The sequence below is a fragment of the Micromonospora humida genome (assembly GCF_016901255.1).
Taxonomy (GTDB): domain Bacteria; phylum Actinomycetota; class Actinomycetes; order Mycobacteriales; family Micromonosporaceae; genus Micromonospora; species Micromonospora wenchangensis.
In genome coordinates this window covers 170,309-227,979 of record NZ_JAFEUC010000013.1, presented here as the reverse complement: position 1 = coordinate 227,979, position 57,671 = coordinate 170,309, and the positions used below count along the sequence as shown (strand labels likewise).

Sequence of the window (57,671 nt, the reverse complement as noted above, 5' to 3'; positions counted from 1 at the left end):
CGGGTCGACGGCGCCCGGCTGACGTACACGGTCGGTATGGGCGCCTGCGACAGCGGACCCACCGCCCTGGTTCGGGAGAGCGACGACGTGGTGGTGGTCGGCGGCGGGGTGGTCCGGGGCACCGGGGAGTGCATCGACCTGGCGGTGCTCAAGCCGGTCACCGTGACGTTGGCGTCCCCGCTCGGGAAACGTCCGGTGCTCGACGTCGCCACCGGCCGGGTGCTCACCCTCACCGCCCCCTGACCGCCAAGCCGTTCCCGCACTGGGGTCCCCCGTCAGAACGTCGCCCGCTGGCCGGTGATCAAGAGGTTTGCGTCACCCCGCCCGGGCGAGGATGACGCAAACCTCTTGATCACCGCCGACCGGCCGACCGGCCGACCGGCCGACCGCGACCGGGCGACCGCGACCTCGACGTGGGAGGGGTCAGAGGAGGGTGGGGATGGTGGTGCTGATCGGGGTGGGGAGCACGGTGGGGACGTCGGCGCGTAGCGCCTCGGTGAGTGCGTCGGCCAGGTCGGGCAGCGCGTCGACGACGCGGGTGGCGCAGCCGTAGCCGCGGGCGATCGCGGTGAGATCCAGGCCCGGCAGGTCCAGGCCCGGCACCCCCGGGGTGGACTTCAGCTCGGCGAACGACTTGAGGATGGCGTACTGCTGGTTCACCGGGACCAGCACGACCACCGGCAGCCGCAGCCGCGCGGCGGTCCACAACGCCTGCACCGAGTAGTGGAAGGAGCCGTCCCCGATCACCGCGACCACCGGCCGGCCCCGCCCGGTGTCCCGCTCGGCGAGGGCGATACCCACGGCGGCCGGCAGCCCGTAGCCGAGCCCGCCGCTGGCCATGGTGAAGTACGACGCCGGGCGGGTCACCGGGAGCCGACGACGCAGCGCGGCGAGGTTCGACGGTGACTCCTGCACCAGCACCCCGTCGGCGGGCCAGCAGGCGGCCAGCGCGGCGAAGAGCGCGTCCGCGTCGGGCGGGTCGCCGGTGCCTGGCGGTTCCGGCGTCGGGCGGGGCGGCGGCGTCGGCCGGTCGGCCGCCGGCAGCAGGTCAAGCAACGCGGCCAGGGTCAGTCCGGCATCACCGAGCAGGCTGTCGCCCACCGGGGCCCGCGCGGCCTCGTCCGCGTCGTCGGTGACGTGCAGCAGCCGGGCCCCGGGCGGCAGGTGGTCGCCGGGCACGTGCGGGTAGTAGCGGAACACCGGCGCGCCGACCACCAGCACCACGTCGTGCCCGGTGAGTTTCTCGGCCAGCGGGGCGATCGCGTACGGCAGAACCCCCCGGTAGTGCGGGTGGTGCTCCGGAAAGGCGGCCCGCTCCGGTGCCGGCGCGGACCAGACCGGCGCGGCGAGCCGTTCGGCCACCGCCGCCGCCACCGGCCAGGCGGCGGCCCGGTCCACCGCCGCACCGAGCACCAGCACCGGGTTGTGGGCGGCGGTGAGCAGCGCGGCGAACTCCCGCAGCCGACGCGGATCGGGGGCGAACCGGGTGGCCACCGTCCGCACCTGCGGCGGCGGGTCCGCCGGCTGGTGCCAGTCGTCCAACGGCAGGGAGAGGTAGACCGGGCCGCTCGGCGGTTGCGCCGCCGTGGCGTACGCCCGCATGAACGCCGCCGGGACGTCCTGCGCCCGCACCGGCTCGTGGCTCCACTTCACGTACGGCTGGGGCAGTTCGGTGGGGTGCCGGTTGGCCAGCCGGGGTTCCATCAGCAGCATCTCCCGGCTCTGCTGCCCGGCGGAGACGATCAGCGGCGTCCGGTTGTGCCACGCGGTGACCAGGCTGCCCATGCCGTTGCCGGTGCCCGGGGCGGTGTGCAGGTTGACGTGCGCCGGCCGGCCGGTGGCCTGGGCGTACCCGTCGGCCATGGCGACGGCCGACGCCTCGTGCAGGGCGTGCACGTAGTGGAAGTCGGCCGGGAAGTCCTGGAGGAACGGCTCCTCGGTCGAGCCGGGGTTGCCGAAGACCGTGGTCAGGTCGAGGGCGCGGAGCAGGTCGTAGGTGGTCTCCCGGACGGTCGCCATCGCCCTCCGCCTCCGTGTCCCCGACCCGTCCGGTGTCCGCCGGGACCGGACCCCTGACCTGCCGAATCTAGCGGGCGGCAGCCCGCGTTCCGCGTGCTTTGCCGGCTATTGCCCTGTCCGGGGCTGCCGGGAGGCCGTCCGGGCCGAGCGGCGACGGGTCAGGGGAGGGGGAACGGGGTCCGGATGCCGTCCAGCGCGTGCCCGCAGGGGCAGTCGCGGTCGGTGGGCAGGGCGGCCACCGCGTCCAGCAGTACGCCGCGCAGCCGGTCGGTGTTCTCGCCGAAGACCCGGAACACCTCCTCCTGGGTGACCGAGTCGCCCGCCTCCACCCCGGCGTCCAGGTCGGTGACCAGGGCGATGGAGGTGTAGCAGAGGGCCAGTTCGCGGGCGAGTACCGCCTCCGGGTGGCCGGTCATGTTGACCACCGTGCCGCCCATCGCGGCGTACCAGCGGGATTCCGCACGGGTGGAGAAGCGTGGCCCCTCGACCACCACCACCGTGCCGCCGTCGACCGCCGGCACGTCGCGCCCGGCCGCCGCGTCGAGCAGGGTACGCCGCCCGACCGGGCAGTACGGGTCGCCGAACGCCACGTGCACCGCGCCCTGGTCGTAGTAGGTCTGCACCCGGCCGCTGGTGCGGTCGATGAGCTGGTCGGGCACCACGAACGTGCCGGGGCCCAACTCGGGGCGCAGCCCGCCGACGGCACAGGGGGCGAGCACCTGGCGTACCCCGAGCGACCGCAGTGCCCACAGGTTCGCCCGGTACGGGATCAGGTGCGGGGGGTGGCGGTGATCACGCCCGTGCCGGGGCAGGAACGCCACCGACCGGCCGCCCACGGTGGCGATGGTGAGCACGTCCGAGGGGGCGCCGTAGGGGGTCTCGACCTGGTGTTCCGTGGCGTCGTCGAGGAGCGCGTACAGCCCCGAACCGCCGATCACCGCGATGTCCGCCGTCGGACCCATCGATCCTCCCTCGACCGCCCTCGATCACCTGTCGGTCAGACCTTAGCCACCGCACCGGGTGCAGGCTATGGTGCCAGGCATGGCGGTGAGAGCACAGATGGTCGGTGGTGCCCGGTTGTCGGACCCGGTGCGCGGCTGACGATGTCCGAGACGCAGGGGGAGGGACCGGCGATCAGCGGTCGTGCCGTGGAGTCGATGACCGGGCGGCTGCTGGTCGCGACGCCGGCCCTCAAGGATCCGAACTTCGATCGTACGGTGGTGCTGCTGGTCGCCCACGAGGCCAACGGGGCGCTCGGGGTGGTGCTCAACCGGGCCACCGAGGTGGCCGTCGCGGACGTCCTCGGCGAGTGGAGCGAACTCGCCCGGCATCCGGCGGTGCTCTTCGAGGGCGGCCCGGTGCAGCCGGAGTCGGCGATCTGCCTGGCCCGGATGCGTCATCCGATGCGTCGGCTGAAGGGCTTCCAGCCGATCTCCGGTGCGGTCGGCACCGTCGACCTGTCCTCCGATCCGGAGCGGATGCGCGACAGCATCGGCGGCATCCGGGTGTTCGCCGGCTACTCCGGCTGGGGCTCCGGGCAGCTGGAGCAGGAGATCGAGGACGGCTCCTGGTTCGTGCTCGACGCGCTGCCCGGGGACGCCTTCGTCGACCGCCCGGACGACCTCTGGCCGATGGTGCTGCGCCGGCAGGGCGGCATGATGGCGGCGGTCGCGCACTTCCCGCCGGACGTGGCGTTGAACTGATCCGCCGGGGACCCCCGCGAGATGACCATGCTCGGCCGCGTGTGTATAGTTCTCTCCGTGCCCGGGCGACCGGGGACGACCGCAAGGGGCCGTGGCGCAGCTGGTAGCGCACCACACTGGCAGTGTGGGGGTCAGGGGTTCGAGTCCCCTCGGCTCCACCCTTGAGGCAACAGGTCAGCGGCCTGGTCGAGCATCGACCGGGCCGCTTTTCCGTGTCCGGCCCCGGCTGACCATGCGACCCGGGCCGGGGCAGCGTGCGTCGACGGGCTGACGATGCCGGACACCCCGACGCCGGCTGGGGTCGGTGGCGCGGGGTGGCCGGTCGTCCTGACTCCACCCGTACCGGGCCGGCCGCCCGCGCGCTGGGGTGTGGGGACCGGCCCACCTGCCCGGCTGGGGTTGCGGGGGTGGGCGGTCTCCTGCGCCGGGGCCGGCCGCGACGACGGAGGGGCCGTCACGGGTACGGGCGACGGACTGCCGCAGATACCGGGGTGCTGGGGTCACCGATGACGGTCTGCTCCGCCACGGTGTGGACAGGAGCGGCCGACGCGGACGGTGTGGCCGGATCCGGGCAGGGTGCGCCGAGGCGCGGAGCTGCCGATCAGAACGGAACGAGGGCCTTGCCCGCGCCGGTGCCGGGGCGGATGGCGGGGAACTCCGGTCCCTTCCAGTGGCCGATCGGCGCGCGGGTGATGGCGGGAACGGCCGCGACGGGCTCTTCCACGCTCATGTCCACTCCCGGGGGCCGGCGGCATCTGGTGGAGAAGCTAGCCGCCGTCACCGGCCCGGTCAACCAGGGGAGACGTATCGTTATCTGCCCGCCGACCTGCGCGTTCGCCGGGTTGGGCGGAGTGCCGGCAGTCCGCGTGATGGCGCAATGCGAGATAACGTTCCGCATCTTGACAGAGGTTTTCGGGCCCCGTACCTTCGCTGCAAGTCGGCGAGGCGTCAGGGTGCTGCTGGGGTGCAGCCCGACCGCCCGAACCGACCGTGACCAGCGTTGCCCGGCCATGCCGTGACGCCGTCTGCGGTTCTCGCGGCCCTGATTGATCCCCTCGAACCGGCAATTCAGGCATTCAGCACCATCACCAAGTCGATGCAGCTCGCGTCGGACCCGCACCGCAGCAGCCAGGCGGTCGTATCCGTCGCGGCAGAGCCGTCCCTTCGTATCCACCGAACGCCCTCATTCCCGCCACCGGCACCGGCGGCGGGAGACGTCGGGGCCACGCGCGAAGCACATAGGAGCATCACGATGAACACACGACGTACCGGTGCGATGGTCGCCCTCGCCGCGCTGCTCTTCACGAGCGCCTGCGGCGGGGCCGAAGGCGCTGCGGACAACGCGGACGGCACCACGAAGGTCTCCGTCACGACGTTCGGCTGCGAAATCTGGAACACCTGGGCGATCGGGAAGGGCGTCTACGGCAAGCACCGCCTCGACGTCGAGCTGGTCCGCTCCGGGGGTGGCTCGGCGGCGGTCGCCGCAGTGCTCTCCGGGGCGGCCGACTTCGGCTACGTCAACGGCTACACCGCGATCAACGCCTACAACACCGGCTTCCCGATCCAGATGGTGTCCGGGGTGAACGTCAACGCGCTGCCGCCGGCCAAGCCCGCGCAGGGCGTCTTCGTCGGCAAGGACTCCCCGATCAAGGCGGCCGCCGACCTCGCCGGCAAGAAGATCGCGGTCAACGAGATCAACGGCATCAACCAGATCGTGACCGCGAGCTGGCTGAAGGCCAACGGGGTCGAGCCGGACAGCGTCAGCTTCGTGGCGCTGCCCTTCACCGAGCAGATCCCCGCCGTGCTCAGTGGACGGGTCGACGCCGCGCAACTGGGCTACTCGCTACTGGGCAACAACAACGACAACGTACGCAGTCTGGCCGACCCCTTCGCCAGCAGCGACAAGATCTACATCGCGACCTACGTCGCCGCCAAGAGCTTCGTCGGCAAGGGCGACGCCGCCAAGCGCTTCCACGAGGCGATCGCCGAGACCGCGCAGCAGCTCAGCGACCCGGCCAATAAGGACGAGGCATTCCGGCTGCTCTCCGAGTGCCAGAAGGTGCCGGCGGAGACCCTCGCCGCACAACCGCAGAACGCCCTCGAAGCCGCCGTCGACGTCGCCGCGCTGGACCGGATGGCCCAGCAGATGGTCGACCTGAAGATGCTCCAGAAGAAGCCCGACCTGGGGCCCTTCGTCACCGACTTCGCGCGGTCCTGACCTGTCCTGTCGTCGCGGTAGGCGGGCCACCATGAGGGGAGAGGACGTGACATGGCGTCGGACGTCCACGTGATTGACCAGGTCGAGGCGGACGCCCGACCCACCGGCGGGCCCGTCGCGGCCCGCCGGTGGGGCCCCACACCCGACTGGGTGCTGGGAGTGGCGGGCGTGGTGACCATGTTCGTGCTGTGGGACCTGGTGGTCCGGTCCGGGGCGGTCTCGGTGGACTCCCTGCCGTACCCGGCGGACACCCTGCAACGGGCCGGCGAACTGCTCGTCGACGCGACGTTCCTGACCGAGGTGGCGCAGACCCTGTGGGCGTGGCTGCTCGCCATGCTCGTCGCCAGCGCCGTCGGCATTCCGCTGGGGCTGACCCTGGGCTACTTCTCCGCCCTCTACCGGCCGTCGTCCTCGGTGGTGCACGCCGGCCGGTCGATCCCCTCCTCGGCGTTCCTGCCGATCGCCATCCTGATGTTCGGCCTGGGCACCCAGATGAAGGTGTCGCTGGCGATCTACGCGATCTTCTGGCCGATCCTGCTCAACGCGATGTACGGCGTCCGCGACACCGAACCGCTGATGCTGGCCACGGGGCGGAGCATGGGCTGGACGCGTACCCGGCTGCTGACCCGGGTGGTGCTGCCGTCGGCGGCCCCGTCCATCGCCACCGGGCTGCGGGTGGCCAGCTCGACGGCGCTCATCGTGGTGCTCTCCGCCGAACTGCTCGGTGCCACCAACGGGGTGGGAACGGTGATCACCACGTACCAGCAGGCGCAGCGACCCGACTTCGTCTACGCGGGCATCCTGCTCGTCGGCCTGCTCGGCATGGGCCTCTACTACGGCTTCAACCTGGTTGAGCGCCTGGTGGTGCCGTGGGGCCAGGCACAACGGGAGGGTGGACGATGAGCGGGCAGGGGCTGAGCCGGCCGGTGGTCACGTCGGCGTTGGCGGTGGGACGCGGGGTGCGGTCGCTGTGGCTGCTCGCCCTGCTGCTGGTGGTGTGGGAGGTGGCCGCCCGGATGGTGGGCTCCCTGTTCGTACCGCCGGTGTCGCAGATCTTCGGAGCGTTCGTCGACACCTGGCTGTCCGCGTCCCCGTCGTCGCTGTTCCTCAGTTCCCAGTTCCGGGCCGACGTCCTGCCGAGTCTCGTCCGGCTCGGCCTGGGCTACGGCGCGGCGACGGTGCTCGGCGTCGGTCTCGGCATCCTGATCGGGGTGTGGCGGCCGGCCGGCGCGTTCTTCAACCCGCTGATCCGACTGGGCATGTCGGTGCCGGTCACCGCTCTGCTGCCCATCGCCATCGTGCTGTTCGGCATCACCAGCGGGATGAACGTCTTCCTCATCGCGCTGGGCTGCCTCTGGCCGATCCTGATCAACACCTACGACGGCGTCCGGGGCATCGACCGTACGGTGGTCACCGCCGCCCGGAGCCTGCGACTGACCCGGCGGCGCTACTTCCTGCGGGTCCTGCTGCCCGGCGCCAGCCCGGCGATCTTCGCGGGGATGCGGATCAGCATCGGGATCGCGCTGGTCCTGATGGTGATCTCCGAGCTGTACGCCGCCACGGCCGGCCTCGGGTTCTACATCGTGAGCCAGCAGCGGCTGTTCCAGTTCCCGCAGCTGTGGTCGGCGATCGTCCTGCTGGCGCTGCTGGGCATCCTCTTCAACGCCGTCTTCGCCCTGGTCGAGCGGGTGCTGCTGCGGTGGCACCGCAACGTGCGCCCCGACAGCGCGGAAAGCCACTGACCGACACCACGTAGGAGCCCCGGATGAACCCCGTGACGACCAAACCGCAGCAGCCCGGTGCCGCCCTCGACACCCCCGTGCTCGACGTGCAGGAGTTGAGCAAGTCCTACCGGTCCCGCAAGGGCGACGTGCCCGCCGTACGCAGCATCGAGTTCGCCGTCCACGCCGGGCAGTTCGTGTCGGTGGTGGGGCCCTCCGGCTGCGGCAAGACCACCCTGATGATGTGCATCGCCGGGCTCCTGCCCATCTCCGGCGGCGCGGTCATGTTCCGGGGGGAACGCATGTCCGGCCCCCGCGACGGCGTGGCGGTCGTCTTCCAGGACTACAGCCGCTCGCTGTTCCCCTGGTTGACCGTCGAGAAGAACGTCGCCCTCCCGCTGCGCGACCGGGGCCTGCCCCGCGCCGAGATCCGGCAGCGGGTGCAGGAGTCGCTGGAGATGGTGGGCCTGGCCCACGCCGCCGGGTTGCACCCGTGGCAGCTCTCCGGCGGCATGCAGCAGCGGGTCGCCATCGCCCGGGGGCTCGCCGTCCGGCCGGAAATGCTGATCATGGACGAGCCGTTCGCCTCGGTGGACGCCCAGACCCGGGCCAGCCTGGAGGACCTGCTGCTCAAGGTCTGGGCGGAGACCGGTACGACGGTGCTGTTCGTGACCCACGACATCGACGAGGCGGTGTACCTGTCCGACCGGGTGGTCGTGCTGTCGCAGGGTCCCTCCGTGGTCGTGGCGGACCTGCCGGTCACCCTCGACCGGCCCCGCGACCAGATCGCGACCAAGCAGACCCCGCTCTTCGGTGAACTCCGCGAACACGTGTACTCCCTGGTCATGGCGTCGCAGCGGCGGACCTCCCTGTCGGGGGAGCCGAGCTGACCGGGTGAACCGGGTCGCGCCGACGCGGCGTATGGGCGGGACGGGCCCCTCAGGACCCGTCCCGCCCTTCTGTAGCGCTCTACTGCTCAGGATGCGCTAGGACTCGCCATGGGAGAACGACCGGTTCAGGGCCTGGGTGCTGGAGCTGAGCTGCGGACGAACTTCCCGTTTGACGCTTCCCCGACTCGCTGAGGCGACAGCTGACGACTGTAGATCTGGATCACGTCGTCGGTGTCCCAGCTCAGCGCCTTGCCCCACTCGTCGAGGGCGCGAACGAGATGTGGGACAAGGCGACCCAGTTCGTCGAGGACCACGCCGCTGAGATCGCCGGCATCGCCGTCGGTGCCGTCGTCGGCATCGGCTGCGGGGCCGCCATCGGCTGGACCGGTGTCGGCGCCGTCGCCTGCGGTGCCCTGGCCGGAGCTGTCGGCTCCGCCGTCACCGGATACATGAACGGCAAACGCGGATGGGATCTCGCCGGCGAGACCGCGCTCGGTGGGCTCTTCGGTGCCGCTGGTGGGGTTGCTGGGAATATCGGCGGCGCGGCCCTCGGTGCAGGGCTCCGCGCTCTGGGCGGGGGAATGAGAGCAGCCGGCGGTAAGGCCGTCAGCGCAGGTCTCGGTGAAGCACGCACCATCGGACGCGGGCTCATGGGCCGGAGCGGCGGCTGCCTCGGCCCCGGCAACAGCTTCACGGGCGACACGAAGGTCCTGATGGCCGATGGCAGCCACAAGCCGATCCGTGACGTGAAGCTCGGCGACAAGGTCCTGGCCACCGACCCCACCACGGGGCGGACCGCGCCGCGAGTAGTCACCGCTCTGATCGTCGGTAGCGGCACCAAGCAACTCGTCGACATCACCGTCACCGTGGATGGCCCCCAGGGCAGCCGTACCGAGACGATCACCGCTACCGCCGGGCACCCCTTCTGGGTCGCCGACCAGCAGCAATGGCGCGAAGCCAAGGACCTCAAACCCGGCTACACCTTCGAGACCACCGACCACCGCCCAGTAGCCGTAGCGACCACACGCCACCGTACCCAAACCGAGGTGGTACACAACCTCACCGTCGACACCCTCCACACGTACTATGTGGTGGCCGGTGATACCCCGGTCCTCGTACACAACTGCGGCGAGGTGGCTGTTGATACGAACGCTGTGACGGACGCATTGTCCGGTGCAAAGACCACTGCAGTAGATGCCGCCCTGGCAGGGCGTGCCCCAGTCCTTTCTCCGACTGCTCGGCGTGAACTCCTCGAAGGTGGACACTCTGCAGACGCCATCGGTGGCTGGCTGTCGGAACGAGGAGGACGCATGGGGCCGGCCTCTACCAGTGAAGGCATCGCCTCGCTGCAGTCTCGCCTCAGAGGAATGTGGAAAGGTAAGTCCTTCACTCCGATGATTGCCGACGACGATGCTTCAGTTTTGCATTCCGCGATACAGGACGGATTGTCTATCATTACAAATGATAAAAGGTTCTTTAAAAATATCGAAAGACTCGGATATTTAAGCGAAAGATACTGATTAACTATGTTGAGTGGTGGCTTGCGTAGGGTTCGAGAAATCGTGCTGATGGAGGGCGGTTTAGATGCGTGAAGATGAACTTGAGGAGATCGAGGAGCTTTGCGAAGCGGCCACTCCGGCACCTTGGTTTGTGAGGACGCTGAATGACGAAAATGCCATGAATCTTGTGGCAGTAAGCACTTCTCCTGATACTGGCGTGGCCGAGCGGTGGCCAAGATTCGATCATGGAGAAATGGTTGCCGCAACATTAATTCAGCATCCTCGGTACGTTGATGCTGTCGACGAGCGCTGGGATGAGAACGCGGCTTTCATTGCAATGGCGAGGGAGGCCGTGCCACGTCTTTTGGACGAGGTTCGGCGCCTTCGAGCCTTGCTTGCGGGTGGTGGTAATTTTCGATGAGGTGGTCCGGTGGCGAATGCTGAGCTGCTCGCGCGACACGGGACCGTCAACCAGCCCCGAAGTCCGCCTCGGGGCTTCTCAAGCCTGAGTCGACCGTGCGCTGAGCTCTGTCCGCTGCAACTTTAGGTGTGTCGGTGGATGTCTCACTCTGAGATGCTTCTATAACTGTCAAGTGGTGCTGGTGGCTGGGTGGGCGCCGTTCAGGGTGCGGAAAGTTGCCGGCTGATGTAGCGCTTGAGGCTGCGCATGATCTCGCGTTTGGTGCGTCCTTCGCGGGTGCGGCGGGTCACGTAGTCGCGGGTGCGAGGGTCGTGGCCGATGCGGACCGGCGCGACGGTGTAGAGCGCTCGGTTGAGGCGTCGGTCGCCGCCGTAGTTGAGCTGGTAGCGGGGTGGTATTGCCTGATGAAGCCGGTAGCGGTGACGCGCCGGCCAGGGCAGCGAACGCGGCTTCGGAGCGAACGCGGCCGGGGTGGGACCAGGCCAGCAGAACGGTGGCGGCGACGACGGCGCCGGCACCTGGCAGGGCGAGTAGTTGTGGCGCTTGCGTGGTGACAGCCATGGATCGGCGGGTCGCGGTGCGGATGGCGCGGCAACGGCGGCTCGACGGCGGCCACCGGCTGCGGCTGACCATCGTGATCGCCGAAGGGGCGCTGCGGCAGCAGGTGGGCGGCCCGGAGGTGATGCGCGCCCAGCTCGACCATCTCGACCGGCTGCTGACCGAGCGCCCGGAGCAGATCGAGATCAGGGTGATGCCGTTCACCCCCGGGGCGCATCCCGCGCTCGGCGGCCCGTTCCAGATCCTGTCGTTCCCGTCGCCCCGGCTGGCCGACCTGGTCTGGCAGGAGGTGCGCACCTCCAGCGACATTATCGACCAGTCCAGCCGGGTCGCGGACTACCTCGTCACCTTCGCCGAGGCGCGGAAGCGAGCGTTAAGGTCGGCGGAGTCGCTGGAGCTGATCCGGCGAATCGCCAAGGAGATGACGTAGTGGCTGCTCTCGCCACCCCCGACCGTGGCTGGTTCAAGTCCTCCCGCAGCTCCGACCACGGGGCCTGCGTGGAGGTGCGGTTCGTCGGTGGTGCGGTGGACGTCCGCGACACCAAGAGGACCGCACCGGCCCTGTGCTCGCCTTCGACGGCCGCTCCTGGACCAGCTTCCTGACCGGCCTGAAGGCCGACACCACGAGCTGACCTGCACCCCGAGCCTGGAAGTTACCCCTGCGGCGTTGGCGGCCAGATCCGTTCTGGCCGCAGCCCCGCTCCGGCGGATCGACGTTCTGGGCAGTAGGGCAGGCGCGCTTTCTCGTCGGCTTGGTCGCGCTGTAACCCTGCGGGTCAGATGGATGCCGGGAAGTTGGCCTTGGCGGCGCGGCCCACCAGAGCAGTGAGGGCGGCATCCATCCCGGCTCCGACGAGGCCCCCCGCGATCGGGATGCCCTTGGCCAGGGTGATGGCCGAACGCTGCGTGCCGTACTTGGCGAGAAGCATGAAGCCGACCTGCGCGTTGATCTTCCGAATGACGGCGATCGGGATCGCTTTGATCATCTGAGCGGTTAACTTCGCCCCGATCTTGACTCCCGCCGCCTGAAGCGAGCCAGCCAGCGTTCCGCCTGCGGTGGTGAGAACGATGAAGGTCTGGAATTGCGGGTCCGAGATGTCGTAACCCCGCAGGTACGCGATCGAACCGACGAGTCGTGCGTTGATCACCAGTGACCCGGCGATGTTCGCGGGGAGGGTGACGGGCATGGCTACGAAGCCGCCCAGACCAGTGACGAACCCGTTCGTCGACGCCGCAGCCACCGACTCCTTGATCAGTCGATCGATCACCCGCTCGATCGCCGCTTCGCTCGCACGGTCGCGCAGGGGCACCCCGTCGGCATCGATGACCGGAGCCGCCGCAGCCGACATGGCCTTGCTGAGGCGGGCCTCCGCGTAGGGGATCGAGCCGGTGATCGGGCCGACGCCATCCTGGATGACCTTCACGGTCAGGTTCTGGAAGTGGCGGGCTATCGCGTTGGAAGGGCCCTCGCTGTGCTCGTCCGCGTCCATCGTTTCTCCTCCTGGCCCTACAGGTCAGCCGGCCGGTGATCAGGTGCGGGGTCGCACCGGTGCAGGCGTCGACCACTGGACGTACGTATGATCCACATGGGAGTTACCAGATCGATGATTCGATCGGCTAACCGACAGACCCGGTCCGACGCGGCCCGCCGGTGCACGTGCTGAGGGGAGGGATCCTCCAGGACCCCTCCCCTCAGCGCCGGGCCGTCACGACCTGGTCAGGGTCACCTGCACCGTCTCGTCCGGGCTCTGCCCGGCCGTGTGGGCGAACCCGACAGTGAACGTCACATCGAGCCGACCGGTCTTGACCAGCGTCTGCCGGTACGCGGGTGCCACCGTCACGGTCACCGTCACGGTGTTCGCCTTGGCCACCTGCCGGCTGACCGCGTTGACCTTCTCCCGGCGAGGGTGAGGATGCCGGCGGTGTTGACCGTCGCGGTGAGCGTCGCCGCACCCGAGGTGGGGTCGGCCTCCACCTTGTCGATCCGTACGGTCGGGGCCGGGGTCGCCGGATCCACCGTGCCGACGATCGGCTTGGAGAGCGTCGATTGCCCGGACGAGTCGACCACCATCGCCTGGAACCTGACCTGCCGGCCGGCGTCCTTCGCCGTCGGCGTCCAGTCGAACAGGTAGGGGGCGGTGGTGGTCGTGCCGACCAGGGTGCCGTTGACGAACAGGCTCGCCGAGGCGATGGCGAAGTCGTCGGTGCCGCGCACCAGCGGGTGCACCGTCGACCCGACCCGGAACACCGCGCCGCGTCCCGGGTCGGCCAGCTCGGCCGAGGGCGCGGCGTCGACGACCCGGCCCACCCCGGTCGGCACCGCCGGTGGCGGCGTCGGACGACGTTTGGTGACGCTGACCGTGGCGCTGCCGGTGCCGTCCACGCCGGAGATCGCCTCGATGCCGGTGGCCGGGACCGCCGGGCCGCCCGGGACCGGTGGCCCGCTGCCGAGGTAGCTGCCGGTCAGCGCGAACGGGGCGCCCTCGTGGACGGCGGTGTTGTCGGCGTTGGCGTTGTAGACGGCGAACCCGTTGCCGGTGAGGATGTTGCGGGTGCCGGTGAGCGCCCCGGCCGTCTCGGTGCCGGCGTCGGTGAGCAGGATGCCGTACGACCGCTGGGGTGCGGGTGGGTAGTAGTTGCCGGTGATCCGGCTGGTGTTGACGAAGCCGTCCGTCCCGCTGGTGTACGCGATGCCGGTCTGCGGGAACCGGCTGTTCGGGTCGCCGGTGACCACGGTGTCGGTCACGTACCCGTGCTGGCGGATGCCGGAGCGGACGGTGGTGTCGGGGGTGCCGTCGCGGCCCCGTGCGCCGTCGAAGAGGATGCCGCCCGACTGGTAGCCGCTGACCACGCTGCCGGTGACCGTCACCTCGCTCTCCACCGTGCCGGTGCCCGCTCCCCTGATGACGCCGGTCTTCACGATGCCCCAGCCGTGCGGGTGCGCGGCGAGTTCCTCGTCGGTGGTCGCCACCCGCAGCGGGCCGACGACGCTGTCCGCCACCCGACCGGCCGCGCCGAAGAACGCGATGCCCGCCTCGGCCCAGACGTCGCCGGAGGTCACGGTCACGCCGGAGAGGTCGAGGAACATCTCGTTGGTGTCGGTGGAGCCGAGCGACTGCCGGGACACGGTGATCACGTTGCCGCCGCCGTCGCGCAGGTACGGCTGGTCGCCGGCCAGGTTCCCCAGCGACGGGTCCGGCATGATGGTGACCTTGTCCGCGCCGGCCCCCTTGATCTTCAGCGGCTTGGTGATGGTCAGGCCGTTGCGGGCACCGGTCTGCACCGGGTTGGACGCGTGGTTCACCGGCGTCGATGACTCGCGGTAGACCCCCGCGCACACCACGATGGTGTCCCACGGCGAGGCGAAGTCGACGGCCCGCTGGACGGAGGTGAAATCGGCCGTCGGGCACTGCTTCCGGTCGTCGTCGACCGTCCACGTGGTGTTGCCCTGCGGGTTGGCCACCGGGTCGACGAGCGCGACGGTGCCCGGGGTGTTGTCGTAACCGGCGAGGTAGGTCGCCGGGTCGGGGCCGCCGAGGGCGGACGGGCCGTGACCCGCGCCGTCGGCCCGGTCGCCGTCGGACAACAGGGAAGCCCCGGCGTCGGATTCCTGGAAGCGTACGTCGGCCAGCTCGATCGAACCGGACTTCGGCAGGTCACCCACCCCGAACCGGAGTTCCAGCTTCGCCAGCGCGCCGACGTCGACGCCCTGCGCCGCGAACTCGGCCAGCGGGACCCGGATCTGGTCCAGGACGATGTGGGTGTTCGGGGTGTTCGTGCCGGTCGACATGTGCAGGGCGTTGCCCCAGCGGGGATCACCGGCGTCGACGGTCCCCTCGTGACCGGCGGCGTCGCGCAGCGCGATCTGGAACCGCTGGGTGGTCGAGGCCGGGTCGTACGACGTGGGCTTCTCGTTGGGCCAGACCGGGTTGGTCGGGGTGCCGTTGACGGTGGTGTCCCGGGTGTTGTCGCCCCGGTTGTCGGCACCCGGGTTGCGGGTGTCGAAGAAGTTCACGGCGGCGCTGAGCGCCAGTGCCTTCAGGTGCCGTACGTCGGCGGACGCGGCCGGGATCGCGGCGGTCAGCGACGCGGTCGAGCCCGGCTCCCAGGCGAGGGTGAGCTGTCGGCCGTAGGAGTGGTTGATCGGGCTGTTCTCCCGGGTGCCGTTCTGCCCGCCGAGCGCGCCCGCTGCCGGCAGTGGGCAGGGCTTGGCGGCGGTCGGCAGCCCCGTCTTGCCAAGCTGTGCCGGGGCGAAGTCCTGCGGCTCCGGGTTGCACCAGTCGTAGCCGCCGGTGGTGCTCGCCGGTTTCGGGGTGACCCCGGCGGCCTGCGCGTACGGGTCGGCGAAGCCGGTGCCGGTCAGGGTGCCGCCGAGGGCATTACGGGTGAGCGGGTTGTTGACCTCGGGCCGGATCACGTCCACCCGCTCCTGCGGGGCGGCGAAGTAGCTGGTGTTGACCCGCTCGTCGCACCCGATCGCCGTGCCGGACGGGCTGGTCGGGCAGGCCGACGCGGGGACCTGGAGCCCGCCGGGGGTGTTCGCCAGCTCGCCGGTCAGGTAGGGCTGGAACGCGCCCTCGCCGCCGACGTAGCGCCGGAAGAACGCCGCCATCGTCGCCAGGCCCAGCTTCTCCTGGTCACCCATCCGGGCCGCGTCGCCGGAGAACTTGGTGTTCACGGCCGGGTTCAACGGGTCGGAGTTGTCGATCTTGTAGTTCAGGTCCGGGTCGGTGTAGCTGGCCGCGCCGCTGAGCCGCAGGTTGTGCGGATGGATGTTGTTGGTCGCGAACGGTGCCGAGTTGCCGCAGGCGGCGTCGTTGTTGGCCTGGCCGTCCGCGCCGCCGTCGGCGTACCAGACGGTGTTGTACCAGTTGTGGATCGCGCCGAGGTGCTCCACCTGGATGCGGGGGAAGGGGTCACCCGGGTTGACGTACTGGCTGCGCTCGAACAACCGCGCGCCCTGCAGGTTGGAGACGTCACCGTCGCACATCGGCAGGATCGTCAGGTACGGCATCCCGTACGGGGCCTTGCGCTCGTAGTCCACCGGGGCGAGCGAGATCACCCCGCGCAGCGGGTAGCGCGGGCCGTCGGTGCGGATGCGGTTGTAGTCGATGAAGCTCGACACCGCGTCACCGCCACGCGAGTGGCCCATCAGGCCGATGCGGGTCAGGTCGAGGCGGCCGGCGAGCGTGGTGCCGATGGTGGTGTGGGCGTCGACCGGCAGGCCGCCGGGGCGGTTCGCCGCGCTGAGCGCGTCCAGGGTCGCGGCGATGAGCATCCGGCGGCTGTGCATGCCTTTGCCCTTGTTGCCGTCCTGCCGCATCATCAGCTGGTCCTGGGACACCGAGAAGGTGGTGTAACCCCAGGTGGCGAGGTTTTCCGCGAGGTAGGCGTAGCCGTTCTCGTTGTGCTTGAACTGGGCGCAGGTGAGCTGGGCGGTGTCCTGACCGGAGTCGCACGAGCCGTGGTTGCCGTGCACCAGGACGAGCACCGGCGACGGCGTGGTGCGTCGGGTGAAGTCAGGTGTGTACAGCTGGCCCCGGATCTCGATCCGTTCCGGGGCCTGGGAGGTCCCGGCCGTCGGGTCGGCGCCTGAGGAGTTCGGCTCCTGGATGCCGGCGAGGCCGAGTTTGGCCTCCTGGACGGCCTGGTGGCCGAAGGGACCACGGGCCGTCGGGTCGGGCAGGTCGGTCGTGGACGCCGGGGGCGGCGTGACCGCAGTGGGTGACGCCGCGGTGGCCGGCCCCGCCAGGGCCACCGGGGCCGTCACCGCGACGATCACCGAGAGGAGCACGCGCATGCTCCTCGATGTTCGTACCTTCAAAGGTTTCTCCTCGGAGCGAGATTGAGCGTTCAACGGTCGCGAACGCTAACCAGCCCTCGTTTCTCCGAGGTTTCCGTCGACAGCCGTTTTCCGGCTGATCGAATACAGTCCTACCAGGGGATATGCGCCCACGGCGGCACTCTCGCGGCAACTCTGACACGTAGGGCCCCGGCCTTCTCCGCGGTGCGTTTCCGGGCCCCGCAAGGGCGGGTGCGTGGGCGCGATGGGGGTCGTGGACATCGGTGGAACGGGCCCCGGAGAATCGGTGCCGTCGCTGTCGGTGAGCGGAGGCTTCGCACTACCGGGGGTGACGGCTCCACGGATTACGGATGGGTTGCTAACCACCCAACGCGGTGATCAAGGGCAATTAGTGCGCCGCCGCGTGGACGCGGCCAAGGGGCGCAATACGGACAGGTGTCCGATATGCCGGCGCGATCCGCGCGATTTTTCCTGCTGAGTGACCAGACAGTGATGCAATCGAAACATGACTATTGGTGGCGAGGTCCGGAGCCGGTAGCATCCATATTCGTGACAGCCGTTGGACGGCATTGTGCCGGCGGCGTCACGAGTGGCTGTCGACCATTTGGTCGAATGCTGCCCAGGATCTGCCGGCCCCGGTACCGGGCAACTGTGGCCGAGCGGTCCGTCCCGCTTTCGGCTCGCCGCCCAGCCGTGTGAACGGTGGCCGGTGCCCCGATTCGGCCGGGCCCCGATCTGGAAACAAACATTCATGGCGGCTGCGCCAGAACGAGGGAGAAATGGTTGCCATCCGGCAGGTCTCGGCGGACCAGAACAGCGAGTTGGCCGCCTGCGTCAAAGCCTGGCGGCACCGGCTTCCGCCGGATGACCACCAGGTCGCCCGGAGGCGTCGGGGACGCCGGTCCAACGTCACCCAGGAGGAGGTCGCGGAACTGGTCGGGGTGAGCGTCGTCTGGTACAGCAACCTCGAACGCGGCGTACGCGCCAACTACTCCGACGCCTTCCTCGACGCCGTCGCCGGGGCGCTGCGACTCGACCGGCACGAGCGGGAACTGCTGTACCTCCTCGCGATCGGCCGGATGCCCTCACCCGCACCGGCCGGCGCCTCCCCGACCGTCCTCGGCACCGCCCTGCGCCAGTTCGTCGAGGGGCAACGCTGGGCGACCTACGTGCTCGACCGGTACGCGCGGGTGGTGCTGCACAACGACGTGTGCGAGTCCTACTATCCCTGGCTGCGCACCGATCCCAGCTATCCACGCTGGCTGTTCACCGACGCGGACGCCCGGCGGCGGCTGGTCAACTGGGACACCGACTGGGCAGCGCCGCTGCTCACCCAGATGCGCATCGCCCAGGCGCTGCACCCGCAGGACACCGGGATCGCCGCGCTCGTCGACGCCTGCCTTCAGACCAGTCCCGAGGCCCGTTGCCTGTGGGCCGCCCACCCCCCGTCCGGGCGTACCCTGCGGTCGCGGCGCGGCATCCGGCTGGCCAGCGACCACCGCACGACCCTGGTCGACGTGGTCACCCTCACCGACCCGAGCACGAGCGACCTGCAGATCGTGTCGCTGATCCCGGTGGCCGAAGCCGCGTAGCCGCCGTTCCCGCATCCCCTCCGCCGTGGGTGAATTGCACCCCGGCCGGTCCGGCGCGCCTGCGGTCCCCGCCGGTCACGGGCCCCAACTGTCAGTTTAGGAAAGTGGCAATTTCTGGCCGCCGTCCGCACCGCCGGGCAGGATTCTCCACGCCGCTTCCGGAGGCTTTGTGGACTCCTGCGGCCATCGATATGGACCGGAGGCGGACATGAATCCTTTCGACGATGCGGACGGCACGTTTCTGGTGCTGGTGAATGCGGAGTCGCAGCACTCGCTGTGGCCGGAATTCGCCGAGGTGCCCGCGGGCTGGACCGTGGCATGGGGGCCGGGCGATCGGGACGGGGCGCTCCGGTACGTGGAAGAGAACTGGCAGGACATGCGGCCGAGAAGCCTCGCTCTCGCGATGGCTCGGGCCGATGACGCCGCCCTTCGTACCGAGTAATTGCACCCATTCGCCGTGGCGCAGCAGGTGCACCTTCTGTCAGGAGAGTTTCGTATGGCTGAGGACAATCGGCGCTGGCCGTTGAGCAGCGAGCAGCAGCGGCTGTGGTTCCTCGACCGGCTGACGCCGGCGAGTGCCGCGTACCACGTCCCGGTCTCATGGCGGTTGCGGGTCGACGTGCCGCTGCCGGCGGTCGTCGCCACCGTCGGGCGCCTGCTGGCCCGGCACGACGCGTTGTTCCTGGCCTTCGACGAGGTCGACGGCGAGCCCGTGCAGCGGCTGGTGTCCACCCGCGAGGTTCCCCTGACGGTCCACGACCTCACCGACCACCCCGCCGCCGAGCGCGACGCGCGCAGCGCCGAGGTGGTCCGGGAGGTGTCCCGCGCCCCCTTCGACCTGCGCGTCGGGCCCCTGGTCCGGGCAGCCGTCTTCACGGTCGACGGCCAGGTGCGGCTGCTCCACCTGACCTTCCACCACATCGCCGTCGACGGCCTCTCCCTGGAGATCATCGAACGCGAACTCGCCGTCGGCCTCAGCGACGCCGCCGGCCTCGCCGACGGCCCACGGCAGAGCGACGCCGCCGGATCGAGCAACGCCGTCGGGGCCGGTGCCGCCGGCGGGTCGGGGGACGCCGCCGGGTCGGCGGTGCCGGCCTACGTCGAGCACTGCCTCCGGCAGCAGCGGTGGTCGGCCGGGCCGCAGGCGCAGCGGGAACTCGACAGCCGCGTGGCGCAGTTGCGGGGCGCGCCGGAACTGCTCGAACTCGGGCGCGACCGGAACCGGCCCCGGGACTTCAGCTATCGCGGCGAGACCCTGCGGTTCACGGTGCCGCCGCAGCTCCGCGACCGGGTACGGGACCTGGCCGGACGGCACGGGGTCACGCCGTACGTGGTGCTGCTGGCGGCCTTCACCGTCTTCCTGCACCGGCAGAGCGGCCAGACCGACGTGGTCGTCGGTTCGCCGGTCGCCGGCCGGGGGGACAGCCGGTTCCTGGACGTGGTCGGGTTGTTCGCCGGCACGATGGTGTCCCGTACCGACCTGAGCGGTGAACCGACGTTCGGAACCGTCGTGGCGCGTACCCAGGAGTCGGTGCTGGCCGCCCTGGAACACCTGGACGTGCCGTTCGACCACCTGGTCAACCGGCTGGTGCCGACGCGGGTGCCGAGCCACGGCCCGCTCGTGCAGGTGCTGTTCGCGTTCCACGAGAACGGGCCGGGTGCGGTCGGCGGGTCGTTCCTGAGCCGCGAGTTCGTGCCGACGGACACCGCGAAGCTGGACCTCACGTTCACCGTCTACGACGTCGCCGGCCGGTACGACGTCGAGATCGAGTACTGCACGGACCTGTTCCTGCGCGCCACGGTCGAACACTTCTTCCGGCACTGGTCGAGTCTGCTGGGCAGCGCCCTCGACCGGCCCGACCTGGCGATCGGGCAGCTCGCGGCGATGGACGACACCGAGCGGGAGCTGGTGCGGTCCTGGACCACACCGTCCCCGGTGGATCTTCCCGACGGTGAGTTGGTGCATGAGTTGGTGGGGCGGTGGGTGGGTGTGTCGCCGGGTGCGGTGGCGGTGGTGTGTGGGGAGGTGGTGTTGACGTATGGGGAGTTGGGGGTGTTGTCGGATCGGGTGGCGGGGTTGTTGCGGGGTTTGGGTGTGGGTGGTGGTGGGTTGGTGGGGGTGTGTGTGGGGCGGTCGGTGGATGCGGTGGTGTGGTGTTTGGGGGTGTTGAAGGTTGGTGCGGCGTATGTGCCGTTGGATGTTGATTATCCGGTGGAGCGGTTGTCGTTGATGTTGGTGGATTCGGGTGTGTCGGTGGTGTTGGGGGGTTCGGGTGTGGCGGGGCGGTTGCCGTCGGGTCCGTGGCGGGTGGTGGAGATCGGTGTGGACGGTCCGGAGCCGGAGGCTGCGCAGGCGGCGGAGGCGGCGGAGGTGCCGGCTCCGGTGGTGACGGGGGACAGTGCGGCGTATGTGATCTACACGTCGGGCTCGACCGGCCGACCCAAGGGCGTCACGGTGACCCACCGCAACGCTGCCCGGCTGTTCGCCTCGGCGGCCCGGGAGTTCCGGTTCGGCCCGGACGACGTCTGGTCGATGTTCCACAGCATGTCGTTCGACGTCAGCGTCTGGGAGATCTGGGGCGCGTTGAGCACCGGCGGCCGGCTGGTCGTGGTGCCCTACTGGGTCTCCCGCAGCCCCGAGGACCTGTACACGCTGGTCCGGGACGCACAGGTGACCGTGTTCAGTCAGACGCCGTCGGCGTTCGTCCAGTTCGAGGCCGTCGACGCCCGCCTCGGTGACCCGCTGCGGCTGCGCTACGTCATCTTCGCCGGTGAGGCGTTGGAACGCGGCTCGGTACGCCGGTGGACGCAGCGGCGCGGCGCGGACCGCCCCCGGCTGGTCAACATGTACGGGATCACCGAGACCACCGTGCACGACACCTTCCGCGAGATCGTGCCGGACGACCTGGACCGGGCGCTCACCCAGATCGGCCGCCCCCTGGCGGACATGGCGATCCACGTCCTGGACGGGTACCTGCGCCCCTGCCCGGTCGGCGTCACCGGGGAGATGTACGTCGGCGGTCCGGGGGTGGCCCGGGGCTACCTCGGCCAACCCGGCCTGACCGCGGGACGTTTCGTGGCGGACCCGGTGGGAGCCGAGCCGGGGGCCCGCCTCTACCGCAGCGGCGACCTGGCCCGGTGGCGTCCGGACGGGACCCTGGAGTACGCGGGCCGCGCCGACAGCCAGGTCAAGATCCGCGGCTTCCGGGTGGAGCTGACCGAGATCGAGGCGACCGCCCACCAGTTCCCCGGCGTCACCGCCGCGGCGGTCACCATCCGCCCCGACGACGCGGGGGCACCGCAGCTCATCGCGTACGTGTCGGGGGAGGCCGGGTCGGCGGTGCCGGTCGCCGACCTGCGGCGGTGGCTGGCGGACCGGCTGCCGGACTACATGGTGCCGGGGCGGTTCGTGGAGTTGGCGGCGATCCCGCTGACGCCGAGCGGCAAGACCGACCACCGGCGGCTGCCCGACCCGGACGAGGCCCGCCCCGCCGGCAGCGGTGACTACGTGGCGCCGCAGGGACCGGTCGAGCGGCGGCTCGCCGAGATCTGGGTCGAGGCGCTCGGCCCGGTCCAGGTGGGCCGGCACGACAACTTCTTCCACCTGGGTGGGGACTCGATCCGCAGCATCCGGGTGCTCGGCGCGGCCCGCGCCAGCGGCATCTCCTTCGCGTTGCAGGAGCTGTTCCACCGGCCGACGGTCGCCGAACTCGCCACCGTCTGCACGGTCGTCGACCTGCCCGACGCCCCGGTACGTCGGCCGTTCGAACTGGTCGCCGCCACCGACCGGGCGCACCTGCCGGACGGTCTCGTCGACGCGTACCCGATGACGGCGTTGCAGGTGGGCATGGTCTACGAGATGACCCGCGACCTGGAGCGGCTGCCGTACCACAACGTCGACAGCATGAAGGTGCGGGCACCGTTCGAGGCGGACGCCTTTACCCGGGCGGTCGCCCACGTGGTACGCCGGCATCCGATCCTGCGCACGGCGCTGTCGCTGACCGACCACAGCGAGCCGCTGCAACTGGTGCACGCCGAGGCGGTGCTGCCGGTCGGCGTCGACGACCTGCGTGACCTGGACGAGGCGGCGCAGGACGAGATCGTCCGGTCCTACCTGGAACACCAGCGGGTCACCCCGTTCGACCACGACCGCCCGCCGCTGCTGCGGATGCACGTGCACCGCCGCTCGGACGAGGTGTTCCAGTGGACGCTGACCGAGCACCACGCCGTGTTCGACGGCTGGAGCCTGCACTCCACCCTCAGCGAGATCATGCGGGTCTACCAGGGCCTGCGTGCCGGTGTGGAGCCGACCGACCCGCCGTTGAGCGCGCAGTACCGCGACTTCGTCGAGCTGGAACGCGCCGCGCTGACGTCGGCGGAGACCGAGCAGTTCTGGCGTGAGCGGCTGGCCGACCCGCCGGACACCCGGCTGCTGCGCTGGCCCGACGGGCCGGTGCCGCAGCTACCCGCCGAGGCCCGCTTCACGGGCGAGTGGTGGTACGCCACCGACGCCCGCCAACGGTACGGCTCGGTCGAGACGGTGCTCAGCCCGGAACTCTGCACGGCGCTGCGGGAACTGGCCACCCGGTGCGGTGCGTCGCTGAAGACCCTCTTCGTCGCCGCCTGCCTGCGTACCGTCGGTTACGCCACCGGCGCGACGGACGTCCTGGTCGGGGTGACCGCCAACGGCCGCCCCGAGGAGCGTGGCGGCGACGACGTCCGTGGGCTGTTCCTCAACACGCTGCCGTTCCGGCTGGTGCTGCCGGACGGCCGGTGGACCGACCTGATCGCCGAGGTCTTCGCGGCCGAACGGGACATGTTGCCGCACCGCCGCTTCCCGATGGCCGAGATGCAACGCCGGCTCGGCATGGACCAGCCGGTCAACGTCAACTTCGTCTACAACCACTTCCACGTGATGGCCGAGATGCTGTCCGACCGGGGCACCGAGATCCTCGACGGCAAGATCGGCAGCTTCTCCACCGTCCGGGCCGAGCCGACGAACTTCCCGCTCAACATCGGGGTCGTCCGGGACCCGGTCTCCGACCGGGTGCTGCTGGCGATGGACTTCCACACCGACGCGGTGCGGGCCGAGCAGGTGCGGCTGCTGCGCGACTGGTTCGTGGCCGCCCTCTGGGACATGGTGACCACCCCGGACCGCCACTACCTGCGCGGACCGCTGACGACCGCGCCGGCCCCGACCGGCGTGCCGGCCCTGGTCGACGTGGCGGCGGCGGGCCCGGGGGCCACCGGCCCGGCGGGGCCGGCGGCGTGGACCGACCCGGCGGACGCGGGTGCCGGTGAGTTGGTGCATGAGTTGGTGGGTCGGTGGGTGGGTGTGTCGCCGGGTGCGGTGGCGGTGGTGTGTGGGGAGGTGGTGTTGACGTATGGGGAGTTGGGGGTGTTGTCGGATCGGGTGGCGGGGTTGTTGCGGGGTTTGGGTGTGGGTGGTGGTGGGTTGGTGGGGGTGTGTGTGGGGCGGTCGGTGGATGCGGTGGTGTGGTGTTTGGGGGTGTTGAAGGTTGGTGCGGCGTATGTGCCGTTGGATGTTGATTATCCGGTGGAGCGGTTGTCGTTGATGTTGGTGGATTCGGGTGTGTCGGTGGTGTTGGGGGGTTCGGGTGTGGCGGGGCGGTTGCCGTCGGGTCCGTGGCGGGTGGTGGAGGTGGATGCCGAGGGGTCGGCGGTGGGGGAGCCGGCCCCGGTGGATGGGGCGTCGGCGTCGTCGGTGGTGACGGGGGACAGTGCGGCGTATGTGATCTACACGTCGGGCTCGACCGGCCGGCCCAAGGGCGTCACCGTCCCGCACTCCGCGGTCACCCGGCTGCTGCACTGGGGGCGGGACTTCCTGCACGCCGGCCCCGACGACGTCTGGTCGATGTTCCACAGCATGTCGTTCGACTTCTCCGTCTGGGAGATCTGGGGTGCGTTGAGCACCGGCGGCCGGCTGGTCGTGGTGCCCTACTGGGTCTCCCGCAACCCGGAGGACTTCCACCGGCTGGTGACCGGGGCCGGGGTGACCGTGCTCAACCAGACCCCCTCGTCCTTCGCCCAGTTCGAGGAGGTCGACTCCCGGTCGGACCAGCCGCACGCGCTGCGCTGGGTGATCTTCGGCGGCGAGGCGCTGGAACACGCGTCGGTGCGCCGCTGGGCCGCGCGGCACGGCTGGGACCGGCCCCGGCTGGTCAACATGTACGGGATCACCGAGACCACCGTGCACGTCACCGCCCGTACCCTCGGGCCGGACGACGTCGGGGACGGTCTGAGCCGGATCGGCCGCGAGGTGGCCGGGCTGACCGCCCACGTCCTCGACCCGATGCTGGTCCCCGTCCCGATCGGCGCGGTCGGCGAACTGTACGTCGGCGGCGCGCGGCTGGCCCGGGGGTACGCCGGCCGGCCGGCGCTGACTGCCGAGCGGTTCGTCGCCGACCCGTACGGCAGCCGGCCCGGTGGGCGGCTGTACCGCACCGGTGACCGGGTGCGGCTGCGCCCTGACGGCGACCTGGAGTACGCCGGCCGGGTCGACAACATGGTCAACATCCGGGGCTTCCGGGTCGAGCCCGGCGAGATCGAGGGCACCCTCGCCCGACACCCGGCGGTCGGCGCGGCCGTGGTGACCGCCCGCACCGACGGGCCCGGTCGGGTCACCCTGGTCGGCTACGTCACGCCGGCTGGCACCGCCCCCCTCACCGCCGCCGAGGTACGCGAGTGGCTGCGGCACCAGCTTCCCGAGTACCTGCTGCCGGCCCGGCTCATGGTGCTCGACGCGCTGCCGCTGACGCCCACCGGGAAGGTCGACCGGGCGGCGCTGCCCGAACCCGACCTCGACGGCGCGGTCACCGGCCCGGCCGCCCGGACCCCGGCCGAACGAATCCTCTGCGACCTGTTCGCCGAACTGCTCGGCGTGTCCGAGGTGGGCATCGACGGGAGCTTCTTCGGCCTCGGCGGCGACAGCATCATGTCCATCCAACTGGTCAGCCGGGCCCGCCGAGCCGGCCTGCACCTCAAACCGAAGGACGTCTACCAGCAGCGCACCGTCCGCGCCCTGGCCGCCGTGGCGACCACAGTGGACGACCGGACCGTCGAACGTCCGGACGACGCGACAGGTGCGGTGCCGGTGACGCCGATCCTGGCCTGGGCCCGGGAGGAGCTTGGCGGCCCACTTGACGCGTTCAGCCAGTCGATGCTGGTCCGGGTGCCCGCCGCGACGACCGTCGACGAGGTGCGGCAGGCGTTGCAGGCGCTGCTCGACCACCATCCCGCGCTGCGCATGCGGGCCCGCACCGGGGACGGGCCGTGGGAGCTGGACATCCCGCCCGCCGGGGCGGTACGCGCCGAGGACTGCCTGCACACCGTCGACCTGACCGACGCCACCCCGGCCGGGCGCTCGACGGCCCTCGCGGACCAGGCACAGGCCGCCCGAGACCGGTTGCGTCCCGCCGACGGGGTGCTCGTGCAGGCCGTCTGGTTCCCGGCCGGCCCGCAGACCGGCAACCGGCTGCTGCTGGTCGTCCACCACTTCGCCGTCGACGGGGTGTCGTGGCGCATCCTGCTCGGCGATCTCCGGGCCGCCTGCGCCGCGCTCGGCGACGGGAGACCGCCGACGTTGGAGCCGGTGGGCACGTCCCTGCGTGGCTGGGCGCGGCAGGTCGCGGCGCTCACCGACGGACCGGTCCGCGAGGACGAACTGGCCGGCTGGACGCGGCTGCTGGACCGGCCGGCGACGCCGCTCGGCGAGCGCCCCCTCGACCCCCGGGTCGACGTCTTCGCCCGGCTGCGCAGCCTCTCCCGCAGCGCCTCGACGGACTGCACCTCGGCCGTGCTCACCACCGCCCCGGCCGCGTACCGCACCGGGGTGGACGAGATCCTGCTGACCGCGCTGGCCCTGGCGCTGCCGCCGTGGCTGGCCCGGCGGGGCCGGGGCGGCACCGACGGGGTGCTGGTCAACCTGGAGGGGCACGGCCGCGACGGTCTGGTGCCGGACGCCGACCTGTCCCGCACCGTCGGCTGGTTCACCCGCATCCACCCCGTCCGGCTCGACCCGGGTCCGGTGGACGCCGCGCAGGTCCGCTCCGACGGTCAGGCGGTCAGCGCCGCGGTGAAACGGATCAAGGAGCAGCTCCGCGCCCTGCCACCCGCCGGCGGGTACGGCGTACTGCGCTATCTCGACCCGCGTACCGGCCCGGTGCTGGCCGGGATGCCGGCCCCCCAGGTGGCCTTCAACTACCTGGGCCGGTTCCCCGCCGCCGCACCGGACGACTGGGGGCCGGCCGAGGAGGGCGCGGTGCTGCGGGGCGGGGCCGATCCCCGGCACCCCGTGCCGCACGTGCTGGAGGTCGCCGCCGTCACCGTCGACGGCCCGACCGGCCCGCACCTGCGGACCACCTGGTCGTGGCCGGCGGAGCTGCTGGCCGAGGCCGACGTGGCCGACCTCGCGGACGACTGGCACGCCGCCCTGGAGGCGGTGGTGGCCGGCGCGACGGCACCCGCCGCCGGCGGTCCCACGCCGTCGGACCTGACGCTGGTCACGCTGAGCCAGGACGAGATCGACGACTTTGAGCAGGAACTGGCGGCGGAACAGGGAGCGGTGTCATGACCACGTCGAGCATCGAGGACATTCTGCCGCTGGCACCCCTACAGGCCGGGATGATGTTCCACTCCTGGCACCAGAGCAGCGGGCCGGAGGTGCAGACCGCGCAGCTGATCCTGGACCTGCACGGTCCGCTGGACGTCGCCGCGCTGCGGGCGGCGGCGGAGGCGCTGCTGCGCCGCTACCCCAACCTGCGGGCGAGTTTCCGGGAACGCCGCTCCGGCCCACCCGTGCAGGTGGTCGTCCGCCAGCCGGAGCTGTCCTGGACGGAAGTCACCGTCGCACCGCAGGAGGACCCGGACGCCGCCCTCGCCCGGCACACCGAGGCCGACCAGGGACGGCGGTTCGACCTGCGGCGGGCCCCGCTGATCGGGTTCCGGCTGATCCGGGTCGACAGCCACCGGCACCGGCTCGTCGTCACCTACCACCACATCCTGCTCGACGGCTGGTCCACCGCCCTGCTCATCCGTGACCTGTGCTCCCTCTACGAGCAGGGCGACGTGCTGCCACCGGCCCCGTCGTACCGGGACTTCCTGGGCTGGCTGGCCGGGCGGGACCGGCCGGGCGCGGAGGCGGCCTGGCGGACGGCGCTGGCGGACCTGGCCGGGCCCACCCTCGTCGCCCCGGCCGACCCGACCCGCGTCCCGGTCTGGCCCGGCGACCTGCCTGCCGAACTCGACCCGGCGGCCACGGCGGACCTGGTGGCGTTCGCCCGCCGGCACGACCTCACCGTCAACACCCTCGTGCAGGGCGCGTGGGCGCTGCTGATCGGCCAGCTCACCGGACGCGACGACGTGACGTTCGGCGCGGCGGTCTCCGGCCGGCCACCCGAGCTGCCCGGGTCCGAGAACATGGTCGGGCTGCTGATGAACGTGGTGCCGGTACGGGTCCGGCTGCGCCGCGACGAACCCCTGTCGGCGCTGCTGACCCGCCTGCAGCACGAGCAGGCGCAGCTCATCGAGCACCACCACCTGGGCCTGGCCGACATCCAGAAGGTCGCCGGGACCGGCGAGCTGTTCGACACCTGCGTCGCGTTCGAGAACTTCCCCGACTCCGGTGAGCTGCGCTGCGGGCCGCTGCGGGTGGAGGCGGGTGCCGCCGACGCCGCCCACTACCCGCTGAGCCTGAACGCGGCGGCCGGCACCCGGCTGCGGATGCGGCTGTCGTACCGGCCCGACCTGTTCCCGGTGGGGTTCGCCCGGGGCCTGCTGCGCCGGTTCACCCGGCTGCTGACCGAACTGCCCACCCTGCTCGGGACGCGTACCGGCCGGCTCGACCTGCTCGACGTGCCCGAGCGGCTCCGGCTGTCGACCCAGGGCCGCAACCCCGACCCGGTGCCGGTGGCGACCCTGCCGGCCCTGGTCGAGGCGTGGGCGGCCGGCACGCCCGACGCGGTCGCCGTCCGCTGCGGGGCGGACCGGCTGACGTACGGCGGGTTGAACGCGCGGGCGAACCGGCTCGCCCACGCGCTGATCGCCCGGGGGATCGGCCCGGAGCAGCTCGTCGCGCTGGTCCTGCCGCGCGGGGTGGACCTGGTCACCGCGATCCTCGCGGTGACCAAGGCGGGAGCCGGGTACCTGCCGGTCGACCCGGAGTACCCGGGCCCGCGCGTCGCGCAGATGCTCGCCGACGCCGCGCCGGCCGGAGTGGTGTTCGCCGGGGCGGACGCCGCGCCGACGGCCCGCGCCGCCGCCGTGGCCGCCGCCCTGCCCCGGATCGACCTCGACGACCCGGCGCTGCTCGCCGAGCTGTCCGACCACCCGGAACGCGACCCCACCGACCGGGACCGCCGCACCCCGCTGCTGCCGACCCACCCGGCGTACGTGATCTTCACCTCCGGGTCCACCGGACGGCCGAAGGGCGTCGTCGTCACCCACCAGGGCGTCAGCAGCCTCGCCGCCACCCAGGCCGACCGGCTCGGCGTGGACGGTCGGGCCCGCGTCCTCCAGTTCGCCTCACCCAGCTTCGACGCCTCGTTCTGGGAACTGTGCATGGCGTTGACCTCGGGCGCGGCCCTCGTCGTGCCTACCGAACGGCTGCTCGTCGGCGACCTGCTCGCCGACTTCGTCCGGGCCCACGGGATCACCCACGCGACGCTGCCCCCGGCGGTGCTCACCCCGCTGGCCGCGCAGCCCCTGCCCACCCTGCGTTCCCTGGTGCTGGCCGGCGAGGCGTGCCCCGCCGAACTGGTCACCCGCTGGGCGGAGGGCCGTCGCATGGTCAACGCGTACGGCCCGACGGAGACGACGGTCTGCGCCACCATGAGCGCCGACCTGCGGGCCGACCGGGCCGGGTCCGGGGCCGCCGTGCCCATCGGCCGCCCGGTCCGCAACTGCCAGGTGTACGTCCTCGACGACGCCCTGCGGCTGGTCCCCGCCGGGGTGGCCGGTGAACTGTACGTCTCCGGCCGGGCCCTGGCCCGGGGCTACCTGCGCCGGCCGGGGCTGACCGCGACCCGGTTCCTGGCCGACCCGTACGCGGGGCCGGGGGAGCGGATGTACCGCACCGGTGACCTGGTGCGCTGGCGTCCCGACGGCGAGCTGGAGTTCGTCGGCCGGGTGGACGACCAGGTGAAGGTGCGCGGCCACCGGATCGAACCGGGCGAGGTGGAGGCGGTGCTGACCCGGCACGACACGGTCGCCCAGGCGGCGGTGGTCGTCCGGGAGGTGGGCGCGGGCGGGCGGCAGCTCGTCGGCTACCTGGTGGGCCCGCCGGACGGTCCCGCCCCCGACCCGGCCACGGTCCGCGCCTTCGTCGCCGGCCACCTGCCCGAGTACATGGTGCCGAACGTCCTGGTGCCCCTGGCGGCCCTGCCGCTGAACCGCAACGGCAAGGTCGACCGGGCGGCCCTGCCCGCACCCGACCAGGAGCCGACGACCGTCGCCGACCAGCCGGGCACCGCCACCGAGAAACTGCTGTGCGACCTGTTCGCCGAGGTGCTGGGGGTGCCCACGGTCGGCGTCACGGACAGCTTCTTCGGCCTCGGCGGCGACAGCATCTCGTCGATCCAGCTGGTCAGCCGGGCGCAGAGCGAGGGGCTGGCCATCCGGCCCCGGGACGTCGTCGCGCACCCGACCGTCGCCCGGCTCGCCGCCGTCGCCGACCTGGCCGCCGACCACAGCCGGGACGCCGCCGTCAGCGGTGCCGACGACGGGGTGGGTGAGTTCGAGCCGACGCCGATCATGGAGTGGCTGCGGGCGGCCGGCGGACCGGTCGACGGCTACTACCAGTCCATGGTGGTCCGGGTCCCCGCCGACCTGACCGAACCGGATCTCCGTGCCGCCCTCCAGGCGGTGCTGGACCGGCACGACACGCTGCGGATGCGGCTGGACCGGCCGTCCTGCCCCGACGGCCCGTGGCGGCTGGACGTGGCGGCACCGGGCAGCGTACCGGCCGCGTCGGTGCTGACCCGGGTGCCCGTCGACCCGGACACGCCGGAGCCGGACCGCCGCCGGATCGTCGCCGACCACGCGGCGGCGGCCCAGGCCCGGCTCGCGCCGGGTGCGCGGATGATGCTCCAGGCCGTCTGGTTCGACGCCGGACCCGGGCACCGGGGCCGGCTGCTGCTGGCCGCCCACCACCTCGCCGTCGACGCGACGTCCTGGCGGATCCTGCTGCCCGACCTGGCCGCCGCGTGGGCGGCGGTGTCCGCCGGTGGACGGCCCGAGCTGGCCCCGGTCACCACCTCGTACCGGCGGTGGTCGACGCTGCTGGGCGAGGAGGCGACCCGACCGGCCCGCAGCGCCGAACTGGACCTGTGGCGCGGGATGCTGGCCGCGCCCCCGCCGCCGGTCGGCACCCGTGCCCTGGACCCGGCCCGGGACACCGCCCGGACCGCCCGTTCGCTGGCGCAGACCGTCCCGGTGGAGCTGTCGGCGGCGCTGCTGCGCCGGGTGCCGGACGCGCTGCACGCCCGGGTCGACGAGGTGCTGCTGGCCGCGCTGACCGTCGCGGTCGCGTCGGGCCGGCCGGGCGGGCTGCTGGTCGACGTCGAGAGCCACGGCCGGGAGCCGCTGGCCGACCACGTGGACGTCGCCCGTACCGTCGGCTGGTTCACCAGCCTGTACCCGGTGCGACTGGACCCGGGGGCGGTGGACTGGGCGCAGGTGTGGGCCGCCGGGCCCGCCGTCGGCACCGTCGTGCGGCGGGTCAAGGAGCAGCTCCGCGCGGTGCCCGACCACGGCATCGGGTACGGGTTGCTGCGCTACCTGAACCTGGCCACCGGCCCCGAACTCGCCGGACTGGGCCGCCCGCAGTTCGGCTTCAACTACCTGGGCCGGCTCGGTGGCGGCACGTCCGAGGCGGACTGGACCCCCGTACCGCAGGACGCCCTCGGCGGTGACGTCGACGCGGACATGCCGCTGCCGCACGCGGTGTCGCTGAACGCCGTCACCGTGGACCTCGCCGACGGGCCGCAGCTGCGGGCCACCTGGACCTGGGCCGGCGACGCCGTGCCCGAGGCCCGGGTCCGCGAGCTGGCCGACGGGTGGCTGCGCGCGCTGGAGGTGCTGGCGGACAGCACCGCGAACCCGGCGGTGGGCCGGATCCCCTCCGACTTTCCGCTGGTCACGATCGGTCAGGGGGAGCTGGACACGATCTCGGCCGAGCATCCCCGGCTGACCGACCTGCTGCCGCTGGCCCCGTTGCAGGAGGGCATCCTCTACCACGCCACGTACGCCGGGACCGGCGCGGACGTCTACACCGCCCAGCTGACCCTGGAGCTGACCGGCCGGCTGGACCCGGCGGCCCTGCGTCGGGCCGCCCGGGACCTGCTGACCCGGCATCCGCACCTGGGTGCGGCGTTCCGGCAGCGGCTCACCGGCCCCCCGGTGCAGGTGATCGGCGACGGCGTCGAGCTGCCCTGGCAGGAGGTCGACCTGTCGGCGCTGCCCGCCGGGCAGGCGCAGGCCGAGGCCGCCCGCATCGCCGACACGCAACGGCGTCGACGCTTCGACCCGGCCCGGCCGCCGCTGCTGCGGTTCAGCCTGGTCCGCCTGGGTGCCGAGCGGTACCGCCTCGACTTCACCCACCACCACATCCTGCTCGACGGCTGGTCGCTGTCGCTCGTCGTCCGCGACCTGATCGCGCTCTACGAGCACCATCGGGGGGCCGCCGCCCCGCCGCCGCCGGTGCCGTTCCGCACCTATCTGGACTGGGTGGCCCGGCAGGACCGGCCGGCCGCCGAGGCGGCGTGGCGGACGGCGCTGGCCGGGCTGGCCGAACCGACCCTGCTGGCCGGGCCGGGTGCCGCCCACCCGACGGCGCTGCCCCGCGACCTCGACGTCGAGCTGGACGAGGGGCTGACGACGGCGCTGACCGCCCTGGCCCGGGAGCGGGGCGTCACCGTGAACACCGTGCTCCAGGCCGCCTGGGGGGTGTTGCTCGGTTACCTGACCGGGCGTGCCGACGTGGTGTTCGGGATGCCGGTGGCGGGCCGCCCGCCGGAGCTGCCCGGCGTCGCGACGATGGTGGGGCTGTTCCTCAACACGCTGCCGGTACGGGTACGGACCGGCCCCCGGGAGGCGTTCGGCGACCTGCTGACCCGGCTGCACGGCGAGCAGTCCGCGCTGGTGCCGCACCAGTACCTGGGGCTGGGCGCGGTGCAGCGGCTCGCCGGCACCCCCGGCACCCTCTTCGACACCCTGTACGTCTTCGAGAACTACCCGGTCGCGCTGGACGGCACCCCGGCCCTGGGCGAGGCCCGGATCACCGACGTGCAGGGCCGCGACGCCACCCACTACCCGCTCGCCGTGGTGGTGCTCCCCGGGGCCCGGATGCGGATCCGCCTCAGCCACCAGCCGGACCTGGTCTCCCCGGCGACCGCCGACGCGGTGCTGGAACGGTTGCGGGCGCTGCTGGCGGCGGTCGTCGCCGACCCGGGTATCCCGGTGGCCCGGCTGTCCCCGCTCACCGGGGCGGACCGGCGGCTGCTCGCCGAGGCCAACGACACGACCGTCCCGCCGGCCCGGACCGATCCGGACACGCTGGTCGGCCGGTTCGAGGCGCAGGTGCGACGCACCCCGGACGCGGTCGCCGTCCACGACGGCGACGGGGAGCTGAGCTACGCCGACCTGGACGCCGCCGCCAACCGGCTGGCCCACCTGCTGATCGGCCGCGGCGTCGGCCCGGAACGGGTGGTGGCCGTCGCGCTGCCCCGCTCCACGGCCAGCCTGGTGGCGATCCTCGCCACGGTCAAGGCGGGTGCCGCGTACCTGCCGGTGGACCCGGAGTATCCGGCGGCACGACGGGCCCTGATGGTCAGCGACAGCGGGGCCGACTGCGTGCTGACGACCGGGGGGACCGTCGGGCAGTGGGTCGCCGCGGGCTGCCCCGCCGACCGCTGCCTCGACGTCGACGCCCCGGCCGTGGGGGAACTGCTCGCCCGGCAACCGGCGACCGCCCCCACCGACCGGGACCGGTCCACGCCGCTGCGCGTCGCCCATCCCGCGTACGTCATCTACACCTCCGGCTCGACCGGCCGGCCCAAGGGCGTCGTCGTGCCGCACGCCGGCATCGTCAACCGGCTGGCCTGGATGCAGGACCGGTACCGGCTGACCGCCGCCGACCGGGTCCTGCACAAGACGAGCCTCAGCTTCGACGTGTCGGTGTGGGAGATGTTCTGGCCGCTGTCCACCGGCGCGGCGGTCGTCGTCGCCGACGCGGACGACCAGCGGGACCCGACCCGGCTGGCCCGGCTGATCGAGCGGCAGCGGGTCACCACCGCCCACTTCGTACCGTCGGTGCTGGCCGCCTTCCTGGCCGAGCCGGTCGCGGCGCACTGCGTCGGCCTGCGCCTGGTGATCTGCAGCGGCGAGGCGCTGGACCCGGAACTCGCCCACCGGTTCCACGCCACCTGCGGCGCGGACCTGCACAACCTGTACGGGCCCACCGAGGCGTCCGTGGACGTCACCCACTGGCCGGTGCCGGCGGGCAGCCGGGCGGCGTACGTGCCGATCGGGCGGCCCATCTGGAACACCCGGGTGCACGTGCTGGACGGTTTCCTGCGACCGGTGCCCCCGGGGGTGGTGGGCGACCTCTACCTGACCGGCGTCGGCCTGGCCCGGGGCTACCTGGACCGCCCCGGGCTGACCGCCGAGCGGTTCCTGGCCGACCCGTTCGGCGGGCCGGGGGAGCGGATGTACCGCACCGGGGACCGGGCGGCCTGGGACCCCGCCGGCCAGGTGGTCTTCCACGGGCGCGACGACCAGCAGGTCAAGGTGCGGGGCTTCCGCGTCGAACTGGGCGAGATCGACGCGGCGCTGGCCCGCTGCGCCGGGGTGCTGGCGGCGGCGACGGCGGTCCGCGAGGACGTGCCGGGCATCCGCCGGATCGTCGGGTACGTGGTGCCGACGCCGGCCGGCCCGTTCGATCCGGTCCGGTTGCGCGACGAGCTGGCCGCGAGCCTGCCGGCGCACCAGGTGCCGGCGGCGTTCGTCGCGCTCGACGCGTTGCCGCTCGGGCCGACCGGCAAGCTCGACCGGGCGGCCCTGCCCGCGCCGCCGGTGCCCACGGCCGACCCGGTCGCCGCCGCGCCGCTCGACGGGCTGCCGGCCCGGCTGTGCGAGCTGTTCAGCGAGGTGCTGGGGGTGCCGGCGGGGGTCGACGACGACTTCTTCGACCTGGGCGGGGACTCGTTGACCGCGATGCGGCTGGTGCACGGCGTCGAGGCGGCGCTCGGCGTCGACCTGGAGGTCGTGGAGCTGATGGCGCACCCCACCCCCGCCCGGCTGGCCGCGCGCCTGCCCGAACCGGTGCCGGCCGCCGACTGACCCGGCCGCCCTCCCACCGACCAGCGGCCGTCCGTCGGCCGACCCCACCCCTGCGAACGAAGGTTGACGACAATGCTGACGCTGGGATTCAGCGGCCTCGACCGCGGCACGGCGCTCAAGCGCGCGATACTCGGCGACGGGTGGCGGCGGGAACAACGGATCGTCCAGGGCCTGGACTCCGCGGCGGCGCTGGTCGACGAGACCGGGGTGATCGCCGCCGCCGCCCAGGAACGCTACGACGGCGACAAGGGCACCGGCCGTTTCCCCCGGGACGCGATCGACGCCTGCCTGCGGGCGGCCGGGGCGACGATGCGTGACGTCGCGGTCGTCGCGCACGGCTTCCGCTACGAACCGTCCCCGGTCTGGCAGCTCGACCACCTCTCCACCCGCTGGTACGAGGAGGTGTACGCGCAGCGCGTCCAGCGGGAGGTCTTCGCCGCCCACTACCCGCCGGCCGTCGGCGAACCCCGGTTCGTGCACGTCGGGCACCACGTGGCCCACGCCGCCAGCAGCTACTACCTCAGCGGGTTCGACGAGGCGCTGGTGGTGGTGGCCGACGGCATGGGCGAGCAGGAGTCGCTGACGGTGTTCGCGGGGCGGGGCGCGGTGCTCGACCCGCAGGGCAGCTATCCGATCATGAGCTCGCTGGGCATCCTCTACAGCGTCTTCACCCACTATCTCGGCTTCCAGCCCGGGATGGACGAGTACAAGGTGATGGGCCTGGCCCCGTACGGCGACCGGCAGCGCTACCGGGCCACCCTCGACGAGTTCGTCCGGCTCGACCCCGACGGCGGGTACGCCGTACCGCTGCTGTCGGCCAACAAGTCCCCGATGGAACGCGAGACGCACCAGGGGGTGCTGCGCCGGCTGGAGGAGAAGCTCGGGCCGGCCCGCGAGCCCGACGCGGAGCTGGGACAGCACCACATGGACGTGGCCGCCGCCCTGCAGGACGCGCTGGAACGCACCCTGCTGCACGTGCTGACCGAGTACCGCCGCCGCACCGGGCTGCGTCGGCTCTGCCTGGCCGGCGGGGTCGCGCTGAACTGCTCGGCGAACGGGGTGATCCTGCGCAGCGGCCTCTTCGACGAGGTGTTCGTCCAACCGGCCTCCGGGGACGACGGCACCGCGCTCGGGGCGGCCCTGGCCGCGCTGCGCGAGGCGCGGCCGGCGACGCCGACCGGGATGCGGATGCCGTACTGGGGGGACGGGTGCACCGCCGACGACGTCGCGGCGGCGCTGCGGGACCTCGGTCCGGGTTTCGAGATCCGCCGGTACGCCGAGGCGGACCTGGTCCGCGAGACGGTCGCGTTGATCGAGGGCGGGGCCACCGTGGCGGTGTGCCAGGGCCGGATGGAGTTCGGCCCGCGTGCCCTGGGCAACCGCAGCATCCTCGCCGACCCGCGCTCGCCCACCATGCGCGAACACCTCAACACGGTGGTCAAGCAGCGCGAGGAGTTCCGCCCGTTCGCCCCGGCGGTGCCGGTGGAGGACGCCGCCAGGTACTTCGACATCCCGCCGGGCACGGAGGCGGCGTTCCGGCACATGCTGATGGTCACCGGCGTCCGGGCGCCCTACCGGGACCGGTTGCCCGCCGTCACGCACGTCGACGGGTCGGCCCGGGTGCAGGTGGTGCACCGCGAGGACGCGCCGCTGTTCTGGGGGCTGCTGCGCGAGATGGGCCGGCGGACCGGGCTGCCGGTGCTGGTCAACACGTCGTTCAACCTGCGCGGTCAGCCCATCGTCCGGACCCCGGCCGAGGCGGTCGCCACCTTCGCCCGGTCCACCCTGGACGCCCTCGTCCTCGACGGCCACCTGGTCCGCCGCACCGCCGGGGGGCCCGCGTGAGCGTCGACCACGAGCCGGCGGCGGTCGACACCCCGCCGTACGAGGAGATCGTCCGGGCCGCCTTCGGCCAGGTGCTCCGACGGGCGGAGATCGCCCCGGACGCCGACTTCTTCGACCTCGGCGGGCAGTCCCTACAGGCCGTGGAGGTGGCGCTCGAACTGCGTCGGCGGATCGGCGTACCGGTCGAGATGGACCTGCTGTTCCGCTACCGACGGCCGGTCGACCTGGTGGCGCACCTGGCCCGGCTCGCGCCGCCGGCCCGCCGGGTGCCGGTCTCGCCGACCGAGGAGCGGCTGCTGTTCCTGGACCGGCTGCACCCGGACTCGCCGCTGTACTGCGTCCCGGTGCGGTACGAGTTCGCCGGTGCGGTCGACGCCGAGGCGCTGCGCGCCGCCCTGCAGGAGCTGGTGGACCGGCACGAGGCGCTGCGGACCTGCTTCCCGGCGGACGGGCGGAAACTGGTCCGGACGGCCGCCACACTGCCGTGGACGGTCGTCGACCTGTCCGGCGAGGAACCGGACCGGGCCGCCGCCGAGTCCCGGCGGCACCTCGACGCGCAGGCCCGCCGCCCGGTCCCCACCGACGTGCCGCCGCTGGCCCGCGCCTGCCTGGTCACCGAGCCCGGCGACCGCGCGGTGCTGCTGCTCACCCTGCACCACCTGATCGCCGACCAGCACTCGCTGGACCTGCTCGACAGCCAGCTCCAGCAGGCGTACGGCGCCCGGGTCGGCCTCGCCCGGGAGCTGCCACCGGTACGCCGCCGGGGCCTGGCCAACCAGCCCGACGCGGCGGAGTCGCTGGCCCACTGGCGGGAACAGCTCGCCGGGCTGGGCGGCCGGCTGGCGCTGCCGGCGGACCGGCCCCGACCCGGGGTGGTGGGCCCGGCGGGCGCGGTGATGACCGCGCCGCTCGACCCGGCGCTCGTCACCCGGCTGACCGACCTGGCGCGGGACTGCGCGGCGTCGGAGTTCATGGTGCTGCTCGCCGCCTACACGGCCTTCCTCAGCCGGGTCGCCGCGCCCGAGGGTACGACCCACGCGTCCGACGTGGTGGTCGGCGCACCGTTCGGCGGGCGGACGGTGGACGACGAGGACACCGTCGGCATGTTCGTCAACGTCCTGCCGGTCCGGGCCCGGATCGACGCCGACACCACCTTCCGGGACCTCGTCGCCCAGGTCCGTGCGCAGGTCAGTACGGCGCTCGCGTACCAGTGGACGCCGTTGCAGGAGTTGGTGGCGGAGCTGACCGACGCCGCCGGGCCGGACGGGAACCCGCTGACCCAGGTCGGCATCTCGCACGTCGACGACCGCGACTGGCGTTGGGCGCCGGCCGGCGCACCGGCCGTGCGGGAGGTGCTGTCCACCGGCACCGCCAAGTTCGAGCTGCTGTGGACCGTCACCACCGGGACGACGTCGGCGACGTCCGCCCTGGAGGTCGCCACCGACCTGTTCACCCCGGAGCGGGCGCGGGAACTGCACGCCACCCTGCTGGCCGACCTCGCCCGGCTCAGCGCCGCCCCGGACACCCCGGTGGCGTCGGGACCGTCGGTGGCACCGGCGGTCGCCCACGGGTACGTCCGTCAGCCCGCCGAGCGGCCGGTGCACGAGGTGGTGGCGCTGCGGGCGCGGGCCCACCCGGAGGCGGTCGCGGTCCGGCACGGCGACCGGGAGCTCAGCTACGGCGCGCTGGACACCGCCGCCGCCGGCCTCGCGGGGCGGCTCGTCGCGGCGGGCGTACGACCGGGGGACCGGGTGGCGGTCGTCGCCCCACGGGGCGCGGACGCGGTGACCGCGTTCCTGGCCGTGCTGCGCGCCGGGGCGGCGTACGTGCCCGTCGACGTGGCCCAGCCGCCGACCCGCAGCCGGGCGATCGGGCGGGACAGCGGGGTGCGGCTGGCGCTGTGCGAGCGGGGCCGCGAGGACCACGTGCCGCCCGGGGTGCCGACGATCGAGCTGCCCGGGGCGTTCGGTGCTGCGGTGGAGGCGGCCGGTGCTTCCGGACCGGTCGGGTCGTCGCACGTCCCGGTGACGGTCCGGCACCCGGCGTACGTCATGTACACCTCCGGGTCCACCGGTACGCCGAAGGGGGTGGTGGTGCCGCACGAGGCGATCCTGCGCCTGGTGCCGCACTCCAACTTCCTGCGGCTGGGGCCGGACGACGTCGTCGCGCACCTGTCGAACACCGCCTTCGACGCGGCCACCCTGGAGATCTGGGGCGCGCTGTGTGCGGGCGCGACGCTGGTGGTGGTGCCCCGCGAGGTCACCCTGTCGCCGTACCGGCTGGGGCGGTTCCTCGCCGAGACCGGGGTGAGCGTCATGTTCACCACGAACGCCCTGCTCAACGCGATCGTCACGCATGTGCCCGACGCCTTCGCCCGGCTCCGGGTGCTGCTGATCGGCGGCGACCAGTACGCGCTGGCGCAGATCCGCCGGATGCTGGCCGCCGGTGCGCCGCAGCACCTGGTCAACGCGTACGGGCCGACGGAGAACACCACCTTCTCCGCCGCGCACGAGGTCGTCCCCGCCGACCTGGACGGGGGCGTCATCCCGATCGGCGGCCCGATCGACGGCGGCTACCTGCGGGTGCTCGACGACCGGCTGACCCCGGTCACCCCCGGCGGCACCGGTGAGCTGTACGTCGGCGGGCAGGGGCTGGCCGACGGCTACGTGGGCGATCCGGGGCGTACCTGCGCGGCGTTCGTCGCGGACCCGTTCGCCGACGCGCCCGGCCAGCGGCTCTACCGCACCGGCGACCTGGTGCGGCTGCGGCCCGACGGGGACGTGGTGTTCCTGGGCCGCCGCGACGACCAGGTGAAGATCAGTGGGTTCCGGGTGGAGTTGGGCGAGGTGGAACGGGTGCTCGGCGACTGCCCGCAGGTGGGTGACCACGCGGTGGTGGCGGTCACCGACGCGGAACCGGTGGAACTCGTCGCCGTGTCGACGGGCCCGGCCGAGCCGTCCGAGGTGCGGGAGTTCCTGCGGGCCAACCTGCCCCCCTACATGGTGCCGGCGCGGTGCCACCGGCTGCCGGCCCTGCCGGTGACCCCCAACGGCAAGGTGGACCGGGCGGCGCTGCTGGCAGCGCTCGGCCGTGACCCGGACCCGGAACCGCCCGTCCCCGCCGACCCGCCCGTCCCCGACGCCGCCTCCCCGCCGGGGGACCCGGTCGCCGCCGGGCTCGCCGACATCTGGCGGGACCTGCTGGGGGTGACGGAGTTCGGCGCGGACAGCCAGTTCTTCGCGCTCGGCGGCACCTCGATCAAGGCCCTGCACCTGGTCGGCGCGGTGCACCGGCGGTTCGGTGTCGACCTGCGGATCGTCACCGTGTTCCGCCGGCCGTCCTTCGCCGACCTGGCCCGGGAGATCGCCGACCTGGTGCGGACCGAGCAGAGGGGGAACGGCGATGGACCTGGGCGACCCTGACCTGTACCTCGACCCCGGCCGGTTCGCCAGGTGGCGTCGGTACGCCGCCGACGACGCCGTGCTGTGGAGCGACGCCGGCACCTCACCGGGTGGCTTCTGGTCGGTCTTCTCGCTGGCCGGGTGCCGCGCGGTGCTGGCACCGAAGGCCGCGTTCACCTCCGAGTACGGCATGATGATCGGCTTCGACCGCGACCACCCCGACAAGGCGGGCGGCGGGATGCTGGTGGTCGCCGACGGCCCCCGGCACACCCGGCTGCGCAGCGTCATCATGCCCTTCCTGTCCAGGGCGATGGCCGAGTCGCTGGAGGACACCGTCCGGCAGGAGGTCCGCCAGCTCGTCGCGGACGCCGTGTCGGCGGGCGGCCTCGACGTCGCCGCCTCCCTCGGGCCGGTGATCCCGGCGAGCGTCGTCTGCCGCCTGCTCGGCGTGCCGGCGACCGACCGGGACATGCTGATCGAGCTGACCAGCCACGCCTTCGGCGGCGCGGACAGTTCCTTCGACCGGATGCCCCCGGACGCGGCGCACTCGGAGATGATCCTCTACCTCGCCGACCTGGTGGCCGAGCGGCGGCGCAGCCCGGGTGACGACCTGATCAGCGCGCTGGCCGGTGACCCCCGGTTCGACCTGCGTGAGGTCCTCCTGAACTGCGACAACGTCCTGGTCGGCGGCAACGAGACGACCCGGCACGCGATCGCCGGCTGCTTCCACGCGCTGGCCACCGCCGCCGGCACCCTGGACCGGCTGCGCACCGACCCGGACCTCGTCGGGCCGCTCGTCGAGGAGGTCATCAGGTGGACCTCACCCGCGATGCACGTGCTGCGGGTCGCCACCGAGGACGTCGAGCTGCCCGGTCAGCGGGTGGCCAGCGGCGAGGCGGTGGTGGCCTGGCTGCCGGCGGCCAACCGCGACCCCCGGCACTTCGCGGCGGCCGACGAGTTCCGTCCCGGCCGCCCGGCCAACCATCTGGGGTTCGGCTACGGCCCGCACCACTGCCTGGGGGCCGCGCTGGCCCGGCTGGAACTGCGGGCGCTGCTGCTCGCGCTGGCCGAGTTCGTCGACTCGGTGTCCGTGGTCGGCGAGCCGGTGCCGCTGCGCTCCAACCTGGTCCACGGCTACCGCCACCTGCAGGTACGGCTGGAACCCGTGGGCCGTGCCACCAACCACCGAGAGGCGCTGAGTTGAGTGACCGCGTTCAGGGACGCCCGGTTCCGTCGGCTGTACGTCGGCGACGCCCTGTCGGGCTTCGGGGACACCGCGCTGCTGCTGGCCCTCGGCATCTGGGTCAAGGACCTCACCGGGAGCAACTCGGCCGCCGGTGCCGTGTTCCTGGCGATGGGCCTGCCGGTGCTGTTCGCCCCGCTGGCCGGACGGCAGATCGACCGGGTACGCCGCAAGCCGCTGCTGATGGCGACCAACGCGATCGCCGGGCTGGCGGTGCTGGCGCTGCTGCTGGTCCGGACCGCCGACCACACCTGGATCATCTACGGCGTCGCCATCGTGCACGGCTGTGTCGCCACGGTGCTCATGGCGGGGCGCAACGCCCTGCTCAAGGACCTGCTGCCCGACAGTGACCTGGGCTCGGCCAACGCGGCGTTCGGCACCCTGTTCGGGTTCACCCGGATTCTCGCGCCACTCGTCGGTTCCGGCATCTACGCCGCGTTCGGCGGTCACCTGCTGGCGCTGATCGACGCGTTGACCTTCCTCGCCGCCATCATCGCGCTGGCCACGGTGCGGGTCGTCGAGTCGCCACCGGAACGCAGCGGGGAACGGTTCGGCACCGAACTGCTCGCCGGCCTGCGTCACATCCGGTCGGTTCCGCTGCTGTCCCAGGTCACCGTGGTCAGCGCCGTCGCGTTCGGGGCGGTGGGCTTCCTGGAACCGATCATCTTCGTGGTGGTCGAGGACGGGTTGCACCGGCCGGCGGCGTTCTTCGGGGTGATCGTCAGTGTCCAGGGGATCGGTTCCATCGTCGCCGGCTTCACCGGTGCGTGGCTGCTGCGCCGCGTCGGCGAGGCGAGGGCCATCGGCGGCGCCCTGATCGGCCTCGGGGTGGGCTGCGCCGCCCTGGCCGTCGGCGCGACAGCGGTGGTGCTGGGCGGGGCGGTGGGCATCGGGCTCGCGGTCACCTGGTTCTCGATCGGCTGGAACACCCTGCTACAGCGGCACACCCCGTCGCGGCTGCTGGGGCGGGCCTTCACCACGGCGGGGATGCTGGTGACGATCCCGCAGACGGCGGCCATCGGTGTCGCCGCCGCCCTCATCGTCGTCGTCGACCACCGGCTCCTGCTCGCCGTCCTGTCGCTGGTGATCCTGCTGGCCGGGCTGCGCCTGCTGACCCACCCGAAGCCGGCCCCGGAACCCGTCGCCACCGACGCCGACCCGGCACCCGACGGGGACGCGGCAGCCGACCGGGACGCGGCGTCGGCCGGCGGACCGGCAGCCGACCGGGACGCGGTGCCCGGCGGCGTGGTGCCCGGTCGCCGGGAGTGACCGGTCCCGTGTCCGCCCGATCCGTCCCGACCCGGGGGTAGCCAGATGACCACAGCCGAGACGTCGACCGCCGTACGGACGGTGCGGGTGCCCTTCGCCGGGCTCCGCTCGGGCCGGTGGCCGATGCCCCACGGTCAGAGCAACGTGTTCGACTGGTTGCCGTACGAGGGCAGCGGCGCGGTGTTCGTCGGGTACGCGGACCTGCCCGCCGGGCGTACCGTCGACGACGTCCGCGCGGCGGTCGGCGTGCTGGTCTCCCGCCACGAGGGACTACGCACGGTGTACGAGGTGGGCCCGGGCGTGGAACGGGCCCAGGTGGTGACCCGCGACGGGCACGTCGACCTGCTGCTGCTCGAACTCGGGTCCGGGGCGTACGACCGGACCTGGATCAGCGATCCGCCCCGCCCGTTCGACCACGGCGTCGAGTTCCCCGTCCGGATGGCGGTGACCACGGACGCGGGGGTGCCCGTCCGGGCCGTCTTCGAGTTCTCCCACGCCGTCGCGGACCTGGTGACCGCCAACCTCGTGCTGGACGAACTCGTCGGGCTCGTCGCGTCCCCCGCCGACCGCACGGTGGGCCCCCCGGTCTGGCAGCCCGCCGACCAGGCCGAGTACGAGCGGACCCCGCAGGCGCGGCGTCGGATGGCGAGGACCCTCGCCTACTGGCGGCAGCAACTGCACACCATCCCGCCCTGCCTGCTCTCGGTGCCGGCCCGTCGGGAGGGGCCGCCGGAGTTCCGCCTCGCGACCCTGCGTTCCGGGCCGGTCGCCGAGGCGATCGACGCGGTCGCCAGACGGACCAGGGTCACCCCGGCCAGCGTTCTCGTCACCACCACGGCGACCCTGCTGTCCTGGTGGACGGGCACCGAACTGGCCGCACTGGAGGCCCTCTACAGCAACCGCGCGCTGCCCCGGATGCAGAACTTCGTCGGCAGCATCGCGCAGAGTGCGCTGGTCCCGTTCAGTCCCGCCCCGTCGTTCCACGAGACCCTGCGCCGGACCCACCTGGCCATCTTCAACGCCTACCAGTACGCCTACTTCGACGCGACCGCCGTGGAGGAGTCGGTCCAGTCGATCGGCTCCCAGCGGGGCTGCCAGCGGCACCGGGACCTGGTGATCAACGACATGAGCAGCACCCGGGGCGGCGTCTTCGACGGGCGGGCGGGGGCACCGGTGCACGGGACCGAGGTGGAGAGCGGCCTGGACGCGACCACCACCGACCCGGTCCGGCTCACCATCCTGCACACCAGGCCCACCGTCGTGGTCGGTCTCACCCACGACGTCCGGCACGTGAGCACCGACGAGGCCGCGGCACTGCTGTGGTCGATGGAGCGCATCCTGCTGACCGCCGCCGACCGGGACGTCGACCTCGCCCGGCTGGGCGATCTCGTCGACCTCGACCCGGTGGTGCGCGGCCCGGAGTGGGTGGAGATCGACGCCGCCTGGATCGACGTCACCGCCAGCGAACAGGTGCTCCGGGCCGCGGCCGGCGACCCGACCGCCCGGATCGTCCTGCGTGGCGGGCCCGGCGGCACCCGGTCGCTCGTCGGGTACGCCGCCCCGGCGGATCCGCGCGTCGGCCCCCGGGAACTGCACGCGGCGGTGATGGCCACGCTCGGCGGCCGGCACGGCGCGATGGCCCCCGAGTCGTACGTCCTGTGTGCCCGCCCGCCGCACCCGCCCCGGGACGAGGCCGGGTGGCGGGCCCAGCCGATCCGCGCGGCGGGCACCGGCCGCTGACCGTACCGCCGCGTCGTCGCCGCGACCGGGCCCGCCGCCCGCGCCCGTCCGGGTCGACGGCACCCTGTCGCCGCGACCGGGCCGTCCCGGTCCGGCCGGCGGACCGGGGAACCGTGCTCAGCGCAGGTGGAACCGGCTGTCGGTGGCGAGGACCGCGAGTCGCTCCGGCGTGAACGGCAGGGCGGCGAGCTCCGGCTGCCCGTCGCCGAGCCGTCGGGACTGCGCCACGAAGACCACCGTTCCGTCCGGATGCTGGTACGCCGCCCACTGGTCGAACCGGTCGTCGGCGGCGGCGCGGACCACCACACCGATCCGCGTCGTGCCGACGTTCACCACCTCGCACGCGCCCGCCGTGACCCAGAACTGTCGGGCCAGTGGGCACGGCTCGGCCGGCAGCCGGTTGCCGGCGCTGTGCACCTCGACGAGCAACCGGCCCGTCCGCTGGCCCTGGCGGACGGTGGCCGAGGACGTGTAGCTCCACACCTCGACGCCGTCCACCCTGTCGTCGAACTGTGCCTGGTGGTCGCGCGACGGCGGCTGGCCGGCGGGCGGGTTCGCCGGGTCCGACGGCACGGTGTAGCCGGCCGGCACCACCGCGACGAGGTCGTCGAGCAGCCGGGCCGCCCGGTCGTACCGGGTGCCGGCCCGTGCCGTCCGGTCCTCCTGAGGCTGGCCGTCCGGGCCGGTCGGCCACACCGGCTTGGTGTCGTGCACCGACGGCGGCGGGACGGGGCCGACGCCCGGTGCCGCCGGGGTGAACCCCCCGGAGCCGGCCGCGCCGACCGCCCCGACCCCGGTCACCGCGAGCAGCGCCGCCGTCACGCCGGCCCCGGCCCAGACGGCACGACGGCGTACCCGGGCCCGGCGGCCGGTCCGCAGCGCGGTGTCCACGCTCAACGACGGTGGTCGGGCGGTGGCGGCCATCTCGGCCCGTAGTGCCTCACGCAGTTCTTCGCCGTTCATGGTTGTCCCTTCCGGGTGCCGCTGAGGGTGGGGGACAGGAGGCCACGCAACGTCTCCAGGCCGCGCGCCGACTGGCTCTTCACCGTCCCGGTGGAGCAGCCGAGCACCGCCGCGGTCTCGTCGACGGACTGGTCCTCCCAGTACCGGAGCACCAGCACGGCCCGCTGGCGCGGCGGCACGGCGGCCAGCGCCTGGAGCAGCACCAGCCGGTTCTCCGGCGAGTCCGGCGGTGCCGGCCGGTCGGTCTGCTCGCCACCCACCCGCTCCCGCCGCCACCAGCCGCGCCGTCGTTCGTCGAGGAAGGTCCGCACCAGGATCTGGCGTACGTAGGCGTCGAGCACCTCGTGCCGGGACACCCGGTTCCAGACCAGGTAGAGCTTCGTGAACGCGGTCTGTACCAGGTCCTCCGCCCGGTGCCAGTCGCCGCAGAGCAGGTACGCGGTGCCGCGCATCGCCTCCGAGCGTGCCGCGAAGTACGCCGCGAACGCCGTGTCGCGATCACCCATCCGGGCCTCCGATCCCCTTGTCGAGATAGTCACGCGGGGTCCGGCACCGGGGGTTGCCCGCCGGGGTGGAGTCGCCGCCCGCCACCCTGACGCCGCTGCCCGGCCCCGGCAGGCAACCGGGCCGGGCAGCGAGGTCCGCCCGGCCCGGGTCGGAAACCGGGGCCGGGCGGCGCAGGGTGGTCAGCGCGGGGTGCGCCGGGTCTTCGGCAGGTCGAACTGGTCGGCGGCCTTGCAGTCCTTCTGCCCGCCGACCGCGCGCGGGCCCAGCCGCTGCAACTCCGCACGGGCCCGGGTGCGGCCCAGGTTCCAGGCGTACCACGGGTCGGGCTCGGCGAGGTCGTCGTCGATCCAGCTCAGCGTGCAGCGGCGGATCCGGTCCGGCAGGTCGGCCAGGGCGGGGGTGGCGTCGGCGGAGAGCGCCCGCAGGTACCAGGCGTCGATCTTGCCGGACTGCTCGTACCGGGCGATGTTGCGGCGGGCCGCGTAGTCCTCCGGGTTGAGCACGGCCAGGCTGAGCAGCATCACCACGGCCAGCCCGACGGTGGCGCCGGGAATCCAGCGACCCCGCCACCGTACGCCCGCCACCAGGACCATCAGGAAGACCGCGCCGAGCAGCAGCTCGAACGCCATCACGAAGATCCGTTCCCCGGTGAAGCTGTAGACCTTCTGGTAGGTGTACATCCGGGACAGTGCCGACACGACGATCACCACGCTGAGCGCGCTGAGCAGCCCGAGCAGGGCCCGCAGCAGCACCCGTTCGGCCCGGCTCTCCCGCCGCGCCCAGCGGCTGACCCCGCCCAGCACGGCCACGGTCAGCAGGGTCACCACGGTGAGTTGCCAGAACCCGCTGCGCGCGTACTCGGCGTAGCTCAGGCCGGCGGTACGCAGGACGTGCCGCTGACCGCCGAAGAGCACGGTGAACTGCACCGCGACGAAACCGACGAAGAGCAGCGTCAGGGCGGCGATGGCCGGCGCCCACTCCAGGATGCCCAGTCGCCGCCGACCCTCCCGGTCGACGGTCGACAGGTCCGGCGGCGCGGCCAGGGTGTACGTGGCGGCGACCGCGATCGACCCACCGACGGCGGCCAGGAAGAGCCAGCGGAACACGGTGTCCACGTTGACCTCGGGCACCACCGCGCCGAGCACCTGGTCGAACGCGGCGTCGGCGGAGGACAGCAGCAGCCCGAAGACGAGCAGCACCACGGCGGTGGCGGCGACCGAGCCGACGACCCGGGGCACCAGTTGGCCGCCGCCGGTGGCGGTCACGTGCCGCCGTACCCAGGGCAGCCCACGTAGCGCCGCGAACGGGGCCGCGACCAGGCTGAACAGGATGGACCGGACCTGTCTTCCGCCCACGATCGCCAACGTCGCGCAGCCCAGCGCCCCGAGGACGCAGAAGGTCACCAGCCACCAGGCGTTACGGAACGCCAGCACGGCCAGCAGCGCCAGCGCGGCGGCCGCCCAGCCGCCCCGGATCAGCCGGTCGGTGCGGGTGAGCGTGTCGGCGTTGCGCCGGACGGCCGCGACCACCCCGACGGTGAGGATCAGCCAGCCGAGGAACCAGCCGATGCCGGTGCGGGTGAGCGGGACGAAGAACGCCACGCCCAACGCCCCGGCGAGCACCGCCGCCGGCACCGCCCAGCCGGTGGCGGGTGCGGGACCGGGCCACCGGGTGCTCAGGAACGACGGCGGGGGCGGGACCGGGGCCCAGGCCCCGGGTGGCCCACCCCACTGCACCGGTCGTCCGTCGGTACCGAACCCGCCGGGCCCCGGCCGGCCGGGGGCGGGCACGCCGGCCCCGGTGGGCGGTTGCTTGCCGGGGGGTACGGGCCGACCCGGACCGGACTGTGGGCCGGGCGTTGCCGGGGCGGTGGCCGGGACCGGGGCGGGTCGGCCGGTCGGGGTCGGCGCGTCGTCCGCCGAGCCCGCCGCGGTACGCGGTGCCGGCACGCCCACCGACCGGCCGGACCCGCCGGCTACCACCGCGTCGGCCGCCGCCTGGCCGGTCGGTGCCACCTCGGCCGCCGTCGGGCCGGGCGTTGCCGGGTCGGTCGTCGTCGGGGCGGCCTTCGTCGAGCCGGGCTTCGCGACGCCGGCCGATGCGGCGCTGCCCTCCGTGGCACCGGCTGGCGTGGCGCTGTCCTCCGTGGCACCGGCCGTCGCGGGGGCCGCTGCCACCGCGCCGGTCGCCGTCCCCGCAGGTGTCGCCGGGCCGGCCGGTGCCGCGCCGGCCGCTGCCGTGGCCGACGGTGGCCCGTCGGTGGCTGCCGCCGGCCCGGCCGAGGTCACCGGTGGTGCGGTACCGGTCGGGGTGTCGGTGGTCGCCGGCACCAGGGGCAGGAAGATCGCGTACCCGAGGGTGCCGTCCGGGACCTGGACCGGAATGGCCCAGCCGGGCTCGTCCGCCCGACCGGGCCAGCTGATCGCCGGCGGCATCCCGTCCCGGGCGGACATGGTCAACAGGTACGGCATCCCGCCGGCGGGCGGGGGTTCGGGCGGCGGGCTGCCCCCGGGGGAGTCTGACGTCGGTTCCGGCTCGGACACGTGCACTCCTTGATGCGGGAAGTGCGGTCACTGTAGAGGCAACCGGCCCTCCGCCGCCGGCCCGCACGCCGTACCGTCGAACCTTTGCCCGCCCGCGTCCGTACCAAGGGCGGGAGGTCGACCAGATGACCGTACGCGCAACGTTCGCCGCCCTCGCGGTCGTGGCGGTGACCGTGCTGCTCGACGCGGCCCCTGCCGCCGCGCACGGCGCACCGACCAGCCCGTTGAGCCGCTCGGCGGCCTGCGGCCCGGAGGGGCCGCACGTCTCGACGCCCGCCTGCCTGGCGGCGGTGTCGGCCGGCGCGGCGGTGCGCGAGTGGGACAACATCCGGGTGTACGGCGTCAACGGCCGCGACCGGCAGCGCATCCCGGACGGCGAGCTGTGCAGCGGCGGGCTGTCGGCCTACCGGGGGCTGGACCTGGCCCGGGCGGACTGGCCGGCGACCGAGCTGACCGCCGGCGCGAGGTACACGTTCCGTTACCGGGGCACCATCCCGCACAAGGGGACCTTCCGGCTCTACACCACCCGCTCCGGGTACGACCCGCGAACCCCGCTGCGCTGGTCCGATCTCGACACGATCCCGTTCCTGTCGGTGACCGACCCGCCGTTGCGGGACGGGTCGTACCAGATCCCGGGGCGGCTGCCCGCCGGGTTGACCGGGCGGCACCTGATCTACACGGTGTGGCAGAACTCCGACACCCCGGACACCTACTATTCCTGCTCCGACGTGCTGTTCCGCCCGGCGGAAGGCGTGCTGGCGGCTACCCCGGTCGACCCCGCCCCGGCCGCCGCCGACCCGACCGACGGCACGACGGCCGACGCTGGCCCGGATCCGGCCGTCCCCGCCGGGGCGACTCCGGTCGGTGACGGGTCCGCCGGCCCGGCCGAGGAGGCGGGCGTACCGGTGGCGTCGGTGACCCAGGTCGGCGGCGGCAGCCTCCGACTGGTGGTGGGCGCGGCGGTGGTGGTGACCGTGCTGCTGGTGGCGCTGGTGGCGACCTGGCTGCGCCGCCCGGCACCCGTCCCGCCCGGCCGCCCCTGCGGCGTCCGCAACCACCGGGCCGGCCGCCGCCGCGTCTGGTGACTCCCGGCGGGCCGACCCGCCCAGCAAGATCAACCTTGCGGCACGACCAACGCAATGTCGGCCCAACGGCGGCATCACCCGACCCGGAAGCCCCCACTCCGACCCAACAGCCCTGACCCGCCGGCCCGGCCGGGCCCGGGACGGGCGGGGCCGGTCAGGGGAGGAGGCGGTCGATCTCGGTCAGGTCGTCGGGGGTGAGGTCGGGGTGGGCCAGGGCGGCGACGTTGCCCTCCAACTGGGCCACGCTGCTCGCCCCGATGATCAGGCTGGTCATCCGGGGGTCGCGCAACGCCCAGGCCAGGGCGAGCTGGGCCAGCGTCCGTCCCCGCCGCGCGGCGATGCCGGCGAGGCCCCGGACGGTGGCGAGCTTCTCGTCGGTCACGTCGCTCTCGTCGAGGAAGACGCTGGTGCGGACCCGGGAGTCGGCGGGGATGCCGTCGAGGTAACGGTCGGTGAGCAGCCCCTGGGCCAGCGGGCTGTACGCGATGCAGCCCGCCCCGACCTCGGCGAGCGTGTCGAGCAGCCCGTCGTCCTCGGTCCACCGGTTGACCATCGAGTACGACGGCTGGTTGATCAGCAGCGGGGTACCCAGGTCACGCAGGATCTCGGCGGCCCGCCGGGTCTGCTCCGAGTCGTAGTTGGAGACGCCGACGTAGAGCGCCCGGCCGGACCGGACGATGGCGTCCAGCGCCCCCATCGTCTCCTCCAGCGGGGTGTCCGGGTCGAAGCGGTGGGAGTAGAAGATGTCGACGTGGTCCAGCCCCATCCGGCGCAGCGACTGGTCCAGCGAGGAGATCAGGTACTTGCGGGAACCCCACTCACCGTACGGGCCGGGCCACATCAGGTAGCCGGCCTTGCTGGACACCACCAGCTCGTCCCGGTACGGCTTCAGGTCGGTGGCGAGCAGCCGGCCGAACGCCTCCTCCGCCGCGCCGGGCGGCGGGCCGTAGTTGTTGGCCAGGTCGAAGTGGGTGATGCCGAGGTCGAACGCGCGGCGGACGATGTCCCGCTGCCTGTCGAACGGCCGGTCGGGCCCGAAGTTGTGCCACAACCCGAGCGAGAGGGCGGGCAGTCGCAGGCCGCTGCGCCCACTGCGGCGGTAGGTCATCCGGTCGTAGCGGTCGGCCGCGGCGAGGTAGGTCACGCCCCCGACCCTAACCCGGCCCCGACCTGCGGCGGCGGGCACCGTCGGTGGGCCTGGCGGGACCCGCCCGGCGGGCCTGCCGCCGGGGTAGCTTCGAGCCATGCGCTACGTCCCGCTCGACACCCCCCGTCCCATTTCCAAGATCGGCCTGGGGACCTGGCAGTTCGGGTCCACCGAGTGGGGCTACGGGCCCGACTACGCGCAGCGGGCGGCGCAGATCGTCAGACGGGCCCTCGACCTCGGGGTGACCCTCTTCGACACCGCCGAGCTGTACGGCTTCGGCCGCAGCGAACGCATCCTCGGTGCGGCGCTTGACGGCGACCGGGACCGGGCCGTGGTGGCCAGCAAGATCTTCCCGCTGCTGCCGGTCGCCCCGGTGGTGCAGCAGCGGGCGGTCGCCTCGGCGGCCCGGCTCGGCGTCGGCTGCATCGACCTCTACCAGGTGCACCAGGCCAACCCGGTGGTGGCCGACACGCACACCATGCGTGGCATGCGCGCCCTGCAGGACGTCGGCCTGGTCGGCGAGGTCGGGGTCAGCAACTATCCGCTGCGCCGGTGGCGGTTCGCCGAGGCCGCGCTGGGCCGGCGGGTGCTGAGCAACCAGGTCCGTTACAGCATGGTCGACCGTGGTCCCGAGGAGGACCTGATCCCGTACGCGGAGCAGGCCGGGCGGATCGTCATCGCGTACAGCCCGCTCGCCCAGGGCTTCCTCTCCGGCCGGTACGACGCGTCGCACCCGCCGACCGGGGCGGTGCGCCGGGCCAACCCGTACTTCCTGCCGGAGAACCTGGCCCGGGGCGGTGCGCTGATCGACACCCTGCGGGAGGTGGCCGACGCGCACGACGCCACGCCCAGTCAGATCGCCCTGGCGTACCTGCTGCGTCACCCGAACGTGGTGGCCATCCCGGGTGCGTCCGGCGTCGAGCAGGTGGAACGCAACGCCGCCGCCGCCGAGATCGACCTGCCCGCCGACGAGTACGCCGCGCTGGCCGCCGCCGCCCGGCGGTTCCGGCCGGTCACCGGCCTGGCCGCGCTGCCGAAGCTGATCCGGGCCCGCCTCGGCCGGTGAGGTGTCGGTCCGGGGCCGGTCGGGGTCGGTTCCGGTGCCGAGGGCGGCGCGGCCGGGACCGCGCTAGCGTGGGTCGGGTGACTGCGCCCAACCAGGCTCTCCCGGTCCCGCCCGCCGACCTGCCGGGCACCCTCGGCGCACTGCGCGCCGCCGGACACCGGTACCAGACCGTCAAGCAGGAACTCCGCCACAACCTCCTGGCCCGGATGCGCTCCGGCGAGGACCGTTTCCCCGGCATCGTCGGCTACGACGACAGCGTGCTGCCCGAGGTCGAGCGGGCGCTGCTCGCCGGCCACGACATGGTGCTGCTCGGCGAACGCGGCCAGGGCAAGACCCGACTCATCCGCTCGCTGGTGGCGCTGCTCGACGAGTGGACCCCGGTGCTGCCCGGCTCGGTGCTCAACGAGCACCCCCTGCACCCGCTCACCCCGGCCTCCCGCGCGCTGGTCGCCGAGTCCGGCGACGACCTGCCGGTCGGCTGGCTGCACCGCTCGATGCGCTACGGCGAGAAGCTGGCCACCCCGGACACCAGCGTCGGTGACCTGATCGGTGACGTCGACCCGATCCGGCTGGCCCAGGGGCGTACCCTCGGCGACCCGGAGACCATCCACTTCGGGCTGGTGCCGCGCACCAACCGGGGGATCTTCGCCGTCAACGAGCTGCCCGACCTGGCCGAACGCATCCAGGTGGCGCTGCTCAACGTGCTGGAGGAGCGGGACATCCAGGTCCGCGGCTACCAGCTCCGCCTGCCATTGGACCTGTTCCTGGTGGCCAGCGCCAACCCGGAGGACTACACCAACCGGGGGCGGATCATCACCCCGCTCAAGGACCGGTTCGGCGCGGAGGTCCGCACCCACTACCCGGTCGACCTGGAGCTGGAGCTGGCGCTGATCAGGCAGGAGGCCGACCTGGTCGCCGAGGTGCCGGAGCACGTGCTGGAGGTGCTGGCCCGGTTCGCCCGGGCGGTGCGCGAGTCGTCGTCGGTGGACCCGCGCTCCGGCGTCTCCGCCCGGTTCGCCATCGCCGCCGCCGAGACCGTCGCCGCCGCCGCGTTGCGCCGCGCCGGCCTGCTCGCCGGGCCCGCCGGCGCCCGGACCGGGCCGTCCACCGGCACCGCGCCGGCCGACGCCACGGCACGGCCCGAGGCGCCGGTCGCCCGGGTCGGCGACGCGGTGTCGGTGACCTCGACGTTGCGCGGCAAGGTCGAGTTCGAGAGCGGGGAGGAGGGGCGGGAGACCGAGATCCTGGCCCACCTGCTGCGCACCGCCACCGCCGAGACGTTCCGGGCCCGGCTGGCCGGACTGGACCTCTCCGGGTTCACCGCGCTGGTCGCCGAGGGGGCGGTGATCGAGACCGGTGAGCTGGTCGCCTCGGCGGAACTGCTGCGCCAGGTCGGCACCGTGCCGGGGCTGGCCAAGGCGCTGGACCGGCTGGGGCTGGGCGACGCGCCCACCCCGGAGCAGGCCGCCGCCGGGGTCGAGTTCGTGCTGGAGGGGCTGCACCTGACCCGCCGGCTCGGCAAGGACGTCACCGAGTCCGGTCGTACCGTCTACGGCGGTCGGAGCTGAGCATGGCCGGCAACCGGTTCCGGTACGGCCAGTGGCAGGGCGGCCCCGACCCGCTCGCCCCGCCGTACGACGTGCGTGCCGCCGTGGACTCCGTCGGCGCGGAGGTGCTGGCCGGCGGAAGTCTGCGGGAGGCGCTGCGCGACCTGCTGCGCCGGGGCCCGAACAACCGGGGCGGCCTGGACGACCTGGCCGCCCGTGCCCGCCGGCTGCGGCGGGAGGCGCTGCGCCGGGGCGACCTGGACGGCGCGGTGACCCGGTCCCGGGCGCTGCTCGACCAGGCCCTCGCGGCGGAACGGGACGCGCTGCGCGGGCGCACCGACGACGACGCCCGGTTCGCCGAGACGGTGCTGGACAACCTGCCCCGCTCCACCGCCCGCGCGGTGCAGGAGCTTTCCGGTTACCGGTGGACCAGCGACGAGGCCCGGCAGGCGTACCAGCGGATTCTCGACGGGCTGCGCGGCGAGGTGCTGGAGCAGCGGTTCGCCGGGCTGCGGGACGCGGCGCGGGCCGCAGGTGACCCGGCCGTGCAGGCGCAGCTCGCCGAGATGATGCGGGACCTCAACGACCTGCTGGCCCGGCACGCCCGCGCGGAGGACACCACCGACGCGTTCGCCGAGTTCATGCGCCGGCACGGCGAGTTCTTCCCGGAGCAGCCGCGCACCGTCGACGAGCTGGTCGACGTGCTGGCCCGGCGGGCGGCGGCGGGGGAGCGGCTGATGCGGTCGCTGTCCGACCGGCAGCGCGAGGAGCTGGCCGGGCTGATGCGGCAGTCGCTCGGTGACCGGCTCGCCGGTGAGTTGTCCGCGCTCGACGACCATCTGCGTGCGCTGCGCCCCGACCTGAACTGGCAGCGCGGCGAGCGGGTCCGGGGTGACCAGCCGCTCGGCTACGGCGAGGCCACCGGCGCGCTGGACGAGATCGCCGAGCTGGACGAGCTGCTCGACTCCCTCGACCAGGAGCACCCGGGGGCCACCCTGGACGACGTGGACGTCGACGCGGTCGCCCGGACGCTGGGCCGCGACGCCGCCGACGACGTACGCCGGTTGCGGGAGCTGGAGCGGGAGCTGCGCCGGCAGGGCTGGGTGAGCCGGGACGCCGACGGGTTGACGCTCAGCCCGAAGGCGCTGCGTCGACTCGCCGGCACCGCGCTGCGCCGGGTCTTCGCCGACCTCACCGCCGGCCCGCGCGGCCAGCACGACCTGCGTACGGCCGGGGCGGCCGGCGAGGTCAGCGGGGCGTCCCGGCAGTGGGAGTACGGCGACGAGCAGCCCCTGGACGTGGTGCGCACGCTCACCCGGGCGGTGCGTCGGGCCGGCCCCACCGTGCCGCTGCAACTCGCCGTCGAGGACTTCGAGGTGGTGGAGACGGAACGGCGGGCGTCGGCGGCGGTGGCCCTCTGCGTGGACCTGTCGTACTCGATGGTGTCGCAGGGGCGGTGGGGGCCGATGAAGCAGACGGCGCTGGCGCTGTCGCACCTGATGGCGACCCGGTTCCCGCAGGACGCGTTGCAGATCGTGGGGTTCGGCCTGGAGGCGGTGCCGTTGACCCAGCAGGAGCTGGCGGCGGTGGAGCCGGACATGCGGCAGGGCACCAACCTCCAGCACGCGCTGCGGCTGGCCGGCCGGCACCTGCGCCGGCATCCGGGGGCCGAGCCGGTGGTGCTGGTGGTCACCGACGGCGAGCCGACCGCCCACCTCGACCCGGACGACGGTGAGGCGTACTTCCACTGGCCGTCGCTGCCGGAGACGGTCGAGGCGACCATCCACGAGGTGGACCGGCTGGCCCGGGCCGGGGTCACGCTCAACCTCTTCCTGCTCGGTGAGGACCCGGGCCTGCGCCGGTTCATGGACGCGGTGGCCCGCCGTTCCCGGGGCCGCCTGTTCACTCCCGACCTGGGTGACCTGGGCGAGTACGTGGTCTCCGACTACCTCCGTTCCCGCCGCAGCTCCGGGCGCTGACCGCGCCCGGTCCGTGGGGGCGGGCCGTCCGTCCGGGGGACCCGGGCGGCAACCGTCCACCCGACCCGGCGGTACGGGGTTGACTGGGGGTGTGGAGCTGCGTGCGGTCTACCGGAGCCTGCTCGCCGAGGTCGAGGCGGGCGGGTTCCGGCCGGCCCCGCCGGGCGGGTGGGACGCGGAGCGGATCGTGGCGCACCTGGTCGCCAACGACGAGTTGATGAGCGAGGCGACCGAGGCGGTGCTGGCCGGGGCGCCGTTCGCCTACTACGACCTGACCGGGGTGCACCGGCCCGAGTTGGACGCCCTGGTCGCCGAGTGTGGCGGGCTGCCCGGCCTGGCCACCCTGCTGCGGGCCACCAGCGGCCGGCTCTGCGGCCTGGTGGACCGGCTCGGCCCGGCCGCCGACACCCCGGTCGAGACGCACCTGCGGGAGGGTTTCGACCTGGTCGTCGACGAGCCGCTGCCGTGGTCGCGCACCCTCGACCTGCACGCCCGGGTGCACCTGCCCCGGCACCTGGCACAGCTACGGATGCTCCGCGACCAGCCGCAGCCCGCCTGACTCCGCCCCGGACGTTCCGGCGGTCGGGGTACGGCGGAAGGTGCGCCGGTAGGCCGAGGGGGAGACGCCGATCCGGGTGTTCAGGTGTTGGCGCAGGGCGGCGGTGGTGCCGAAGCCCGCCCGCCGGGCCACCTGGTCGATGGCCAGGTCGGTGGTCTCCAGGAGCAGCCGGGCGTGGTCGGTGCGCTGCTGGAGCAGCCACTGCGCCGGGCTCAGCCCGGTCTCGGAGCGGAAGTGCCTGGTGAAGGTACGCACGCTCATCCGGGCGTGGGCGGCCAACTCCCGCAGGGCGACCGGTTCGTGCAGCCGCTGCCGGGCCCACTCGCGGGTGGCCGCGGTGCCGCTGGCCGGGGTGCGCGGTACGGGCCGTTCGATGTACTGGGCCTGGCCGCCGTCGCGCCAGGGTGGCACCACGCACCGTCGGGCCGCCCGGTTGGCCACCTCGCTGCCGTGGTCGCCGCGCACGACGTGCAGGCACAGGTCGATGCCGGCGGCCACCCCGGCCGAGGTGAGCACCCGGCCGGAGTCGATGAACAGCACGTCCGGGTCGAGGTCGACCTGCGGGTACAGCCGGCGGAACCGGTCGGCGTGCGCCCAGTGGGTGGTGGCCCGGTGCCCGTCGAGCAGACCGGCGGCGGCCAGCGCGAACGCGCCCGTGCAGATCGACATGATCCGTGCGCCCCGGTGGTGGGCGTCGCGCAGCGCGCCGGAGACCGCCGGGTCGATCGTGCCGTCGGTCATCGGTGGGCCGGCGTGCAGGCCGGGCACGACCACCGTGTCCACGGTGGCCATCAGGTCGAGCCCGTGGTCGGGGAGGACCCGGAAGCCGGCGGAGCTGCGGACCGGGCGGCCGCCCGGGGTGCAGGTGTCGACGGTGTAGAGCGGGAGTCGGTCGGCGGTGCGGGCGGCCCCGAAGACCTGGGCCGGGGTGCCCAGGTCGAGGCCGACCACGCCGTCGAGGGCGAGCACGCCGATCCGGTGCGGCCTGATGGTCATGGCCCGATTATTGCGCACCATGGCTTTCCGGCCACTCGTCGCCCGCCGGAGCATGTCCGAGACTCGGAGCGTGACCCGAGCCCGTCGTCTCCACCCGGCCTGGACCGTGGCCGCCGTCGCCTTCGTCGCGCTGGTCGGCGCGGCCGGCTTCCGCGCCACCCCGTCGGTGCTGCTGCACCCGCTGCACGCCGAGTTCCGCTGGCCGCTGGCCACCATCTCCGCCGCCGTCTCGGTCAACCTGCTGCTCTACGGCCTGACCGCACCGTTCGCCGCCGCCCTCATGGACCGCTTCGGCATCCGCCGGGTGGTGGCCGGCGCGCTGGCGCTGGTGGCGCTCGGCAGCGGCCTGACCGTCTTCATGACGGCGAGCTGGCAACTCATCCTCTGCTGGGGCGTCCTGGTCGGGCTGGGCACCGGGTCGATGGCGCTGGCGTTCGTCGCCACCGTCACCGGGCGCTGGTTCGTCCACCGCCGGGGGCTGGTCACCGGGGTGCTCACCGCCGGTGGGGCCGCCGGCCAACTGGTCTTCCTGCCGCTGCTCGCGGTGCTGGTCCGCGACCACGGCTGGCGCGCGGCGGCGCTGGTGGTGGCCGGGGCGGCGCTCGCGGTCGTCCCGCTGGTGGCCCGGTGGCTGCGGGAGCACCCGGCGGATCTCGGCCTGCCCGCCTACGGCGCGACCGGGGTGACGCCCCGGCCGCCGGCGGCCGGCGGGGCCGCCGCGCGGGCGGTGGCCGCGTTCACCGCCGCCGCCCGGACCCGCCCGTTCTGGCTGCTCGCGGGGGGATTCGCGATCTGCGGGGCGACCACCAACGGTCTGGTCGGCACCCACTTCGTGCCGGCCGCCCACGACCACGGCATGCCGCAGACCACGGCGGCGGGCCTGCTCGCCCTGGTCGGGCTCTTCGACATCGTCGGCGTCATCGCCTCGGGCTGGCTCACCGACCGGATGGACAGCCGGCTGCTGCTGGCCGGCTACTACGGGCTGCGCGGGCTGTCGCTGT

Annotated in this window: 36 protein-coding genes, 1 tRNA gene and 1 pseudogene (2 of these 38 running past the window's edge); 26 read left to right on the top strand and 12 right to left on the bottom strand. The window is 73.2% G+C overall.

The window, feature by feature from the left end; all coding sequences use genetic code 11:
• Positions 1-243 carry the 3' portion of a hypothetical protein gene (locus JQX11_RS24575; protein WP_204927316.1) on the top strand. 723 nt of this gene lie to the left of the window's left edge, so the window shows 243 of its 966 coding nt (coding positions 724-966); the start codon falls outside the window, past its left edge; it ends in the stop codon at positions 241-243.
• Positions 244-423: 180 nt separating this feature from the next.
• Here the strand turns inward: JQX11_RS24575 and mdlC are convergent, their stop codons facing one another.
• Positions 424-2,019 (bottom strand): benzoylformate decarboxylase, encoded by a 1,596-nt coding sequence (mdlC, locus tag JQX11_RS24570; protein ID WP_204927315.1) that lies wholly within the window; start codon positions 2,017-2,019, stop codon positions 424-426.
• 158 nt (positions 2,020-2,177) lie between these two features.
• Positions 2,178-2,981, bottom strand: a complete 804-nt coding sequence (locus JQX11_RS24565) for an S-methyl-5'-thioadenosine phosphorylase (RefSeq protein ID WP_088642981.1) — start codon at positions 2,979-2,981, stop codon at positions 2,178-2,180.
• A 141-nt stretch (positions 2,982-3,122) separates the two neighbouring features.
• On the opposite strand from JQX11_RS24565, the gene JQX11_RS24560 reads away from it, so the two are divergent.
• On the top strand, positions 3,123-3,722 hold the full coding sequence (locus JQX11_RS24560) for a YqgE/AlgH family protein (RefSeq protein ID WP_204927314.1): 600 nt from the start codon (positions 3,123-3,125) through the stop codon (positions 3,720-3,722).
• A gap of 85 nt (positions 3,723-3,807) precedes the next feature.
• Positions 3,808-3,880, top strand: a tRNA-Ala gene (locus tag JQX11_RS24555).
• 443 nt (positions 3,881-4,323) lie between these two features.
• Here JQX11_RS24555 and JQX11_RS33180 read toward each other — a convergent pair.
• Positions 4,324-4,452 carry a hypothetical protein gene (locus tag JQX11_RS33180; RefSeq protein WP_255553766.1) on the bottom strand — a complete coding sequence of 43 codons (129 nt, stop codon included), beginning with the start codon at positions 4,450-4,452 and terminating at the stop codon, positions 4,324-4,326.
• 522 nt (positions 4,453-4,974) lie between these two features.
• Between JQX11_RS33180 and JQX11_RS24550 the strand changes: the two genes are divergently transcribed.
• The 6 genes from JQX11_RS24550 to JQX11_RS24525 all read left to right on the top strand — a co-directional run bounded on the left by JQX11_RS24550 (position 4,975) and on the right by JQX11_RS24525 (position 10,471).
• Positions 4,975-5,940, top strand: a complete 966-nt coding sequence (locus tag JQX11_RS24550; protein ID WP_204927313.1) for an ABC transporter substrate-binding protein — start codon at positions 4,975-4,977, stop codon at positions 5,938-5,940.
• A gap of 51 nt (positions 5,941-5,991) precedes the next feature.
• Positions 5,992-6,843 carry an ABC transporter permease gene (locus JQX11_RS24545; protein ID WP_204927312.1) on the top strand — a complete coding sequence of 284 codons (852 nt, stop codon included), beginning with the start codon at positions 5,992-5,994 and terminating at the stop codon, positions 6,841-6,843.
• On the top strand, positions 6,840-7,682 hold the full coding sequence (locus JQX11_RS24540) for an ABC transporter permease (RefSeq protein WP_204927311.1): 843 nt from the start codon (positions 6,840-6,842) through the stop codon (positions 7,680-7,682). The genes JQX11_RS24545 and JQX11_RS24540 overlap by 4 nt, the downstream gene beginning before the upstream one ends.
• 23 nt (positions 7,683-7,705) lie before the next feature.
• Positions 7,706-8,551, top strand: coding sequence for an ABC transporter ATP-binding protein (locus tag JQX11_RS24535; protein WP_204927310.1), 846 nt, complete (start codon positions 7,706-7,708; stop codon positions 8,549-8,551).
• A gap of 278 nt (positions 8,552-8,829) precedes the next feature.
• Positions 8,830-10,071: a Hint domain-containing protein gene (locus JQX11_RS24530; protein WP_204927309.1), complete on the top strand. Its 1,242-nt coding sequence runs from the start codon at positions 8,830-8,832 to the stop codon at positions 10,069-10,071.
• Positions 10,072-10,135: 64 nt separating this feature from the next.
• Positions 10,136-10,471, top strand: coding sequence for a hypothetical protein (locus tag JQX11_RS24525; RefSeq protein WP_204927308.1), 336 nt, complete (start codon positions 10,136-10,138; stop codon positions 10,469-10,471).
• Between the two features lie 200 nt (positions 10,472-10,671).
• Here the strand turns inward: JQX11_RS24525 and JQX11_RS24520 are convergent.
• A pseudogene (locus JQX11_RS24520) lies at positions 10,672-11,005 on the bottom strand (transposase); the annotation flags it as partial.
• 25 nt (positions 11,006-11,030) lie between these two features.
• Between JQX11_RS24520 and JQX11_RS24515 the strand changes: the two are divergent.
• Together JQX11_RS24515 and JQX11_RS33640 are read left to right on the top strand one after the other, a co-directional pair.
• A complete protein-coding gene (locus tag JQX11_RS24515) occupies positions 11,031-11,459 on the top strand; it encodes a DUF5753 domain-containing protein (RefSeq protein ID WP_204927307.1) in 429 nt (142 codons plus the stop codon).
• Positions 11,459-11,632, top strand: coding sequence for a DUF397 domain-containing protein (locus JQX11_RS33640; RefSeq protein WP_372444631.1), 174 nt, complete (start codon positions 11,459-11,461; stop codon positions 11,630-11,632). Before JQX11_RS24515 ends, JQX11_RS33640 begins: the two co-directional genes overlap by 1 nt.
• Before the next feature lie 173 nt (positions 11,633-11,805).
• Here the strand turns inward: JQX11_RS33640 and JQX11_RS24505 are convergent, their stop codons facing one another.
• From JQX11_RS24505 to JQX11_RS24495, 3 genes are all read right to left on the bottom strand, one after another.
• Positions 11,806-12,519 (bottom strand): EcsC family protein, encoded by a 714-nt coding sequence (locus JQX11_RS24505; protein WP_204927306.1) that lies wholly within the window; start codon positions 12,517-12,519, stop codon positions 11,806-11,808.
• A 216-nt stretch (positions 12,520-12,735) separates the two neighbouring features.
• Complete coding sequence (locus JQX11_RS24500; protein ID WP_204927305.1) at positions 12,736-12,882, bottom strand: hypothetical protein; 147 nt, start codon at positions 12,880-12,882, stop codon at positions 12,736-12,738.
• On the bottom strand, positions 12,879-16,829 hold the full coding sequence (locus tag JQX11_RS24495) for an Ig-like domain-containing protein (protein ID WP_204927304.1): 3,951 nt from the start codon (positions 16,827-16,829) through the stop codon (positions 12,879-12,881). The genes JQX11_RS24500 and JQX11_RS24495 overlap by 4 nt, the downstream gene beginning before the upstream one ends.
• Before the next feature lie 782 nt (positions 16,830-17,611).
• On the opposite strand from JQX11_RS24495, the gene JQX11_RS24490 reads away from it, so the two are divergent.
• The 9 genes from JQX11_RS24490 (at position 17,612) to JQX11_RS24450 (ending at position 44,278) form a co-directional block, all read left to right on the top strand.
• A complete protein-coding gene (locus JQX11_RS24490) occupies positions 17,612-18,424 on the top strand; it encodes a helix-turn-helix domain-containing protein (protein ID WP_204927303.1) in 813 nt (270 codons plus the stop codon).
• Between the two features lie 208 nt (positions 18,425-18,632).
• Positions 18,633-18,866 (top strand): MbtH family protein, encoded by a 234-nt coding sequence (locus JQX11_RS24485; RefSeq protein WP_204927302.1) that lies wholly within the window; start codon positions 18,633-18,635, stop codon positions 18,864-18,866.
• 54 nt (positions 18,867-18,920) lie between these two features.
• Complete coding sequence (locus JQX11_RS33175) at positions 18,921-27,017, top strand: non-ribosomal peptide synthetase (RefSeq protein ID WP_204927301.1); 8,097 nt, start codon at positions 18,921-18,923, stop codon at positions 27,015-27,017.
• The gene (locus tag JQX11_RS24475) at positions 27,014-34,780 is read left to right on the top strand and encodes a non-ribosomal peptide synthetase (protein WP_204927300.1); all 7,767 of its coding nucleotides are present in this window, start codon (positions 27,014-27,016) and stop codon (positions 34,778-34,780) included. Before JQX11_RS33175 ends, JQX11_RS24475 begins: the two co-directional genes overlap by 4 nt.
• A 72-nt stretch (positions 34,781-34,852) precedes the next feature.
• The gene (locus tag JQX11_RS24470) at positions 34,853-36,625 is read left to right on the top strand and encodes a carbamoyltransferase family protein (RefSeq protein ID WP_204927299.1); all 1,773 of its coding nucleotides are present in this window, start codon (positions 34,853-34,855) and stop codon (positions 36,623-36,625) included.
• A complete protein-coding gene (locus JQX11_RS24465) occupies positions 36,622-40,047 on the top strand; it encodes a non-ribosomal peptide synthetase (RefSeq protein ID WP_204927298.1) in 3,426 nt (1,141 codons plus the stop codon). The genes JQX11_RS24470 and JQX11_RS24465 overlap by 4 nt, the downstream gene beginning before the upstream one ends.
• Positions 40,028-41,230, top strand: a complete 1,203-nt coding sequence (locus tag JQX11_RS24460; protein WP_204927297.1) for a cytochrome P450 — start codon at positions 40,028-40,030, stop codon at positions 41,228-41,230. Before JQX11_RS24465 ends, JQX11_RS24460 begins: the two co-directional genes overlap by 20 nt.
• Positions 41,231-42,538: an MFS transporter gene (locus tag JQX11_RS24455; RefSeq protein ID WP_204927296.1), complete on the top strand. Its 1,308-nt coding sequence runs from the start codon at positions 41,231-41,233 to the stop codon at positions 42,536-42,538.
• Positions 42,539-42,583: 45 nt separating this feature from the next.
• On the top strand, positions 42,584-44,278 hold the full coding sequence (locus JQX11_RS24450) for a condensation domain-containing protein (RefSeq protein WP_204927295.1): 1,695 nt from the start codon (positions 42,584-42,586) through the stop codon (positions 44,276-44,278).
• A gap of 117 nt (positions 44,279-44,395) precedes the next feature.
• Here the strand turns inward: JQX11_RS24450 and JQX11_RS24445 are convergent, their stop codons facing one another.
• The 3 genes from JQX11_RS24445 to JQX11_RS24435 form a co-directional block, all read right to left on the bottom strand.
• On the bottom strand, positions 44,396-45,241 hold the full coding sequence (locus tag JQX11_RS24445) for a hypothetical protein (protein WP_204927294.1): 846 nt from the start codon (positions 45,239-45,241) through the stop codon (positions 44,396-44,398).
• Positions 45,238-45,747 (bottom strand): SigE family RNA polymerase sigma factor, encoded by a 510-nt coding sequence (locus JQX11_RS24440; RefSeq protein ID WP_204927293.1) that lies wholly within the window; start codon positions 45,745-45,747, stop codon positions 45,238-45,240. The genes JQX11_RS24445 and JQX11_RS24440 overlap by 4 nt, the downstream gene beginning before the upstream one ends.
• Before the next feature lie 180 nt (positions 45,748-45,927).
• A complete protein-coding gene (locus JQX11_RS24435) occupies positions 45,928-48,291 on the bottom strand; it encodes a DUF4153 domain-containing protein (RefSeq protein WP_307826342.1) in 2,364 nt (787 codons plus the stop codon).
• Positions 48,292-48,416: 125 nt separating this feature from the next.
• On the opposite strand from JQX11_RS24435, the gene JQX11_RS24430 reads away from it, so the two are divergent.
• Positions 48,417-49,376: a lytic polysaccharide monooxygenase auxiliary activity family 9 protein gene (locus JQX11_RS24430; protein WP_204927292.1), complete on the top strand. Its 960-nt coding sequence runs from the start codon at positions 48,417-48,419 to the stop codon at positions 49,374-49,376.
• Positions 49,377-49,530: 154 nt separating this feature from the next.
• Here JQX11_RS24430 and mgrA read toward each other — a convergent pair whose 3' ends face one another.
• Complete coding sequence (mgrA, locus tag JQX11_RS24425; protein WP_204927291.1) at positions 49,531-50,520, bottom strand: L-glyceraldehyde 3-phosphate reductase; 990 nt, start codon at positions 50,518-50,520, stop codon at positions 49,531-49,533.
• 100 nt (positions 50,521-50,620) lie between these two features.
• Between mgrA and JQX11_RS24420 the strand changes: the two genes are divergently transcribed.
• From JQX11_RS24420 to JQX11_RS24405, 4 genes are all read left to right on the top strand, one after another.
• Positions 50,621-51,589, top strand: a complete 969-nt coding sequence (locus JQX11_RS24420; protein WP_204927290.1) for an aldo/keto reductase — start codon at positions 50,621-50,623, stop codon at positions 51,587-51,589.
• A 68-nt stretch (positions 51,590-51,657) separates the two neighbouring features.
• Positions 51,658-53,157, top strand: a complete 1,500-nt coding sequence (locus JQX11_RS24415) for a magnesium chelatase ATPase subunit I (protein ID WP_204927289.1) — start codon at positions 51,658-51,660, stop codon at positions 53,155-53,157.
• Positions 53,158-53,159: 2 nt separating this feature from the next.
• Positions 53,160-55,115, top strand: a complete 1,956-nt coding sequence (locus JQX11_RS24410) for a VWA domain-containing protein (RefSeq protein WP_204927288.1) — start codon at positions 53,160-53,162, stop codon at positions 55,113-55,115.
• A gap of 91 nt (positions 55,116-55,206) precedes the next feature.
• Positions 55,207-55,674: a hypothetical protein gene (locus tag JQX11_RS24405; RefSeq protein WP_204927287.1), complete on the top strand. Its 468-nt coding sequence runs from the start codon at positions 55,207-55,209 to the stop codon at positions 55,672-55,674.
• Here the strand turns inward: JQX11_RS24405 and JQX11_RS24400 are convergent.
• Positions 55,639-56,670 (bottom strand): GlxA family transcriptional regulator, encoded by a 1,032-nt coding sequence (locus JQX11_RS24400; RefSeq protein ID WP_232378470.1) that lies wholly within the window; start codon positions 56,668-56,670, stop codon positions 55,639-55,641. The genes JQX11_RS24405 and JQX11_RS24400 overlap by 36 nt on opposite strands.
• A 70-nt stretch (positions 56,671-56,740) precedes the next feature.
• Here JQX11_RS24400 and JQX11_RS24395 point away from each other — a divergent pair, with 70 nt between their 5' ends.
• Positions 56,741-57,671, top strand: partial view of an MFS transporter gene (locus JQX11_RS24395; protein ID WP_307826341.1) — the 5' portion only. The gene runs 368 nt beyond the window's last position; only the first 931 of its 1,299 coding nucleotides appear in the window; its start codon is at positions 56,741-56,743; its stop codon lies beyond the right edge, outside the window.

What these genes read in the sequence shown, in the direction of transcription:
- JQX11_RS24560 (WP_204927314.1), top strand. Translation starts at nt 3,123, where the DNA reads ATGTCCGAGACGCAGGGGGAGGGACCGGCGATCAGCGGTCGTGCCGTG.
- JQX11_RS24495 (WP_204927304.1), bottom strand. Translation starts at nt 16,829, where the DNA reads ATGCGCGTGCTCCTCTCGGTGATCGTCGCGGTGACGGCCCCGGTGGCC.
- JQX11_RS24530 (WP_204927309.1), top strand. Translation starts at nt 8,830, where the DNA reads ATGTGGGACAAGGCGACCCAGTTCGTCGAGGACCACGCCGCTGAGATC.
- JQX11_RS24545 (WP_204927312.1), top strand. Translation starts at nt 5,992, where the DNA reads ATGGCGTCGGACGTCCACGTGATTGACCAGGTCGAGGCGGACGCCCGA.
- mdlC (WP_204927315.1), bottom strand. Translation starts at nt 2,019, where the DNA reads ATGGCGACCGTCCGGGAGACCACCTACGACCTGCTCCGCGCCCTCGAC.
- JQX11_RS24440 (WP_204927293.1), bottom strand. Translation starts at nt 45,747, where the DNA reads ATGGGTGATCGCGACACGGCGTTCGCGGCGTACTTCGCGGCACGCTCG.
- JQX11_RS24550 (WP_204927313.1), top strand. Translation starts at nt 4,975, where the DNA reads ATGAACACACGACGTACCGGTGCGATGGTCGCCCTCGCCGCGCTGCTC.
- JQX11_RS24525 (WP_204927308.1), top strand. Translation starts at nt 10,136, where the DNA reads ATGCGTGAAGATGAACTTGAGGAGATCGAGGAGCTTTGCGAAGCGGCC.
- JQX11_RS24450 (WP_204927295.1), top strand. Translation starts at nt 42,584, where the DNA reads ATGACCACAGCCGAGACGTCGACCGCCGTACGGACGGTGCGGGTGCCC.
- JQX11_RS24420 (WP_204927290.1), top strand. Translation starts at nt 50,621, where the DNA reads ATGCGCTACGTCCCGCTCGACACCCCCCGTCCCATTTCCAAGATCGGC.
- JQX11_RS24490 (WP_204927303.1), top strand. Translation starts at nt 17,612, where the DNA reads ATGGTTGCCATCCGGCAGGTCTCGGCGGACCAGAACAGCGAGTTGGCC.
- JQX11_RS24540 (WP_204927311.1), top strand. Translation starts at nt 6,840, where the DNA reads ATGAGCGGGCAGGGGCTGAGCCGGCCGGTGGTCACGTCGGCGTTGGCG.
- JQX11_RS24505 (WP_204927306.1), bottom strand. Translation starts at nt 12,519, where the DNA reads ATGGACGCGGACGAGCACAGCGAGGGCCCTTCCAACGCGATAGCCCGC.
- JQX11_RS24535 (WP_204927310.1), top strand. Translation starts at nt 7,706, where the DNA reads ATGAACCCCGTGACGACCAAACCGCAGCAGCCCGGTGCCGCCCTCGAC.
- JQX11_RS24400 (WP_232378470.1), bottom strand. Translation starts at nt 56,670, where the DNA reads ATGACCATCAGGCCGCACCGGATCGGCGTGCTCGCCCTCGACGGCGTG.
- JQX11_RS24410 (WP_204927288.1), top strand. Translation starts at nt 53,160, where the DNA reads ATGGCCGGCAACCGGTTCCGGTACGGCCAGTGGCAGGGCGGCCCCGAC.
- JQX11_RS24445 (WP_204927294.1), bottom strand. Translation starts at nt 45,241, where the DNA reads ATGAACGGCGAAGAACTGCGTGAGGCACTACGGGCCGAGATGGCCGCC.
- JQX11_RS24485 (WP_204927302.1), top strand. Translation starts at nt 18,633, where the DNA reads ATGAATCCTTTCGACGATGCGGACGGCACGTTTCTGGTGCTGGTGAAT.
- JQX11_RS24565 (WP_088642981.1), bottom strand. Translation starts at nt 2,981, where the DNA reads ATGGGTCCGACGGCGGACATCGCGGTGATCGGCGGTTCGGGGCTGTAC.
- JQX11_RS33175 (WP_204927301.1), top strand. Translation starts at nt 18,921, where the DNA reads ATGGCTGAGGACAATCGGCGCTGGCCGTTGAGCAGCGAGCAGCAGCGG.
- JQX11_RS24430 (WP_204927292.1), top strand. Translation starts at nt 48,417, where the DNA reads ATGACCGTACGCGCAACGTTCGCCGCCCTCGCGGTCGTGGCGGTGACC.
- JQX11_RS24515 (WP_204927307.1), top strand. Translation starts at nt 11,031, where the DNA reads ATGGATCGGCGGGTCGCGGTGCGGATGGCGCGGCAACGGCGGCTCGAC.
- JQX11_RS33180 (WP_255553766.1), bottom strand. Translation starts at nt 4,452, where the DNA reads ATGAGCGTGGAAGAGCCCGTCGCGGCCGTTCCCGCCATCACCCGCGCG.
- JQX11_RS24475 (WP_204927300.1), top strand. Translation starts at nt 27,014, where the DNA reads ATGACCACGTCGAGCATCGAGGACATTCTGCCGCTGGCACCCCTACAG.
- JQX11_RS24470 (WP_204927299.1), top strand. Translation starts at nt 34,853, where the DNA reads ATGCTGACGCTGGGATTCAGCGGCCTCGACCGCGGCACGGCGCTCAAG.
- JQX11_RS24460 (WP_204927297.1), top strand. Translation starts at nt 40,028, where the DNA reads ATGGACCTGGGCGACCCTGACCTGTACCTCGACCCCGGCCGGTTCGCC.